Origin of the sequence: Dehalobacter sp. DCA (assembly GCF_000305775.1) — a bacterium.
GTDB lineage: Bacteria > Bacillota > Desulfitobacteriia > Desulfitobacteriales > Syntrophobotulaceae > Dehalobacter > Dehalobacter alkaniphilus.
Genome location: NC_018866.1, coordinates 1,094,278 through 1,151,948, shown reverse-complemented (window position 1 = coordinate 1,151,948; position 57,671 = coordinate 1,094,278). Strand labels below are relative to the sequence as shown.

Sequence of the window (57,671 nt, the reverse complement as noted above, 5' to 3'; positions counted from 1 at the left end):
CAAGGTGGTACATATCCAGGATTCCGGCAAATTCCTCTTCGGATGGATGCTTGAAAATAATCGGTTTTTTACCGTCCTGAGAAGGACATTCAGCTGCAGGGGAGTAAAGCTGCTTGTTTCTGGTATAGTACTCCAGAAGCGCAGCACCTTCTTCGATGCCGAAAAAATCTGTGTTCAGCGTAATACCGTAAAGAGAAGGATCAGACCAATCTCTATGATAAATGGTGGAAATATACCGTTTGTGCTTGCGGTCGGTCAGCTCCAGGAATCTTTCGGCATTGGAGCGGTCCAGACGGAGATTATGCATGACCCGGCCGGTTCGAACTTCATCTGAAGCTATGATTCTGACATGGATCGCTTCAGGATGGCGGGAGAAAATAATCTGAGCGCCGAGACCGAAGATGATAGCAGGCTGTTCAGAAATATAACTTTTTAATCTGTTTTCAATATGCTCGGCAAAGGTAAGGCCTTGAGAGGACAGATTCAAATAAAAGCCGGGGCTTTCTTTCAGCATATGTAGCTCATGCTTGTCGGCAATCTCCGGCAGCCATTGGTTCACAACAAAATCGTGTGTAATCAGAGGCAGATCCAATTTATTGGCGAGGAGCCCAGATATTTCTTTCCCCAGGCTTCCTGTTTGTCTGGAAATCGTAAGAAATACCAAATCAGTCACCCCCACAGCAGTAATGATATCGGTTCAGTCCTCAGATCATTATACCATATCAGGCCAATTAGCATCGGAACGCTGGGAATGACTAAACTGGTCTCTTTTTCCTAAGTTTTACAAAGAGAAGAACGGCCGAAAGCAAAATTGCTGCAATACTGATGACTTGGGCTATTTTAAATGGACCAAGCATCAGACTGTCGGTTCTGAGACTCTCAATAATAAAACGGCCTGCCGAGTACAGCAATAAGTAAAGCAAGAACATGATGCCGTGAGGTGTTGATTTCTTCTTGATCAGCCAGAACAAGAACAAAAAGATCAAAGTATCCCATAAAGACTCATATAAAAAAGTCGGATGGTAATATTGGCCGTCAATATACATGCCTTGCTGAATAAAATGCGGAAATTTACTGATAAAGGATTCACTAACCGGGCCGCCATGTGCTTCCTGATTAAGAAAGTTGCCCCATCTGCCAATCGCCTGGCCGATAACCAGACTTGGCGCGATAACATCGGCCACAGACCAGAATTTTAAATCCGGATCTCTGCGGGTAACCACTAAGACCGCCAGAAAACCGCCGATAATTCCGCCGTGAATGGCTAATCCGCCATGCCAGACAGCCGCGATTTCCGCCGGATGAGAGATGTAATAATGCAAATTGAACAGGACATAATACAGTCTTGCTCCGATCAGAGCAGCGGGAATCATAACAACCAGCAGATCAAAAAATTTGTCCGGGTCCAGCCTGCGATAGTTCGTATGATAGTTCGCGAGAATGAGTCCGGCACAAAACGCCAGAGCAATCAGTATACCGTACCAATGAACAGAAAAAGGACCAATTTCAAATGCAATAGGGTTCAAGAAAATCAACTCCCGTATTAATGAATACACTATCTTTCCGGAATTGTCCAGCAAAAATGCCCGATTGAACTCTTCCAGGAATCGTGTAGAAGCATTACTGGATATTTGCGAAAAGACCGATACCGTAGTATTGTGGTGTTATCAGGTAAGTTTAAGGTTATTCTATTACTCTTTGCTATGAATTGTTTTCAGGGGGTAGCAATGCAAATATTATTAATCTATAATCCGCTTGCCGGAAACGGCAGCTTTAATAATCACTTGGACAGCATTATTGAAGCTGTCCAAGATAAAGGCTATTATTTGGTCCCTTACAGGATCAGCACTACGGAAGCCCTGGAAAAAATGGTCTCCTCAGCGGATATCAACAGTTTCAACAGGATCTGGATTGCCGGGGGCGACGGGACGATCCACCAGGTCATCAATGTTCTTTTTTGTTATGATTGCCAGATCCCGGTTGGAATATATCCGGTAGGAACTGCTAATGACTTTGCCCGTTATTTTCATTTTCCGGAGCGGGTCAATGAAATGACGGAGATTCTGCTTCAGGATCATTTTACAGTTTGCGATATCGGGGTCGCCAATGGCCGCTATTTTTTAAATGTGGCCAGCCTGGGTTTTCTGATCGATGTCAGCCAAAAAACTCCCAAAAGAATCAAACAAAGTTTTGGGGCTCTCGCCTATTATTTAAAGGGTGTTGAAGAATTCGCCAATATGAAGCCGGTGAAAGTTAGTATTCGGAGCCGGGAAGCCAATCGCGACGATGAAGTGTATTTCATCTTGATTATGAATGGCAAATCGGCAGGCGGTTTTAAGAGGATAGCGCCGTTGGCTTCTATAGCGATGGTCTGCTTGATGTGTATATTTTTAAACCATGTCCAGTTCTCGAACTGATCCCGTTGGTTATCAAAGTGGCGAACGGTGAACATGCGGAGAGCCCATATGTAGACTACTTCCAGACGGCAGAGCTGACAATCAACTGTCGGGAATCGATTGGTACGGATTTAGACGGAGAAAAAGGGTTTGATTTTCCGTTAAGAGTCACTGTTGAGCCCGCCAAACTTAAAGTCATTACCAGAGAGAATCAAGAGGAAGGCTATCTGGATAAAACCGGTTTTGGCTTCTTAATTTAGATGTAAAAATTTCAATGCAAACGTTAATGAAAACATTCGTATTGAAGACAGGTCCGGGTAAATATTTTTATTTTGGGCAGATTAATGATGAAAACAAATTGCTTTAAAATATTTGATGAAAAGGAGGAATTGTCTTGAGTGTTATCGGCTGGATTATTTTAGGCGGCCTTGCGGGGTGGATTGCCAGCATGATTACAGGCCGTGATGCCAAAATGGGCGTTGGAATGAATATTGTTGTCGGGATCATCGGGGCGTTCATCGGTGGATGGATCGTCAACATTTTCGGAGGAATAGGGATCAATGGATTTAATATCTGGAGTTTCTTGGTTGCTCTCCTCGGTGCGGTGATCCTGTTGTCCATCGTCAATGCCTTAACGGGCAGGAAACATCACAATCAGTATCAGTCGTAAACGTTATCCCGGATTTTGATGGATGCCAGAAACGGCGGAGTAAATCTCCAGCCGTTTTTTATTTAGCAGCCAAATCAACCCAACACAACTGACTTAGCACAGTTCTGTCTCAGTGCATACTGATCCACAACACTTGACAAATATTCGAAAATTTGATAGCATTACCTAAAATTATATCATACAGTTTTATATTTAAAGGCTGTACCATGACAGTATAAAGCATTCGTCTTTAACAGAAATGCTAAGGGGTGAAGGCTTTTTTGGTATATCAGAAAAAGTCTAAGCACTTTCTGATATCTCTAGGTGCAGCTAGTACCATGTCAACCCTAAATCTATATATCCTGGCGGCAGATTTCTGTTAATACTGCGTTGTCTTGTCGCTCCTATGACATCCATGGCATCCGCGACATTTGTCCATCCGTGGACTTCAATCACCATACGCTCGGTATGCCTCAATCCTCCGCCTTGTCTTAAAAGAAATCTGCTCCCCATTATATTACAGTTTTAAGGTTGACAAGGTACTAGAGGTATGGCGCCGGTAAAGTTTTCTATAGTTTATAAGATATAAAATGCTAGGAGGAGATTATGTTGAAACTTGCGTTTTCAACCCTGGGTTGCCCGGATTTCAGCTGGACCGATATCTATTCCATGGCCAAGGACTTTGGCTTTGACGGCATTGAAATCCGTGGTCTGGGCAGTGAGATATTTGCAGTGCAGGCCCAGCCTTTTACTGAGTCTCAGTTGCCGCAAACCATAAAAAAGTTATCCGAACTCCGTATTCAAATTCCTTGTCTGTCTTCCGGCTGTTGTCTAAAGTATGCTGAGAAAGCGGAACAGAATCATCAGGAGATCGTTCAGTATATTGAATTAGCCTCCAAGCTAGGAACCCCGTATATCCGTATCCTTGCCGATATTGCACCACAGCCGGCTGGTGAAGTCGATGACAAGGTGGTGCTTGCTGCGTTGAACCGTCTGGTACCTCTGGCCGAAGAAAAAGGCGTCACCCTCCTGGTCGAAACCAACGGAGTCTATAGCGATACTACCCGCTTATGTCATCTGCTGGACCATGTAGCCAGTGACAATGTTGGTGCCTTGTGGGATATGCATCACCCTTACCGTTTTGCAGATGAGACACCTGGAAAGACTGTTCAGAACCTTGGTGCCTATATTAATATGTACATATCAAGGATTCCGTTTTAGAGAACGGCACCACCCGGTACCGCATGATGGGAGAAGGAGATTTACCCATCGATGAGATGATGCGAGCCCTGCATTCGATTAACTATGAAGGTTATGTTTCCCTGGAATGGGTCAAACGCTGGGCTGCGGACCTGGATGATGCCGGCGTTGTTTTCCCGAATTTTGCAGAATATATGAGCCGTTACACGGAAAAAACATCGGTGAAAGGTCATTTGTACGATAACAATGCCAAGACCGGAAAATATATCTGGCAAAAAGACACGCTGATTGACCTGACCTTCCCCCAGGTGCTTGACCGGATGGTGGATGAGTTCCCGGATCAGTATGCTTTCCGTTATACGACCATGGATTATACCCGTACGTATGAAGAATTCCGGGACGATGTTGACACATTTGCACGCGCCCTGATCGCGATGGGTGTCAGACCCGGGGACCATGTTGCGACCTGGGCCACCAACGTTCCGCAGTGGTACATTACCTTTTGGGCGGCGACCAAGATTGGCGCTGTGCTGGTAACCGTAAACACCGCGTATAAGATTTATGAGGCAGAATATCTGCTGCGCCAGTCGGATACACATACGCTGGTCATGATCGACGGATATAAGGACTCCGATTATGTCGGCATTATCAAGGAGCTTTGCCCCGAGTTGGAGACTGCCGAGGCCGGAAAGCCGCTGCATATCAAACGGCTGCCTTTCTTACGCAATATTGTCACGGTTGATTCCAGGCAGAACGGCTGTCTGACCTGGGAAGATGCGATTACCCTGGCTGACAAAGTCCCCGTTGAGGAAGTATACCGCCGTGCGCTTTCCCTTAACCGTCATGATGTCTGCAACATGCAGTATACCTCAGGAACCACAGGGTTCCCGAAAGGCGTTATGCTGACACACTATAATGTCGTGAATAACGGGAAAAATATCGGCGACTGCATGGATCTTTCCACAGCCGACCGCATGATGATTCATGTCCCGATGTTCCATTGCTTCGGGATGGTGCTGGCGATGACTGCGTCCATGACCCATGGGGTGACCATGTCCCCAATACCGGCGTTTTCGCCGAAGATATCGCTGGATTGCATCAACAGGGAAAAAATCACCGCCTTCCACGGTGTCCCGACCATGTTTATTGCGATGCTCGAGCATGAAGATTTTTCCGAAAACAGACTTCTCCTACATGCAGACCGGAATCATGGCAGGAAGCCCGTGTCCTGTGAAGGTTATGCAGGATGTCGTCGAGAAGATGAATATGAATGAAATCACCATTGTCTTCGGACAGACCGAATCTTCACCTGGCTGCACCCAGAGCCGTGTCGACGATTCCGTCGAACTGCGGGTTGCCACTGTAGGCCGTGCTTTGCCAGGTGTTGAGTGCAAGATCGTGGATCCGAAGACCGGGGAAGATCTTCCGGATAATGAGGACGGCGAATTTGTTGCCAGGGGCTACAATATCATGAAAGGCTATTATAAAATGCCCGAAGCCACCGCTGCGGCGATTGATGAGAACGGCTGGCTGCACACCGGCGACCTGGCCAGACGCGATGAGAACGGATACTATAAAATTACCGGACGTATCAAGGACATGATCATTCGCGGCGGGGAAAACATCTATCCGAAAGAAATCGAAGATTTTATTTATACCCATCCAAAGGTCAAGGACGTTCAGGTTATTGGTGTCCCTGACAAACAATATGGGGAAGAGATTATGGCCTGTGTCATACTGAAGGACGGTGTCGAACTGACCGCTGATGAGCTGAAGGATTTTGTCCGCACTCACATGGCCAAGCACAAAACACCGCGTTACATTGACTTTGTCGCAGAATTTCCGATGAATGCCGCAGGCAAAATTATGAAATATAAAATGCGCGAAAACGCGGTCGAAAAGTTGAACCTTCAGGCCGACAACAGTATTGAAACTGCCTAAGGTACTTCTAGGAAACCTTATTGTGTTTATCAAATGGCAAAAATTTTCTTTGGATGAATAGAAAATTATGGTATAATATTTGCGTAATTCGCAAAATGTGGTGAAACAGTTGGTCAGGAAGTTTGATTTGATCAAATATAAACCGCTGGAACGAAAATTCCTGCTCTTTAGGTGGGGACTGCTTATTGTCGCCCTGGCTGAGCTGATCCGTTTTCAGGGCTCTTTCACGGGCGTTGTTTTTTGTTGGTTTCTTTATTGCCCTTCTATATAATGCATTTATTTCCGTTTGTGTCTTCAGCAAGGACACCCGGGCCGAGAAACTGATGCGACTCAGCTTAGTGCTTGATATTCCTATTTGTACCCTGTTGATGGCAGGAAATGTTGAATTACTGAATATGCTCTTTTTTTCCTATTTCTTCTTTGTTTCTTTTCACGGCATGCGTTATGGGATTCCGGGTTTGATCATTGCTACGGCCGAAAGCGTAGCCTCTTTATTCATTACGTCATTCAAAATTTCGGATCTGTTTGTATCCGTGAATATCTATCTGTTCAGCCTTCTGCTCCTAGCCTTCGGTTTTATTATTGTATTTGAAGTCAACAGTTTGCTGAATATCAGCCAATATCAGTTCAGAAAGGCCAAAAATCAGGCGGCCAGAGATCCGCTGACGGGGCTTCCGAACCGCCTGCTGTTGGAAAAGAGTTTTCAGAAGGCTGTATCCAATTATCAGAGGACAGGGCAGCCTTTTTGCATTGCCATTTTTGATATTGATAATTTTAAAAAGATAAATGATCAGAAGGGACATGTCTTTGGCGACAAGGTTTTGCTGGTTTTAGCCCGTGTTTTAAAAACAAATGCCAGGGCCACTGATTTCATCTGCCGTTACGGCGGTGAGGAGTTTCTAATTATTCTTTATGGATGCGCACTGAAAGATGCCTGCCTAAAAGCGGATAAAATCAGGGAAGAATTTGCACTTAACAGTTATTTTGATAAGCCACTGACCGTGAGCGCCGGTGTCTGTCTCTATCCAAAAAGGATGCTCGCTGACCGAAAATATTGAGATTGCGGATAAAGCACTTTACGCTGCCAAAACAGCAGGGAAGAACAGGGTCATCTCAGGCAGCCGTTTCGGCGTTGATCTTTTCCATAAAGAAGCTTAAAGATCGAAATCCTCCACCCAAGCAGAATTATTTTAATATTTCCTCAGTCCGGCGGAATACTTTTCGGAAATGAAAACCGTATATGGACAGGGTTACTGCCAGCGGAAATACATTACGGCGTTTCCGCAGAGACCAAATGATCAGTTTCCAGTAGTAGCGTCTTTCCTGGCCGATAATTCCCAAACGGAATACCGATCTGATAAACGCGAGCACCTGACAACGGTCGATCCGCTGAGCCGTAAATCCAGCAGGTTCGTACTGCTCTAAGAATGTCAGGACCCGCTCATAATATTTTCTTGGCGAGTAGATCGTATCGACAATTCTTTGATAGCCTTTGATCAACAGGGGGCTTTCCATTTTGGGTATGAAGTTCATCGAAAAGTCGGTGTTGTCGCCGCTGATGCTTTTTAACAGTCGGCCTTCCGCTGCCAGACGCTGATATAGTTTAGTTCCTTTCGGCGCATTCAGCAGCCCGACCATCGCGGTAACGATCCCGCTTTCCTGAATAAAGGTTACCAGTTTGTCAAAAATAGAGGCATTGTCGTTGTCGAACCCGACAATAAAGCCGCCCTGAACCTGAAGGCCAAATTTCTGAATTTTTTTGATACACGCAATTAGATTGCGGTTTTTATTCTGAATTTTATTGCACTCAATCAGGCTGTCTTCATCCATGGTTTCAATTCCGATAAATACAGTCATAAACCCCGCCTTGACCATCAGATTCATAAGGCTGTCATCGTCAGCCAGATTGATTGAGGCCTCTGTGATAAACGTAAACGGATAGTTTCTTTGTTTCATCCAGCTGATCAACGCAGGCAGGATATCATCCTTTAATTTCTTTTTGTTGCCGATAAAATTATCATCAACCAGGAAGATGCCTCCGCGCCATCCGGCCCGATAAAGGGAATCCAATTCTGACAGGAGCTGCGGAGAGGTCTTGGTACGGGGCTCGTGACCGTATAAAGATGTAATGTTGCAGAAATCGCAATGGAATGGGCATCCACGTGAATATTGAATATTCATTGTTGCGTAGTGTTTCATATCGATAAGGTCCCACAAAGGCACAGGGGTATTTCTGATATCCGCCCATTCTTCCGTTGTGTAAATGTGCGCTGCCGATCCGTTCTCAAGGTCACGCACAAAGGCAGGTACAGTGTTCTCCCCTTCATTCAGGACGAGATAATCTACATCATCATACGCCTCAGGTTCGGAAGTAAAGAGGGGACCGCCTGCAGTCGTTTTGACTCCGAGGGCATGACAGCGGTTAATAACTTCCCTGACAGATTCTTTCTGGACGACCATCGCGCTGATCCAGACATAATCGGCCCATAAAATATCCCGATCCTTGAGTTTCGTTACATTCATATCCACAAGACGCTTATCATAATGCTCCGGCAGCATAGCAGCTACGGAAAGTAACCCCAGGGGCGGAGATCCAGCTTTCTTGGATATGAACTTTAACGCGTACTGGAAACTCCAATAGGTCAGCGGTATTTGCGGGTAAACAAGTAAAATTTTCATAGATTTGCCCTTCCTGTTCTATTGACTGGCACAGCCACTTCTAGCATATCCATTTTTTACTTGCTCAATTCGTTTCTGGTTTATTCGCTGATTTTCTGCAGAACAACACAGGACATTGCAATTTATCATCGGGTAAATTAAAATAGATGTAGAATCAAGAAAGGGAGAGAGTAAGATATGGAGGAAAATGCCGGCGATATACGAAGTAGTATTATTTCAAATGACTTATTAATAAGATTTGGTAAAAGGCTTTGACAATCCTGTATAAGGAATGATTCTGCCTTTTTATTATTATCAGGAGGAACAATCATTGATTACCGGGATTTTGTTTTTAGTCGTGCTGATTGCGCTCAATGCCTTTTTCGCTGCCTCGGAGATTGCTTTGATCTCCCTGAATGACAATAAAATCAGAATGATGGCTGAAGATGGCGACAAGAAGGCCAAAATTTTAACCAATTTGCTCGGTGAGCCGAGCAAATTTCTTGCGACGATCCAGATTGGGATAACGTTGGCAGGCTTTCTGGCCAGTGCGTTTGCTTCAGAAAATTTCTCCGATCCGCTGGTTTCACTGCTGATTAAGCTTGGGGCCCCCGTTTCAGCATCCTTGCTGAAGACTATAGCCGTTATTCTAATTACCATCATTTTATCTTACTTCACGCTGGTGCTCGGAGAGCTCGTGCCGAAAAGAATTGCGATGAATAAAGCTGAAAAGATTGCCTGGTTTGCCGCAAACCCGCTGTATATCCTGTCTAAAATTGCCTCACCGTTCGTTAAAATGCTTACGGCATCAATGAACGTGTTTGTAAGGCTTTTCGGGGTAGATCCGAATGCGGAGAACGAGCAGGTCACGGAAGAAGAAATCCGCATGATGGTTGATGTCGGTGAGGAAAAAGGCGCCATCCATGAAACAGAAAAACTGATGATTAACAATATTTTTGAATTTAACAATAAAACGGTTTCCGAAGTCATGACACATCGCACGGATATTGCGGCGCTGCCGATTGAAGCAAGCTTAAGTGAAGTCATTGCCTTTATCAATCATGAGAAGTATTCCAGGATACCCGTCTATGAGGAGAATATCGACAATATTGTCGGGGTGCTGCAATCCAAATACCTTTTCCAGTATTTAACGAACAACAGCAATTCGGAGACATTTCATCTGCGGGACGTTGTCCGGGAACCCTATTATGTACCGGATTCGAAACGCACCGATGAATTATTTAAAGAACTTCAGCTGAACAAAACACATCTGGCCGTGATCATTGATGAATACGGCGGGACGGCCGGTATTGTAACACTGGAGGATCTTATTGAAGAAATTGTCGGCAACATTTTTGACGAGGATGATGAAGTCGAACTGGAATTTGAAAAGATCGATGAAAATACCTATATGATCAACGGGGCGACGAGCCTCGATGCGGTCCAAGATTATCTCGGCGTAGAGCTGCCGATTGAAGAATATGAGACCCTAAGCGGTTTTCTGGTTGGACAGCTCGGAAGGATTCCCGGAAAAGATGATAAGCCTTCCTTAGAATTCAACAGTTTGATGTTTAAGGTTGAGGAAGTCGATGAAAAAAGGATTGCCAAAGTGAAGGTGTGCAGGCTATAAAACTTAGGTTTCTAGTCCGTGGCCGTCAAAAGACCGCGCTTCGCCATCCAGGCTTCGCTTGTCGTGGAACTGTGACCCGCAGACGAATAAAACATTCTTGAAATAAATACCCAAATATATGCGTGCCTTAGACTCCCTGGTTGGTCTGTGTGCCACAATTCCGCTTTCGGCTGTTGCGCCATCCGTGGTGCAAACAGCCGCGCTCCGCCTCCATGCTTCGCTTAACGCTGGAATTGTGACCCCCAGACCTAATTTGGGGTAATCAACCTTGCATGAATTATTTGAGCAGAGAATTTGAGAACGCTATTATACGAATCATATGCTTGTTAGGAATTGGCTTCTTTTATCCTGCCAAACCTTTTGGAGGTGTTATATTTGGGAGAAATAAGTTTTGATCCGAATCAGAATAATCGAAATGCTAATAACAAGGCAGAGCTTAAGATATTTGACCCGCAGCCATGCTGCTGCGGGGATGACAGTTTGGCAGGGTCTGTAACCATTTATGACACGGAATGCGGCTGGATTACAGGTGAATTGAAAACACCAGTAGGGCTTGTGCCTCAGATTTCAACGAACTTAACGACTCAGGATATCCTGGGGGGATGGAAAGCCCGCTGGGGTATCGGCCGGATGAATTATAAAATCAATCCCGGCCTTTACGCTGTCGGCAATCCGGATGAACATTCCGAGGTTCTCGTAACGGCCAATTACAAAATGACCTTCGATGCCCTTCGCAAGGAGCTGGCCGGACTTCAGGCCTGGATCCTGGTGCTTGATACCAAAGGTATTAATGTCTGGTGCGCAGCAGGCAAGGGGACATTTGGCACGGCGGAGCTCAGCAGTCGGATCGGGAAGACCAGGCTTGCCCAGATTGTGTCACACAGGACATTGCTTCTGCCACAGCTCGGCGCTCCCGGGGTAAGTGCGCATCAAGTCCACAAACAAACCGGTTTCAACGTCGTGTATGGTCCGGTTAGAGCTTGGGATATCCGTGAATTTGTCGCTTCCGGAAGGAAAGCGACAGCCGAAATGCGGACCGTGAAGTTTACGGCATGTGACCGTTTGGTGCTTACTCCGATGGAACTTACCGGTACATTTAAGATGAGCCTGATGATTTTAGGCATTTTATTTATCTTGAATCTGATCCGTCCAGGAGCTTTTGGGATTACCGACTTTTATGCCTATACCGGGGCGCTGATTGTGGGCTGTATTCTGACCCCGGTTTTGTTGCCGTGGATCCCTGGAAAAGCATTTGCCTGGAAGGGATGGCTTCTGGGTTTACTTTGGGCAGCAGCAGTGAATGTGCTGAACGGCTGGCCGGGAGAGCTTTCCTACAGCTGGTTCAGGGCTCTGGGGTATTTGCTGGTTCTGCCATCGATTTCTGCGTTTTATGCGATGAACTTCACCGGATCTTCAACATATACTTCGTTTTCCGGCGTTATGAAGGAGATGAAAACCGCTGTTCCGGTCATCGCGGTTACGATATGTATCGGTTGTATTCTCATTTTGTTGAGCAGTTTATTTGGGTTGTAAGGGGGAAACTGGTGTGAAGCACCGCTATTTGAAAAATGTTTCGACGCTTACGCTTAAATACGAGAAATGTACCGGCTGCGGAAGATGTCTCGAGGTCTGTCCGCATCAGGTCCTGGGTTTAAAATGCAAAAAAGCAGAGATACTGGATATAGATCTCTGCATGGAATGTGGCGCCTGTGCCCGCAATTGTCCGTTTAATGCGATCGATGTCAAGTCCGGCGTGGGCTGCGCTTCAGCCGTTATCACGGGGTGGCTTACAGGGACAGAACCAAGCTGTGACTGCTCGGGAGGCAACAGCGGGGGATGCTGCTGACCATGGATGAACAATTATTTTTTCTTCAGTCTTTTGGAAAAAATTTTCGCCATTAGCCATCCTGCCATCAGAAGTGCGATCAGATAGCCGATCAGGCTAATGACCGGAATCCCGAACAGCCGGGGCGTGATGCTCGTCATACAGACCAGACTGGCCCCGATCAGAAAGGCCGCACTGAGAATGCTCAAGACGAGCTTGTCCATGATCATGTCGGCCTGACGCACGGGTTCATCGGCGCTGGACAGATCAATATTGATCTTGGCCTGTCCTCTCATCGCCATTTTGAGGATGTTGGCGAGCTGAGCCGGCAAGTCCAGACTGTTTTTGGTAAAACCGTACAGAGAAAGCCCCGCAGAAACCAATTCCTGTCTTGCATCCAACTCACTTAGGAATTTTCCCGAAATGTGATTGGCCATGATTTGAATGAAATTGACTTTCGGACAACATACGGCGAGTACTCCCTCGATCGTAATGACCCCGCGCCCCAGTATCGTGAAGCCTGTCGGCAGGGATATCTGATGGAAATTAAGAACTTCCTTGACTTCTTCCATGATCTGGCCAAAATGCAGCTCAGCCAAATCCAAATCACCATAGCGTGCCAGCAGGCTTTCAATGTCTTCATAGAGCCTGGTGTGGTTTACCCTGCCTTTGATCGTATTGAGTAATAGAAATACTTCTTTTAATCCTTCAATATCATGCTGGACGATCGCCAGGATGATTTTTTTCAACATCAGCCGATCACGGTTATTGATTTTTCCAACCATCCCTAAATCGAGCCAGACAATTTTTCCGTCTTGGATAAAGATATTTCCCGGATGCGGATCCGCATGAAATAAGCCGTCATCGACAATTTGTTTGACATAGTTTTCGGCGAGTTTTATCCCAATCTCATTTAGATCGTAGCCAAGTGCATGAAGTTTATCAAGATCATCGATTTGAACACCGTCGATGTATTCCATAACAAGTACTTTCGGGGTGCACAGCTGACGTTCGATCAGCGGAAAGGCAATATACTTTAAACCTGCATTCAGGTCGGTAAATTCTTTGATATAGTTTGCTTCGGCAATAAAGTTCATTTCCTGCTGGGCAGTCGCCCACATTTCATCGATAAACATTCTAAAGTCGATATCTCCGACATTGATGTTTAAGACTTTGATCAAGGAGATTGCTTTTTTCAGCAGTTGGATATCCCGTTCCATCGTTTGATAAATTCCGGGGCGTTGTACCTTCAACACGACGATTTTGCCGTCTTTCAGCACGGCTTTATGCACCTGCGCTATCGATGCCGAGCCGATGCACACAGCGTCAATTTCCTGAAAAGCTTCCTCTGCGGAGAAACCGTATTCCGAGGCGATGACCTGAAGCACTTCTTCATAAATCATCGGTTTCACATCGGTTCGCAGCTCGGCCAGTTCATCGCAGTAACTCTTCGGGAGCATATCTGTGCGCATAGACATAATCTGACCGAGCTTGACATACGTCGGGCCAAGGTCTTCCAGGATGAATTTTAGCTTGGTCGGAGAAACGCCGTGGATGATTCCATGGCGTTTCAGCGCAGTGACCATTTCCTTTAAGCGGGCTGCGGATGATAGCTTGACCTCAGTTTGGGTCATTCTTTTTCTCCATCTCTGCGAGCTTTTGTTTGAGCACAGAGAGCTCTTCTTCATTCAGCGTGTTAACCTTTTGCAGAAGATCCTCCATGTGACGGGCGGAAGAATGATGATGCAGATTTTCAGAAAGGTTGCGTTTTAATTCCTCATTGATGACTTTGCCTTGTTCGACGGTAAGCTCACCTTTTTCAATTAACGAGTCAATGACTTCCTTAGCTTTTTCGGCCGTTGTCGCTATCGCTCCAATTCCCGCCAGAAAGACTTTTTTCATTTCATCACTTGCATTCAACTTTAACAACCCCCTTTATGCTTTTAGTATATCTAAAAATAGGTCTAAAATATATAGAAAATGTAAAATGTTTACTTATGCCTCATCTTTGGATTGATTGATTTTTCAGATATTCATTGCTCTGGGATTTTGTGTTAAGATATGACTAAAGCTATATTTTAACCCTCAGTAACCGCAAGCTACTCGAGAATAACGACAAGGAGGAAAATACGCGATGAAAATGATCAGGAATCTTTTCGTTTCATTCATGTTTTTGGCTTTAGTGAGCCTGTCAGGGTGTCAGTCCCAGACAGAACCAACTCCGGAGCCTTCGCCTGAGCCTGAGCCCCCTGCTGTTGAAACCATGAAAGTAGCGGTCTATTATCTGAAGGATAGTAATAATGAAATGTACCTGGTCAGAGAGGTGCATGAGATCCCCAAAAGTACAGGTGTTGCCCGGGCAGCTCTCGAGGAGCTAGTTAACGGTACCCCTGCAACGACAGGCGCATTTAAGGTACTTCCCGCCAACACGAAAATTTTGGAAGTTAATATCGAGAACGGTTTGGCAACCATTGATTTTTCCGAAGAGGTGCTGCATGCGAACGTTGGTGCCAGCGGCGAAACACTTGGAATTGCCAGCATTGTCAATACACTGACGGAGTTCCCGACTATTAAAAAAGTTCAGTTCACCGTAAACGGCAAGGCTGAAAATGGCATGGACTGGTGGGGCCACGTCGGTCTTTATGAGCAACCCTTTGCCAGGAATCTCAGCTCGGTTTATGAACCGGCGATCTGGGTTACCACTCCCGTAGACGGCCAAACCATAGCGAGCCCGTTAAAGATCACCGGCAATGCCCGGGTCTTCGAAGCTGTCGTAAGCTACCGCTTAAGGGATGCACAAGGTAATATTCTGGCAGAAGGCAACACAATGGCTGCAGCAGGGGCGCCGGGCCGAGGCAATTTCGAAGCCTCGCTGACATTTAAGCCATTGGCAGCAGGAAGCGGCCAGCTCGAAGTATTCGAGTCCAGCATGCAGGACGGAAGCGATCTGAATAAGGTCATTATTCCTGTTAAATGGTGATCTGATTAAGTTTTCTTAAGAGTCGGTAGGGAGTAAATAGAACATTAAAATACAAAACCGGTTAAGCAGAGATTAGTCACACCGTAAGATATAGCTTACGCCAGTGCAGCAAGACAGCTAGCAGGACCCAGAGCCCGGTATAAATCGCAATAAAGCTAAGCTGAGGGTTGCTACTCCAGGATTTCACCCAGTTATAAGACAATTCAAAAACCGAGAGGGTATTCCCATTCCCATTCATCTTCAGGATCATATGATGCATAACCGAAAACACCATCGAAGAACCAAAATACAGCAGGATCGCATTGCGACCGATCGCCTCAAACAGCCAGTAGACAGGTGCCAAGAGCTTTCTGATAACTGGGATCTGCGGGTCCCAGATCAAGTGGGCAAAGGCCAAGACAAGAATGGTGGCACCGGATGACAGCGTTACAAAGGACGGCGTCCAGAGTCGTTTGCCTATTGGGATAAAGTTGGACAGCAGCGGGGTAAGTAGCAGAAGAACAGCAGCCAGAGCCAGGATTTTCAAGAAATTTCGGCCAATGTTTTTATTGTTCAAAAACAAACCTGCCGTATAACCGAAAAGCGTGCTGGCAATTGCGGAAAAAAGTGTACATATTCCTTCCGGATCATATCCGGCATCGCCGTGAACATAAAGATGGCTCTTTGTGAAAATAAACGGATCAATCATTCCGGATAAATTATGGTCCGGTGAGGGCAAACTGCCCGGAAAAGACTGGCTTGTATATAAGAGAATGCCGAGATAGGCAGCCAGAATAAGTAGTCCGGCAGTGAACGGCCAGAACCATTTCCCGGATACTCTGGTTATCAGGGTTGTCATAATTCCGGTAAAAGCAAGAACCTGAAGCACTCCGGTAAAGCGAAGCTGGGAAAGATGAAATTCCCAGGATACCAGGGAATTAAAAATCAGGCCAATGATAATCAGCACAAAAAACCTTCTGATTAATCGTACCCAGGGCACATGCTTGCGGTAGGCAATCGCCATGCTGGTTCCGGAAAGTGTCACAAAGGCTGGAAAAGCAAAGTCGATGGCGGTATAACCAAACCACGGAGCATGGGTAATATAGGCCCCGTAGAGAGGCCCTTCCGGAACAAAGGTCAGGAACAAAAGCAGTACGGACAGAGCCCGCGCAAAATCAAGGGCTTTGATCCGGTTCGTTATTCTTTTCATAGCATTATCCTTTAATTGAAGTCTGTAATAATTTTCAATACATTTCTATTATATATTTACATGTCAATGATATTACTGGCTACCAAGTCCAGTGGGCTTCTAAAATTTTTTGGGCTAGGCCGAAATTGTAGCTCGTTGATAGGATACCGGTACTGTAGCGTCCAGCATCCGGGTTCCAGACGTAATAAGCATTCAGGGCGTTCTGATATTGGATCATGTTTTCCTGGGAGACGGATCTCGTTATATTTGCCGCCGGATAGAGATCCCAGAGCGGCCGGGAAATAATATAGCGGCACGAGGATATGAGGTTTTCATTCTGAAGCTCATGAAGTGCGGTACCTCCAGCTGCATGATCCGGGTGGGTATCGCCGGGGGACATCGCTTGATGAAGCGCTTGTGGATACTTAGCCTCAAAAGTCAGGATAATTTCGCGGACCGAGGCTGGAGTCACCTGACCGTCTGGAAGGTCATAAACATAAATATTATCCGTCTGGATGCCGAGGTATCTGGCTGATTCATAGAAATCCCGCACGCGCGCTTCTGTGAATTCAGCAAGTGTGATAGGTGGAAGGGCATATGCCGCGAGCCGGTTGTTAACTTCTTTAAATGCGCCGCTTGCTGCACCTTTAGTCAAAAGTACCAGGACGACAGGCTGATAGTGGTTTTGCGCTTCCAGAACAGCAGCTCCCATGTTTAGAACCTCATCATCCGGATGCGGGACATAAAAGATAGCCGCCTGATCAGAAAATGACGAATCTGTTAAAGGCTCGGACGTGGTCGATGGATTGTCGGAAGGAGAACCTGATGAGCTAGATTGACCAGCTGTATCAGTGGCATCTCTGTCGGTATTGTCAGTCGTGTCTGAAATATCAGAGGGGGTATCGGAAGAATTGTCCGCTGAATTATCAGAAGAAACATCAGAATAATCCGTTGCCGAAGGCACCGGATTATTCTGGCTAGCTACACTGTTTATCAGGGTCCACTTCACCCCGGCAAGAGTGATAAATACAAAGATGATCAATAACGGTATCCAATGTTTTTTTTCATCGATCCCAAACCCATCCTGTATCAGATAGATATTCAGATACCTATTTTATATGTTCTTTCCCAAGCACCTTCTCGACAAATACTTTGGCCAGATGAGGATCAAACTGGGTTCCAGCATTTTTTAGGATTTCTTCAGCAGCGGTTTCCTCGTCTAAGGCTTTTCGGTATGGACGGCTGCTGGTCATCGCATTGTAAGCATCAGCAATCGCAACAATCCGGGCTTCCAATGGGATTTCCTCACCTTTCAGTCCCTTGGGATATCCCTTCCCGTCCCATCGTTCATGATGGGCCAGGACGTAATCCGAGAGATGCGCATACTCATTCATTGTGCTGAGGATTTCATGGCCGAGCTCCGGATGACGCTTAATTTCCGCCATCTCGGAATCAGTCAGCTTGTCCGGTTTGTGAAGAATCCTGCTGTCAAGGCTGACCTTGCCAATGTTTCTGATGAGTCCGAACATCTCAAGATTTTCAATGTTTTTCTCGCTCAATTCCAGGGTTTGACCGATTTCGGCACAAAACTCACTTACTTGGGCGGATTCTTTTTCTTCCATATCGTTCTTATGGTACAGAGTTTCCATGATAATTTCGATCAAAACATTGGTCGGTCGGTTTTTGGCTGTGCTCTTAAGCGGAGGAGTTTTTTCTGCAGCTTCTTTATAGATGAGGGCAATTTCATTTTCTTTCTTCTTTGTTGATTCACAGCCAAAAGATAAAGGAAGGTTCAGGGCGCCTAATTTTTCCTTATCAACCAAGTCATTGATCCGGTTCACAAGAATATCGGCCTGTTTGGAGTTAGTCTTTGGCAGCAAAATCATAAATTCATTTTCACTGACTCTGGCAACGATATCGTCAACACGGCATTCCTGTTTAATTATTTCAGCGACTCTTTTGATTAGGTTATCTCCTTCGGCATTGCCGAAGGATTTCTTTACCTCGTCCAGGTAATCAATGTCAATGATGGCCAGAGAGATCGGCAAATTTCTTTCCGTATTCAGTCTTTTGAATTCTTCCTCAAAAAACTTACGGTTGTATAAGCCCGTAAGCGGATCGTGAAAGCTTAAGAATTCAGCTTTGGCAAGTTTTTTGTTTTTCCTGGCCAGTTCTTTAAATACAAGTACGATACCCTGGATATGGTTGTCTTTGTCCTTCACCGGTTTGGACTTACTCTTGACCGGACGTTTTTCACCCGTTTTAGAGAGCAAGACAGCATTTTTGGCAAATACAATATTTTTGCCTGTTTTAAGCACACTCAGCATGCTGCCGCCAAGCACTTCATAGGTATCTGCGTTCAAAAGCTGAAATACCTCAGTCAGCGGTTTGTGAAGTGCTTCTTCACTCGTCCAGCCGGTAAGCAATTCGGCCTTCTGACTTAATAATTGTATATTGCCTTGTATATCCGTCAAGATAACAGCGTCACTGATCGATTCGAAAGTCGTTTCTAACCATCCCTGGTCTTGTTTCATATCCCTATTCTCCTTATATAAAACAAACTACAAGATGCAATAATCAAACGGGTAATTAATATATCGTCATATTTTTTTAAATATTTAGGAAAATTTTTGAAGATCATAGAGGAAGTAGCATTTTAGTGCTGAATATACTTTAAGGAAAATAATTCAATATTCTAAGCAACGGATGATTCGGCGTATTCTTGGATTAAAAACGACGTTAAGGAGGTTTTTTCTATGGATGGGATCAAGGACAAAATCGGCAAGCTGATCGATGAAGTCAAGGAGAAAACCACGGATTTTAAGGACAAGGCAGAAGATACCTTCGAAGAAGTAAAGGGGAAAGCGGAAGCCCTCAAAGACAAGGCCGGTGAAGCCTATAAAGAAGTCAAAGAGAGGGCTGAGGTCCTGAAGACGAAGGAGGGTTTGGACATGGATGCCGAACAAGCTTACAGAATGCCTTTAATTGGTGACAAGGCGCCGTCTTTTAAGGCAGTGACAACACAGGGCAATATCAATTTTCCTGAGGACTATTACAGCAAGTGGGTGATTCTTTTCTCCCATCCGGCAGATTTTACCCCGGTCTGTACAACAGAATTTATGACCTTTGCCACGATGGAAGAAGAATTCAAAGCGTTAAACACTTCGCTCGTCGGTTTGTCGGTCGACTCCTTGTATGCGCATATTGCCTGGCTCAGAAAAATCCAGGAACTTGAATGGAACGGGATGAAAAATGTTGAAGTGAAGTTTCCGTTGATTGAGGACATCAAGATGGAAGTGGCCAAGAAATACGGGATGATCCAGCCCGGCCAGTCCACGACTCAGGCGGTAAGAGCTGTCTTTGTGATTGATCCGAAGGGAACGATAAGGACAATTCTGTATTATCCGCTTTCCACGGGAAGAAACTTTGATGAAATAAAACGAATCATTATCGCGCTGCAAAAGGCAGATGCGGATCAGGTTGCGACGCCTGCGAACTGGCGGCCCGGACAGGACGTCATCGTGCCTACGGCCGGATCTTGCGGTGCCGCCAAAGAGAGAATGGAGAATCAGACGGAAGACCAATATTGTCTGGATTGGTTTCTTTGTTTCAGACGCGAAAAAAGTAAATTGTTAAGGCTTTGCAGCCACCGGAAAAGACGGGAGACATGATTCTTGACCGGTGGTTTTCAATATCATCAATCAGCAGAATGACATATTACAGATCCCGGTTTGGTGAATAGATTGATATTTTTTCAAATCTAAAATCATTGATATTACAGACCGGAAGCATCGAGAAGACGAGATAGCCTTTATCCATGTACATGATGCTTTAGCGGTTTGTATAACCGGGTATTTTTTGAAAAAGAGCTGAAGAGGCTGAATCGAAAGAGCAATTTGCCTTTGTCGATTATCATCGGAGATATTAACGGTGTAAAATTAATTAACGATGCCTATGGAAACAAAGTCGGAGACAGGATAATCGTAGATACCGCTCAGATACTGAAACATTGCTGCCGGCCGAAAGATATCATCGCCAGAATCGGGGGGGATGAATTCGGCATTATCCTGCCGAAAACGGATAATCAGACAGCGGAGGCCATTCTTGAATGTATACAGACAGCCTGTCTACAGAAAAAGGAGTCTACTGTTGATCATACCTTCATCAACATCACCCTGGGGTATTGCACCAAGGAAAATCTAAACGAGGACATTAATGAGGTGCTCAAAACGGCCGAAGACAGTGTGCTCAGACGTAAGCTTCTGGAGCAGAGAAGCTCGCACAGCACGATACTTACATCGGTCAAGGCCACAATGTTTGAAAGAAGCCAGGAAACAGAGGAACATGCAGAAAGGCTTGGTGTTTTCTCCAGAATGATCGGTGAAGCCCTGAACCTTCCTCAGACCAGGCTGGACGAGCTGGAACTGCTGGCCAATCTTCATGATATCGGCAAAGTCGGTGTTAATGACAAGATCCTGAAAAAACCCGGAAAACTGACGAACAGAGAATGGGAAGAAATGAAGAAGCACTCGGAAATCGGCTACCAGATTGCCATGTCATCTCCAAGCCTCGTAACCATCGCCGAATATATTCTTTGCCATCATGAACGCTGGGACGGCAAAGGCTATCCGCAGGGGCTTGCAGGGGAAGAAATACCGCTGCTTTCGAGGATTTTGGCCGTAGTCGACACCTTTGACGCCATGACCCAGGACCGGGTATACCGCAAGGCGTTCCCTGTCCGGGATGCGCTGCAGGAGCTGGAGAGAAACGCTGCAGCCAGTTTGATCCTGATATTGTCAAATTGTTTGTAGAGAGGATGGGATTAGCAGAATAATATTTTAGAATATACTTGTTATCAATGTCATAATATGTGGTAATAAGTTAAACTTTTTACTGAAATAAGTTAACATCTTTTTTACAGAATATATTGTGATTAGGTGATAAATAAGGTAAAATGAAGAAATAACATTTCCAGAATATTGAATATTTATCATTGGAGAAAAAATGTTTAAAGAAAATTTTAAGAATATGTTCCGCGAATATGATATCAGGGGAAGAGTGAATAGTGAAGAATTAAATAAAGAGAATGTCGCATTGATCACTAGGGCATTTAGTACTTTTTTATTGCGGCGAAACATTAATCGGGTTGTCGTAGGCTATGATAACCGTAGTTATTCCAAAGAATTTGCAGAGGCAGCTATTCAACAGTTTGTTGCAGACGGTTTTGAGGTATTTGACATAGGCCTGACATTAAGCCCGGTTGCCTACTTTGCTCAGTATTACTTACAGAGTCTTGGCGTTATGATGATCACAGCCAGTCATAATCCGAATGGGTGGTCAGGGTTCAAGCTTGGGGATGGATATTCAAAAACAATTGGCCCCGAGGAGATCAAAGAGATTTTTAACATTCTTCAGACTCAGGACTTCAGCACGTTACCTCAGTCAGGGGTCCGTATCATTGTGGAGATTCGGAAAGCCTATATTGATGCAGTCGTAAGCCGTATTCATATGTCCGATTATAAGCCAAAAGTTGTTCTGGATGCCGGAAATGGCGGGGCTGGTTTATTTGCGTATGAAATTTTTCAGAGGCTTGGTTGTCTTACTTTCCAACTAAATTGTGATCCCGATACTGCGTATCCCCATTATTTCCCAAATCCATCTGACCTCAAGGCAAGAGAACGTTTAGCACAAATGGTTGCCCACTCTCATATTCAGGCGGATCTTGGGCTAGCTTTTGATGGTGACGGGGACAGACTGGGGGTTATTGATCAGTATGGAAATAATATTTGGAGCGACAGAATCTTAATCATTTTGGCAAGACAGCTTTTAGAAAAGAAAAGAGGTGCCAAAATTGTTTTTGATGTAAAGTGCACACAGGGGCTAACAGATGATATTCTGGCTCACGGTGGTATTCCGATTATGTGGAAGACCGGACATTCCCATATAAAATCAAAAATGCAAAGCGAAAAGGCTGACCTTGCGGGTGAACGAAGCGGTCATATTTTTATTGCAGATAATTATTTTGGCTTTGATGACGCCATATTTGCCGGCGCTAAGCTTATCGAATATTTGTCCCATGTCAATAAGTCACTGACTGAAGTCCTGGAGGATGTTCCTTCTTATATCACTTCTCCTGAAATTAAAGCACATTGTAAGGACTCGGAAAAATATCTTGTTGTAGATCGGCTTGTCGAGAGCTTTAAGCAGGAATACGGGGATAAGGTTATTGATATCAATGGGGCGCGAGTGGTATTTAACTCAGGCTGGGGATTAGTCAGGGCATCTTCAAATTTACCCGAACTTGTACTGATTTTTGAAGCGGATACTCAAGAAAAACTATTGGAAATTCGCAGTATCTTCAAAGAAAAAATAACAGCTTTTAAAGAAGTTGCTCCTAATTGGGAAAATGATTTGATTATTTGATGATTTCTTACAGTAAACTTCAACTATTATGAAGGAAAAATTTTGGAATCGTCGAATAGTGAGGAATCAGTAATATTATTTAGTATTTATTACTAGATTTTTTTTGAATAACTGGAGTGTGAACTGATTGATAAAGAATGTGTTAGTGACTGGCGGTGCTGGCTATATCGGCAGCCATACAGTTAAGGTTTTACTGGAGAAAGGTTTTTCGGTCGTTGTCTTAGACAATCTATTAACTGGACATCTTAAAGCATTGGGTAAGGAAGTCAAATACTACCATGGGGATATCGCAGATAGGAGTCTAGTTTTAAATATTGTCAAGAACGAAAGCATTGAAGCGGTTATCCATTTTGCAGCCTGCAGCATCGTAAGCGATTCAATAAAAAGACCGGATTACTATTTTACAGAAAACGTAGCTAAAACAAATCGATTTGTTGCATCGTTGCTTATGGGTGGTGTTGATAAGGTTGTTTTTTCTTCGACTGCAGCAATCTATGGCGTACCGCATAGTGTTCCTATCCCGGAGGATGCGGTAACACAGCCGGTTAATCCCTATGGAGTTTCAAAATTGATGATTGAACAAATGTTTTATTGGATGGAATTGTCTTATGGTCTTAAATGGGTAGCCTTGAGATATTTCAATGCAGCTGGGGCAATGCTGGATGGCTCAATTGGCGAAGACCACGAGCAGGAGACGCATCTGATTCCCCTTGTCTTAAAGACAGCACTTGGACAACAGAAAAGTATCAATGTTTTTGGAGACGATTATCAAACGCCGGATGGTACGTGTATCCGTGATTATATTCACGTTCTGGATCTTGCTGAAGCGCATATCGCGGCTTTATATACGCTGGAGAAGGCCAATAAAGGAGTAGTCTATAATGTCGGTACAGGGTCGGGTTATTCAGTCAAAGAAGTGATCGATATCGCAAAAAGAATAACTGGTAAAAATATTCACGTTCAATTGGCCGCACGCCGACAGGGAGATCCGGACATGTTAATTGCCAAGGTTGACAAAATTAAAAATGAATTGGCGTGGCTTCCACATTATAGCGGAATGGATACAATTATTGGCAGTGCCTGGGAATGGCTTAGCAAAAATCCAAAAGGCTATCGGAGCTAAGATAGCTTAAAGCCTTTATTTCTGACTCTTTTGTTACGATAATAATTATAGAAGTGAGTGTAAATTCTTTTTGAATTGTTTCTGGAGGGATAAAAATGGAGAGCAAAGCCGCAGCAGTCATTACAACTTTAAATGATAGTATTATATTAGAAAAATCGTATCCTTTCTGGAAAAGAACCTTTGATGTCTTGTTTTCAATATTTGCGTTGTTGATTACATCGCCATTTACAATAATAATCAGTCTGCAAATTCTGCTTATTTATGGACGACCTGTAACATTTAAGCAGCAAAGAATCGGATATAACGGGAAGCCTTTTAAAATTATTAAATTCCGTTCGATGTGTAAAAATGCTGAGGACGTTTTAAGAAGAAACCCTGAAATATATCAATATTATTTGGAGAATGATTATAAGCTTCCGGACGGTGAAGATCCAAGAGTTACAAAATTTGGACGATTTTTGCGGAAGACCAGCCTGGATGAATTGCTTCAGTTCTGGAATGTTTTAAAAGGTGATATGTCGGTAGTTGGCCCCCGCCCCATCGTGCTAGCCGAACTTGAAGAATATGGTGATAAAAAAAGTTTATTCCTGTCAATGAAACCTGGGGTCACCGGCGTATGGCAAGTCTCGGGAAGAAGCAACATTGGATACCCTGAACGCGTAGATGTGGAATTAAGTTATCTCAATAAACAGAGCCTGACATTTGATATTTTGGTGATTTTTAAAACAATTTTTAAGGTGATAAAAAGATCTGGTGCTTATTAGGAAGATAGCTACAAATATTCATTTGGGAGAAGTGAATGAATAAAAAAATTAAGAAATACATCCTTGTTGGTATAGGTTCGCTTTTGATCATACTTGCAGCAATGATTGCTTATTACATTATGAGTTCTTTAAACTATAAAGAGAGCCTGGTAAAGCATACAAAGCAGTGGAAGGAAGTAAAAGATCCTGTAATGCAGGAAGGGAATGTTACAGATATTGGATCAGAGAATACGATTTATATGCTGTTTCTTGGTATTGACAAAACCGAAGAGAGAGAGAGCTGGCTTGGGGTTTATCGAACCGATACCATTATTCTTGGAAAAATCGATATTAATACCAAGAATATTAATCTTTTAAGCATTCCCCGAGATACGTATACATATGTTCCTGTTGAAAACAAGTTCGATAAAATTAATCATGCCTATGCCTATGGAAGTGTCAAAGGAGACGGTGTACAGGCAAGTATTGAAGCAGTGAACAGTTTCATGGGAAAAGAAGTCGTTGATTATTATTTCTTAATGAATATGGAGCCTATTCCCAGTATTGTCGATGAAATCGGGGGCGTTAAAATCGACGTTGAAATCGATATGAAAGATCATGGAGCGAATCTATCGAAAGGACTTCAAGTTTTAAACGGGCAGCAGGCTTTTGACTATATTCATTGGCGGTATTCTGCAGGCGGGGATATCGATCGACTGAAAAGGCAACAGAAGTTTTTAAACGCCTTGTATAATCAACAGCGTGAATCAGGGAAAATCCTTGAAACCTTGAATATTGTCCTTAAACATAAGGAAGACCTTCAGACGAATTTTACAATGAAACAAATGATCGGGCTTACGAAATTTGTCACGGAAGTTCCAGCCGAGAATGTTACGTATTCTTATATTCCCGGCCGGGGGCAGACGATGGATGGGATCTCTTATTATATGCCTTATGAGGATTGGACAGAGGAATTATTGGCTGAGTATTTAAAATAAGCTAAAGTGGCTGCATATTAGTGGATATAATGTGAAGCAGTATCTAATATGATCCAATAATTACGGAACAGAGGAGTGTTTGGATGAATAAAGTTAGGATTCTTATTACAAGTGTTGGCAGTCTTGTCGGGCAGAACATTCTTGATGCTTTAGAATATTATGCTTTTCTTAGACGTGATAAAGTTACCGTGATTGGGACAAATAGTCTTTACGAAAACGCTAATAATTTTCGATGTGACGTCTGTTATCTTGTGCCGAATACAAGCAGTGATAGTTTTAGCTCAATCATGACAGAAATCATAAAAAAAGAAGAGCCGGATTTAATTTTAAGCGGGAGAGATGAGGATACCGAGGCCATGTGGACACTGATGGAGGCCAGACCGGACCTCAAGGGGAAACTTCCATACGGGAATCTGAATACAATACTCTATGCCCTGGATAAATGGCAGACTTGGAAATTTACCAAAAAACATAAATTGCCTTTTGCCGAGACGATTAGGGCTGATCAAGCAAATAACCCGGGAAAAATGAAAGATTTTGTAAAAAATGTCAAATTCCCTTTAATTGCAAAGCCAGTCCGGGGATTTGCCTCAAAAGGAGTTTTTTACATTCGAAGCTGGAAAGATGTTGAGACCGCCGCTGATTTTGATAATTATATTTTTCAGGAATATTTAGGAGATCCTGCTAATCTGAAAAATTATTTTAACAAAATGGACAGTCTCACACCACTATTTGCTCATACCCCTAATATTTCCCATTTCTCTTGTCATACAATTATAAGTCCGACTGGTGAAATTTCTCCGGTATTTATTTCTAAAAATGAACATGATTCGGGAGTGACGACAGGGTTTAGAAAAATTCAGAACAGTGAATTGGAAAACCTTACACTCAACTATGCGAGAGCAATCTTTGCCGAGGGAGGGGCCGGCCCATTAACTGTACAGTTTAGGCAAAACCGGGAAGGCCTGTGGAAAGCACAGGAAATCAATTTGCGAACAAATGGTAATACCTTCCCACGCTTAATGTTTGGACAAGATGATCTAGGTTTGATTATGAAGTACTTTCTACCAGAGTATGATTTTCCGGTTTATTCTCCCAAGGAGGATATGACGGACGATTTGGTCTGCAAAACGCTGTTTTGTAATCGTATAGATATAGATTCTATAATTGGATTAAAAGAAAACCAAAAATGGCAACAAAACAAATAATAGAAGGAGGGAGAAAATCCACCATATAGATTTAGTTCGATGATCAGAAAACTGCAAAATGGAGAAATGAAATAATGAAGATAGGAATTATGCAGCCCTACTTCTTTCCATATCTGGGGTATTGGCAATTGATTAATGCGGTGGACAAGTTTGTTATTTATGATAATGTCCAATTTACTAAAAAAAGCTGGATTCGTAGGAACCGAATTTTGATGAATCAACAAGATCTGCTCTTTACACTCCCGCTAATAAAAGATTCCGATTTCCTAGACATTAGAAAAAGATATTTATCAGATACATACTCTTCAGAAAAGGAAAGACTGCTGACACTGATTAAATATGCCTATAAAAATGCACCAAGATTTCAAAATGTTATGCCAGTTATAGAAAAATGTATAAATTTTGCTAACAATAATTTGTTTGAATATACTTATTATTCAATAGTCCAAATATTAGAGATATTGGATATAAAGACAGAGATCATCACTTCCTCAAATATTGATATCGATCACAGCCTGAGAAATAAATATCGGGTGATAGAAATATGCAAGGCTCTGGGAGGAGATATTTATATTAATTCTTTCGGGGGGATGGAACTGTATGATAAAGAAGAGTTTCAGCAGCATCAGCTTGACTTAAAGTTTATCAAAATGAGCGAGATACAGTATAAACAGTTCAATCATCCATTTGTTAAAGATTTATCAATTATCGATGTCTTAATGTTCAATGAACCGGGGGAAATTCAACAATTATTAAACGAATATGAGCTGTTGTGACCATATGGTAACTTAAGAATCAAAATGAACGGGGGCTTTCTATTGAAAGACAAAGTTTTTATCCTTGGAGCAGGAAGGGGACAGCTTAATCTTATTGAAATATGTAAAAGAAAAAAATTTGAAACCATTGTGATTAGTTCAGACGGAGATTTCCCAGGATTTGATGTAGCAGATCGCTATTATAAGATAGACATTACAGATAAAAATAAGGTGCTGGAAGCCGCAAAGAAAGAAAAAATTTCAGCCATAATAACCGACCAGATCGATGTCGGTGTTCAAACTGCAGCCTTTATAGCAGAAAAGCTGGGCATCCCTGGTATCGGTTATGGGTGTTCCCTGAAATTTACGAATAAATATATCATGAAACAAGAAGCACGGAGGCTTGGAATCAATGTAGCTGAATTTATATCAGCTAATGACGTTCAGGATGCCTACCAAAAAGCGGAGAAAATAGGCTTCCCGGTAGTTATGAAGCCTGTAGACCATGACGGGAGCCGGGGAGTCTTTAAGATTAATAACCGAACTGAACTGGAAATCAATTTTGCTACTAGTTTAGGTTACTCTATGACAGGTGAAGTAATCATTGAGCAATTTATATCGGGGGCCGAATATGAAACGCTCGGTTTTGTTCATAACTATCATTTTGATAATTTAATAATTGGACGAAGTTATGACTTTGATATTCCAAACTTATTTATCCCAAAAGAAAGAATTTATATTGATGTGAAGTCTGTAACCGGTGATGCTGAAAAAAAAATTCTGGATATAAATAAAAAGCTTGTCGAAGGATTCGGGCTTAAATTTGGAATTTCGCAGGCTGAATTTCTCTACGATAAGGAAAGGGATAAGGTTTATTTAGTTGAGATTGCGGCAAGGGGCGGTGGGATTTATATTTCTTCAGATCTTGTCCCGTTGACATGCGGAATTGATATCAATGAATTGCTTGTTGATTTTGCGACAAATCGGAGAAAGAACGTTGATTTATCACAGTTTCGCACCGGGGCGGCGGCTTATCTTTGCTTTACTCTCCCGGCAGGAAAAATTACGAAAATCGAAAATGCTGATAAATTGAAGGAAATTCCCGGCGTACACAAAGTGTTTTTGGATACGATTTATGTAGGGAAAACCGTAGAAAAAATACGGGATAAATCAATGAGGATAGGACCAATCCTCGTTCATGGAAAAAATGAAGATGAATGTATTCAAATTATAGAAAGAGTAAAAGAGACATTAAATGTATGGGTTCAGACTGAACATAACGGAATACAGGGAATACAATGGTAAGCTAATGCAGAAATAATTATAATATTAGGTAATTTCGTGGGAAAGAGGTCTTATTATGCGTCTCATTTTATTATCTGGAGGATCGGGGAAAAGACTGTGGCCGTTATCGAATGATGCACGGTCCAAACAATTTCTTAAAGTACTGAATAATGCTAATGGTGAACATGAATCAATGGTTCAGAGAGTCTGGAAGCAGCTTGAATCAGTTAATTTAGCTGATCGGGCAGTAATTGCTACTAGCAGTACACAGGTCGATATGATTCAAAATCAGCTGGGAAGTATAGTCAAAATTGTTGTAGAACCGGAGCGTAGAGATACTTTCCCAGCAATCGCTTTAGCTGCTGCTTATTTATATTCGATGGAAAACATGGAATTAGATGAAGTTGTTGCAGTTCTTCCGGTAGACTCTTTTGCTGAAAATGCATTTTTTCACCGGGTGAAAGAATTGGAAGGTGTCATAGAAACTAGTGGTGCAGATTTGGCTCTGCTTGGCGTCAAACCGACATATCCATCAGAAAAATACGGATATATCATGCCGAATTTAGCTCAGATTCAAGGGAATATTATGGCTGTTACGCGTTTCTGCGAAAAGCCTACAGAATCTAAGGCTGTGGAGCTCATTACTCAAGGAGGTTTATGGAATTGCGGTGTATTTGCATTTAAACTGGAATATATGATATCTCATTTACGATCCAATAGGATGCCAACAGACTATTCGGAATTAAAGGAAAGATATTCGGAACTTACAAAAATCAGTTTCGATTATGAAGTCGTGGAAAAAGCAAATAACATCGTAGCATTAAGTTACGAAGGGTCCTGGAAGGATTTGGGGACGTGGAATACCCTCACAGAAGAAATGCAGTCTCAGATTATTGGTAAGGGACTGTTAAGTGAAGATTCAATGAATACACATCTCATCAACGAATTGGAGATTCCGGTGATTGTTCTGGGAATTGCTGACGCGGTAATTGCAGCTAGTCCGGACGGTATATTACTTTCCGATAAAAATGCTAGTCCCCGTTTAAAGGATTTGGTCAAAGAGTTTACACAGCGGCCGATGTATGAGGAGCGTCGCTGGGGATGGTATCGGGTACTGGATCATATCAAATACGACGATGGAAAGGAAATTTTGACGAAAAGAATTGGTCTTGCGCGCGGGGAAAATTTGAGTTACCAAACCCACAAGTTACGGAGTGAAATATGGACAATTATTAAAGGCGAAGGTGAATTCGTACTTGATGACAAACTGAGAAAGATTAAAGCCGGAGATGTTTTAATTATTCCGATAGGAGCTAAGCACGGAATAAAGGCAACAACAGACCTGGAGTTTATTGAAGTGCAGATGGGGTGTGAACTGGTGGAAGAAGACATTGTTCGGATCTGTATGACATGGGAGGAAGTTGAGATTAGAATATGACAAAGCTGCTTTTCATCAGTACTGTTTATCCTTATCCAGAGGACAATGGGAAAAAAGTAGTCATTTCCGGGATACTCAATTTTTTCATAAAGGCATTGGGAATTGAAAACATCCAACTAGTTGTTCTTGGACAGCAGGAAATTGAATGTATCAATGAACTGAGTGTAATGGGGCTCCCAAAACCAGGGACTAAAAATCAGCTGTTGAATTTGTTTTATTATACCTTACTTACACGTAAAAAAAGCATTCAGGAGTCAATACTTTACTCCAAAGCAAACAAAAAAGAGTTGGATCGGATCGTGACAGAAATGAATCCGGATATCATCATTTATGATACCCTGCGTGTTTCCCAATACTATGAAGAAGACAAAAGTTTTGAAAAAAAACATGTTTTATATTTAGAGGACTTGTTCTCTGTCAGATATGATAAAATGCTCCAAATTCTACAAAAGTACCCGCATTTTGACTTGAACTCGTTGGGTAATTTTGCAAACCGTGTTCCATCGGTATTCAAATCCTTGCTGAAACTTTCTTTCATTCAGAAGTTTGCGCTGAAATATGAAAGGAATCTCATCGCCAGCAGAGAAATTAATGCTGTCAAATGGTTTGATAAAAGCCTATTAATTAACCATCAAGAAACAGCCTACTTAGCGCGTGTTTCTCAACAGGATTCAATCTTTACGGTTAAACCATTACTAAAACAAAGAGAACAGCTTGCTGTACGAAATTTTTGCGGTGATCCGGTTTTTGTCTTTGTCGGGGACCTAAAAGTTCCTCATAATCAGGTATCAATTAAAACTTTCATTGTTTCACAAATGGAAAATATTATTTTTGAAATACCGGAGGTAATGATCAGAATCATTGGCAGACATGCAGATCAGGAACTAATTGATCTTGCCAAGAAATATCCGGAGCATTTAAGTATTGAAGGATATGTTGATGATCTGGGGAGTATTCTGGCAGGGGCATGCGGGATGGTTATACCTCTTTTATTTGGAAGCGGCGTTAAATTGAAGACAATAGAAGCTTTGGCCTCTGGGATGCCAATTATCTCTACGGACTTTGGAGTAGAAGGTATTAACGATATTAATCATACTCACTGTATTATAGAAAATGACTTTAACGAGTATGCGAAAGTAATGAAACAATTATGTGATATTAAAGTAAACGCTCTTTTATCCAAAAACGCAATGGATTTTTATCGGAATAATTATCAAAAAGAGACGATTGATCAGGAATATGAAAAACTATTTTTACGATAAACTTGGAGATTAGGAATATGCTAAATAGTTGGGAAATTACTAAAGAGGATGATAGCTATCCGAAGATCGTTATCTTTGTGTTAATTTTATTATTAGTGTTCCAAAGAATATCAATTCCGTTTAAAGATAATCAAATTCCATCAGCTTTGATTTTAATTTATATTTTTCTGTTTTACAGTTTGTTTCATAACAAGATAAAGATAAATATTGTTCGACTGGTGTTCTATATCCTATCCAGTACGTTAGCTATTTCTGTCACACTCCTTAGTAAAGAGTTTTCTGACTTCTCTATTCTGTATCTTTTAGCGATTTATGCTCCGTTTGTGTTTTATGCTGATTTATCATATGCTGAATACTTAAAAATAATTGGAGTATTTCAGAAATTCATGGTCTTTGCATCTTTGCTCGGCATAATTCAATTGCTGATCCAATTCTTTGGGGTACAGTATTTTGATCTTTTTTCTTTCCTGCCTTCAGAATTCGTTCAGGAGGGCTATAATACTTCCTATCCTTTGGTTTATGGTTCTAATATTTGTAAATCAAATGGGATCATTTTTTTAGAACCATCTTTTTTTTCACAACTGTTAGCAATTTCTCTCGTCATTGAGTTTATATATTTTCATAGAATTTATCGAATGATACTTCTTATTGTAGCCATATTCTGTACATTTTCGGGAACTGGAATTTTATTATTGGCGATAACCTTTCCTTTTTGGGTAAAGTATTTATTTCAGCGAAAACTAGCGCTCCCATTTTTCGGAGTGATGCTGCTCCTGATTCTTGTGGCTGTATTTGGTCCGGCTGATATTACAAGTTCGTATCTTTCTAGGATTACAGAGATCGGGACTTCGGGTTCAAGCGCAAATATGAGGTTTATCGCTCCATATACTTCCATGAACAGTTTTTTTGGTAGCAGATCGATTTGGCTTGGTTTAGGAGCTGGTGCAGTTACAGGCTTGGAAAATGTTGCTCAGGCTAATTTCCCGGTTATTCCAAAGTTAGTTATTGAATACGGGGTATTAACTACTGCTGCTTTCACATTTTTTCTGTTATACAGCTTTTTGCACGCACAACGCAGATTTTCTTTAGCGTTGTGCGGAGCAGTGATGTATTTTATCCTGTCGGGCAGCCTTCTGCAGCCGCAGATTGTGTTTTTCTTATATATTTTAATCATATTTTTTCCTTTGGCGAATGCTAAAAAACGCTATCGGGACTATCTGGTTTAGGCAACGGCCGATTTTAAAATTATTGGAGTGGAATAATATGAATATACTGTTTCTGACCCATGTATATCCTTATCCTCCTGACAGCGGAGGCCTGATCTTTACGTATAACGCAATTAAGCATGAATATGATCAAGGGCACAACGTTACCATTATTACTCTGCATAAAACTGAGATTAAAACACCACTGGACCAAATTGCTGACGTTAAGATTGTCTGTAAAAACACCCGGAATCGAATTTTTAGAATGTTTCTGAATATGTTTTCGAGGATGCCGTATAATTCCTCGAAATATAAATCCAAATTGGTTAAAACAGTGATTAAAGAAGTACTTGAGACAAAAAATATCGATGTTGTTTATATTGATCATCTTCATATGGCGGTTTATGGAAAATATATCAGGGAACTGATGCCGAGTATCCCTTTGATATTGCGGGAACAAAATGTTGAAACAACCATTATGCAGCGTTTTTATCAAAACCAGACTAACCCTGTAGTAAAGCTGTATGCCTATATCCAATTTCTCAAACTGAATGCATATGAAAGCAAGGTAGTCGAAGATTTTGATAAATGTTTTATGTTAACGGATAACGACAGTGAAAGAATCAAAAAAATGAACCACAGAGTGAAGAATGTTACGATTCCCGCTGGTGTGGATATAGAGAAATATGTACCGAAACAAACTTTGGAAGAGGAAGGAAGTATTCTCTTCCTTGGGACGCTGAACTGGCTGCCAAATGCAGATGGTTTAAAATGGTTTATTGATCACATACTTGATAGGGTGAAAGAGGAAATACCTGATATCAAATTTTATATTGTTGGAAAAGATCCCATTGAACAAGTCAAAAGGCTTCATAATGGGAAAAATATCATTGTTACAGGATATGTAGATGATGAGAGGGATTATATCGCAAAATGCAGTGTATTTATTGTTCCGTTAAGGATTGGAGGCGGAATGCGCATAAAGATCCTTAATGCAATGTCGATGGCCAAATGTATCGTGAGTACGAGTATAGGTGCTGAAGGGATTGATATTCAAAATAGAAAGGATATCTTTATTTCTGATGATCCTGGATCTTTTGCCACCGATATCATCTTTCTAATGAAGAATAAGGAAACTAGGGAAACTATCAGCAGAAATGCCAGGGAAAAAGTGTTAACCCAATATTCTTGGGATGCAATTTTTAAAATTGCTGATTCCGAGCGAAGCAAGCTTTTGGAAATTTAAAGATAGGAGAAATGATGATGAAAAAAGCGTTAATTACTGGAATAATGGGACAGGATGGCGCCTACTTGGCAAAACTGCTGCTTGACAAGGGGTATAAGGTAAGCGGGTTGCTTGCCAGAAGAAGCACGCCGAGCAATTGGAGGCTCAAGTACCTTGGGATTGAGAATGAGGTAGAGCTGATTGAAGGGGACTTAACCGACTTAGCTTTCTTGATTCGTGCAATTAAAAAGTCAAAGCCTGATGAAATTTACAATTTAGGTGCCCAAAGCTATGTGGCAACTTCCTGGGAACAGCCTATTCTTACGGCTCAGACCACAGGAGTTGGTGTTTTGAATGTTTTAGAGGCTATCCGTTTAACTGACACCACAATTAAGTTTTATCAAGCGTCTACCAGTGAAATGTTTGGGTTGATCCAGGAACCGATGCAGAGTGAAGCAACCCCTTTTCACCCGAGGAGCCCTTATGGCATTGCCAAGTTATATGGACACTGGATATCGGTCAATTATCGGGAAAGTTTCAATATGTTTACCTGTTGCGGAATATTGTTTAATCACGAGTCCCCTCTCCGAGGAATCGAGTTTGTTACCAGAAAGGTTACGGATGCAGTAGCCAGAATTAAGCTTGGTAAACAAAGAGAGTTGCGGCTTGGCAATATTGATGCTCAGCGAGATTGGGGGTTTGCAGGAGATTATGTTGAAGCTATGTGGCGGATGCTTCAGCAATCAAAACCAGACGACTATGTTGTAGCGACAGGGCAGACGACGACAGTTCGTGAGATGTGCCGCATCGCATTTGATCATGTCGGGCTTCATGCAGAGGACCATGTTGTAATTGATGAAAAACTGTACCGGCCAGCCGAGGTTGAGATCTTATTGGGGAATCCAACTAAAGCCAAAGAAAAACTGGGGTGGAGTTCAAAAACAAGTTTGGAAGAGCTTGTTATTATGATGGTGGAAGCTGATTTTATGAGAGTCAGTAAGGAATAACATTAAGGAGCGACTTCATGCGGCTATTGGTTACAGGGGCAGATGGATTTGTAGGAAATTACCTTTTACGAGAATTAATCTTTCGGGGACACGACGTCATCGCCGGATATTTTGAGTTGGAACCGCGTGTTGCATGTCAGAATACAAAAATTGACATAACAGATTCGGTTTTGCTGGAAGAGGTTTTACGTAAATATCAGCCCGATGGAGTCATTCACCTGGCTGCTCAGAGCAACGTTAAGCTGTCCTGGGACAATCCGGCCATCACGGTCAAGGTTAATACAGAGGGGACGATTATTTTGCTGGAGACGATTGCGAAAATATCCGAGGAAATAAAAGTCGTCTGTGTTGGATCCAGCGAAGAATATGGCTCAAGTGCCTTGACAGGAGAACCTCTGACAGAACTAGATGTCTGCTATCCACAAAATCCCTATGCGGTCAGCAAGTTTGCAGCAGGACTCTTAGCACTTCAAATTGCCAAAAAGAAAACCTCAATGTAATATACGCTCGTCCGTTTAACCACTTTGGACCAGGTCAGCCCAGGGGTTTTATCGTAAGTGACTTTGCCTCGCAAATTGCCCAAGTTGAGCAGGGACTTATGGATAATGTCATTCGAGTGGGAGATCTGGGTGCAAAGAGGGACTTTACTGATGTTCGGGATGTTGTGAATGCCTATGCCTTGCTGATGGAAAAAGAGGTTGAACCAGGGATTTATAATATCTGTTCGGGATCACCTCGCTCAGCAAGAGAAATCTTAGAATTTCTGATTGAAGGGGCAAAAGTGCCGGTACATTTTCAGGTTGACCAAGAACGTTACAGATCTTCAGAAGTCCCGTTTTTTGTTGGCTCAGCTGAAAAAATCAAAAAGGCTGTATCCTGGAAGATTAATAAGGACTTCTTTGAAAGTTTAACGGAAACACTTGGGTGGTGGCGAACAAAAAAATTTTAAGTCTGGATATGGGAATATTGGGGGCTAAAAGTGATGAAGAAAAAGTATATTATCCTCACTAACGTAATAGACAGTGTCGGCGGTGCACAGATCTATGTTCGAAATAAAGTGAAGTTTTTGGAAGAATTAGGATGGACTGTTGATGTCTTCTATTATGGCAAAGGGGAAGTTATACTTAGCGAACTAAAACGTTTTAAGAATAATGGAATTCCTTTCCTGAGATGTTACCCGCAAGGTTATCCCCGTCTAAGAATCAATCGTATTATTGATCAAATACTCGCCAGCACGGACAAGAACGAATACAATGAAATTATTGTTGAATCTCATGAAATTCCATTGGCCTTATGGGGAGAACTCGCAGCAAAGAGGCTGAATTGCAAACATATAATCTATTTGGTGCAGGAAACATTTCCAACGTTATCTGCGGATATATATGAATTTTTTGATTTTAAACACAAACGAAAAGAATTAGCGGGGATCAGCAAGACGTCGCTGGAAATGCTATTTCACGGTCATAAAGAGATAGGAGATAGTGAGAAGTATTCATTAAGGGCTGCTTGTTCCAATGCAGTTGATGATGTAAGTAATGAAATTATTGACAACATTGTAAGGGAAGATATTAATATTGGATGCATTACACGGCTTGACAAACCCTATGTCGTTCCGATGGCCAATGAAATTATATGTTTTGCGGAAAATTATAAGGATAAGATGATCCAGTTGGTTATGGTAGGCAGTTCTGTCAGCGGCGAAGTTGAAAAGCTTATTTTGAATAAAATTAAAAACATTGATAATTTGAAAGTACTTATTACTGGATATATGTTTCCTATACCGAGAAACCTATTTGAAAAAATTGATTTGTTCATCGGAGTATCAGGTTCCGCGAATGTAAGTGCGGCGGAAGGTGTTTTAACTTTGACATTGGATGTTAGAGATAATAAACCAATGGGATTATTCGGATATGACACGGATAATAATCTGTTCAGTGATTCGAAAAAAGACGAGTCAATCTCCGAGATGCTTCAACAGATTTTAATAGAGAAAAAAATTGCTCCACAAACAACACAAATCACCATCAATGATTTTAGACAAGTATATAAGGAACACTTAGCATTTATCAACGGTTCCTGTGAGGATAAACTTTATTATGATGTTAAAAACCTAAACATTAGTCTTTATGACATGGCGAAGAAAGTTACCCTTGGTATTCTCGGTGTAAATTGTTACCAAAAACTGATTGATGTAAGAACAAGATTACACATCCACCAGATAAAGTAAGCTGATTTGTTTGTAACCTGAGCGCATATTATCCGGACCAAGAAGGACAGCAATCATAGGAGATCATAATGGAGACAAGCAGTTTGAAAAAGAAGACAATAAAAGGTATTTCTTGGAGTATGGTAGATATATTCGCGAATCAGGGATTTCAATTTTTGATCCAGATCATACTTGCCAGACTTTTGCTGCCCCAGGACTTCGGTGTTATTGGAATGATCACTGTTTTTATTGCGATATCCAATATCGTTATTGACAGTGGACTCAGTAACGCTTTGATCAGAGAAAAAGAGGTAACTCAGGAAGAATATTCGACAATCTTTTATTCTAATTTAGTTTTGGCTGTTGTTACCTATATCGTGATTTTGTTTTCAGCCAATCCTATCAGTGTTTTTTTCAAAGAACCGCAGCTTATTCCCTTGTTAAGAGTTTTAGCAATCGTTCTTATTATTAATTCCTTTGGTTTGGTCCAGCGGACAATGCTGGTTAAAAAAGTTGAATTTAAACTGCAGACAAGAATTAGTATTATTTCTAATCTGTTTTCTGGGATATTGAGTATTTCTTCTGCCTGTTTTGGGTTTGGCATATGGAGCCTCGTCATTCGTGTGATGTCCTTACAGTTCATGCAATCATTCTTGTTGTGCCTATACAATAAATGGATGCCTTCTTTTGTCTTTAAAATAGATTCGTTCAAGAAATTCTTTAGTTTTGGATGGAAACTGCTTATATCAGGTTTGATCGATACGTTATATCAGAACTTATATTATGTTATCATAGGAAGATTATTCTCCGCAGTCGAGCTTGGATATTACACAAATGCCCAAAAACTAAGAGATGTAGCTTCTACGTCTATAACAACATCCGTTCAAAAAGTCAGTTATCCGGTTCTATGCAGCATACAGGATGAAAGTGAATTATTAAGGGCCGGTTATAGGAAAATAATCAGAAGTTCTGTATTTGTCACATTTCCGATTATGATTGGACTTGCGGTTATAGCAAACCCTTTATTTAATATATTATTTAGGGAAAATTGGATAAGTTCGATTCCATATTTTCAAATCTTGTGTTTAGCGGGAATGTTTTATCCTCTTCATGCCATAAACTTAAATATCCTGCAGGTGAAAGGCAGATCAGATTTATTTTTAAGTTTAGAGATTATCAAAAAAGCTATTGGAGTAGCTTCAATCGTGATTGTATTGGTTTTAAATCTTGGCATTATGGGGCTGCTTTGGGCAGCAGTTATCAATTCCATAATTGCTTATTTCATAAACTCATACTTTTCAGCGGAATTAGTCAACTATTCTACAATAGAACAAATTAAAGATATTCTGCCTATCTTAATCAATGCTTCTGTTATGGGGGTTATTGTTTATTTCTTACAAATCATATTTCCTAATAGCAATATGATTAAACTAGCAGCACAAATTATTGCTGGAATCATAATCTATTCGGGGCTAAGCAGATTGGCGAAACTCGAAGAATTCAATGATGTGAGTAACCTGATCAGGTCAATATTTATTAAAAATAAGATATAATGAAATAAGGATATTCAAAATATAAGAAAGACAGAAGCTATAATAAATAGAGGTATAGAGTATGTGTGAATTAATTCAGGTAACCCGTTCTTCGATGCCGAAATTTGAGGAGTATATAGAAGAAATTAAAGAATTATGGGAAAGCCATTGGCTGACCAACATGGGAATAAAGCACGAACAATTGAAAACTGCTTTGTCCTGTTATTTAGGAGTGCCCAATATTTCACTTTTTACAAATGGTCATTTGGCTCTGGAATATGTTATTGAGGCTTTTGATCTGTCCGGACAGGTAATTACATCTCCGTTTACCTTTGTATCAACGACGCATGCCATTGTTAGGAATGGTCTGGAACCAGTTTTTTGTGATATTAATCCGGAAAATTTCACCATAGATACAGACCGAATCGAAGAGCTGATTACGGAAAAAACAACCGCTATTATTCCGGTTCATGTTTACGGGAATATATGCAACGTTCGGGAAATCGCACGAATCGCCCGAAAATATCATCTTAAGGTAATTTATGATGCTGCCCACGCTTTCGGGGTTACCCTGAACGGGACTGGTGTGGCGGACTTTGGAGATGCTTCCATGTTTAGTTTTCATGCGACCAAAGTATTCAATACAATTGAAGGCGGAGCAGTAGCATTTCAGAATGATGAGCTGAAATACTTATTGGAGTCATTGGGCAATTTTGGGATAACAGGGCAGGATACGGTTGCTCATATTGGCGGTAATGCGAAAATGAATGAATTTCAGGCAGCGATGGGGATATGCAATCTTCGCCATGTTGATGAAGAAATTGAGAAACGAAAAGCAGTTGTGGAAAGATATGTTGAAAGACTGCGCGGAGTCAAGGGCATAAAACTCAATTCGCTGCAAGATGGTGTAGAAAGCAATTACGCTTATTTTCCGGTATTTTTTGATGGTTTTCAAGTGGATCGTGATGAAATTCACGCAGCTTTGCTAAAGGAAAATATTGTTGCTCGAAAGTACTTTTACCCGCTAACAAATGATTTTGAATGTTACAGGAAACAATTTAACTGTGAAGATACCCCTGTGGCAAAGTATTTTGCAGATAAGGTACTGACGCTTCCTTTATATGCAGATTTGGACTTAAAGGATGTTGACAGAATATGTAATATTATTTTGAGAAGATAGGAGCATACAATGAAAGGAATAATTTTAGCTGGGGGTAAAGGGACCCGACTTTATCCGATGACAAAAGCTGTATCGAAACAACTCTTGCCGATTTATGACAAACCGTTAATTTATTATCCATTATCTGTTCTTTTGCTGGCCGGTATCCGGGAAATACTGATTATTTCCACCCCTGAAGATACCTCGGTCTATCAACGGCTTTTGGGAGACGGCTCCATACTTGGGGTTGAATTTTCCTATGCGGTTCAGGAGACCCCCCGAGGTTTAGCAGACGCTTTTATGCTTGGTGAAGATTTTATCAAGAACGATCATGTTTGCTTAATTCTTGGAGACAACCTTTTCTATGGACAAGATCTCACACGAATTCTGAATCGGGCAAAAGCCTTGGAAAAAGGAGCCACTATTTTTGGATACCCTGTTAAAGATGCCCATTCTTTTGGAGTAGTTGAATTTGATAAAGATCTGAATGTACTTTCAATTGAAGAGAAACCCCAAAATCCCAGATCTAATTATGCGGTACCGGGACTATATTTCTATGATAATGATGTTGTTGAGATCGCGAAAAGTATTAAGCCTTCTTCGCGCGGAGAAATTGAGATTACTGCAGTAAACAACGTCTATCTTGAACGGAAACTGCTCAACGTAATTTTACTTAAAAGAGGAATGGCGTGGTTAGATACAGGGACTCCTGAAGGAATGCTTAAAGCAGCGGAATATGTTGAAGCCGTTCAGTCCAGACAGGGGTTCTATATTGCTTGTCTGGAAGAGATTGCCTGGAGAAGAGGGTTGATTGATACTGCTCAACTAAGAGCAATAGGCAATAATCTTCATATGACAGATTACGGGCAGTATATTCTTTCTTTAATAAACTGATAGAGTTGAGCAAATAAGATGTTGAAAGGATTTTAGGCATGAAAACAATTCTTGTGACTGGCGGTGCGGGATTCATCGGCAGCAATTTTGTTCGCTATATGTTACAAAAGTATCCGGATTACCGGATCATAAATCTGGATGCTTTGACCTATGCCGGCAACCTTGAAAACCTGGTAGATATAGCGGATTGTTCCAACTATATCTTTCTTCGAACCGATATACGGGACAGAGAGAAAGTCAATCAGGTTTTCTCAGCCTATGATATTAATTATGTAGTGAATTTTGCAGCAGAGAGTCATGTAGACCGAAGCATTGTTGAACCGGAGGTCTTTTTAACTACCAACATCCTCGGCACGCAAGTGCTGCTTGATGCAGCAAAAAAACAATGGCTGATTGATCCGGAAGACAAATACTGCAAGGAATATAAATCTGATGTGAAATTTCTGCAAATATCCACAGATGAGGTATATGGTAATCTTGGAGCGGAAGGAATGTTTACCGAATCAACCTCGTTGCAGCCCAACAGCCCTTATTCAGCCTCAAAGGCCAGTGTGGATTTGGTTATCAGAGCTTATCATAAAACATTTGGGTTGCCGGTTAATATTACACGATGCAGTAATAATTATGGTCCGTACCAGTTTCCGGAAAAATTAATCCCATTAATGATCAACAATTGTATTAATGATAAAGAACTTCCAGTGTATGGTGACGGGATGCAGATCAGAGACTGGCTTCACGTGGCGGATCACTGTTCAGCTATTGATGTTGTTTTGCATAAGGGGGCTTATGGAGAAATATATAATATTGGCGGGAATAATGAAAAGGCAAATGTTGAGATTGTCAAGCTCATTGTAAAAACGCTGGGGAAATCCGAGAATCTAATTAAGTATGTTAAAGACAGGCCAGGACATGACAGAAGATATGCGATCGATCATACGAAGATAACGACAGAATTAGGCTGGGAGCCAGTGTATTGTTTTGACCAAGGACTGAAGGATACAATTGAATGGTATATTAATCATAAAAAATGGATAATGGATATCGTATCAGGAAGTTACATCACGTATTACGAAAAGATGTATTCCCATACTTATAAAAAGTATTTCAATAATTTACGAAAGGGTTGAAATCAATTATTACGAGGGTTATTGCTAAAAAAAAGTTTTTCTTTATTATTTTTTTCATTGTCTTGGTTAGTTTGCTAATATATGGTTTCGTGACCAAAACACCAAATAGTAGCCCTCAGACTATCAGTGTGAAGGGGGAAACAAACCATGAAAAATCCATAGAAGTTGAACGAACCACGTTGATTGGGGCCTGGCTGGGAACCTGGCCTTCAAAGACGGAAAAAAATATAGAGTCTTTTAATCAATTGTCAAATCACCATTCAGACATCATTCATACCTATGTGTTTACGACACAAGACATGGATGACTGGGAGAGTTTCATGGATTATGTTCATGAACAAGGAGCAATTAATCTATTAACGATCATGATGAGGAACAGTGATAATGGTGAGTACAGCACGGTCGACGTTAATAATGGCAGGTTGGATGCCTATTATACCGCTCTTGCAATTCAAATGAAGAACTGGCAAGGAGGTTCAGAGATTTGGATTCAGCCTATGTACGAGGCCAATGGATATTGGTTTGGCTGGGGTATAGGGAATAGCGGCGTCAATACCAATGAATCCTTTCGAATGGCATTTCAACGAATTGTAAAAATATTTAGGGATAATGGCGCATATAATGTAAAATTCGTTTATAATGTAAATTATGGAAATAACGGAGAAGGTGCTTCGTTTATGGATGCTTATCCAGGAGATGGATACGTTGATTTTGTGTCAATAGATGGATACAATTGGGGAACATCTCAGACATGGAGTAAATGGTACAGTTTTCGTCAGACTTTTGATGCAGCATATGAAGCCTTGGTAAATGGTTCAAATAAACCCGTGATTATTGCTGAGGTTGCATCAGCAGAAAAGGGCGGAGATAAAGCTGCTTGGATCAGCGATATGAAAAAACAGATTCAATCGGGAGCATATCCGGAGTTGATTGCTGTAATTTGGTTTAATGATTACGACAAATATCAAAAGGTTGATTGGAGAATTGATTCTTCAGATTCTTCGCTTGCCGCTTATCAAAGATAAAGTAGTTTATATAGGCTACTAGTCCGTTGATGGACAATATAGATATTAAATGGGAGAAAAATGGTGAAGAAAATATTAATGCTGGGTGGTTCATATTTCCAGGTGCCTTCGATAAAAGCAGCAAGGAATATGGGGTATTATGTGGTTTCTTGTGATTATATTCCCGAAAATCCCGGACATAAATTTGCTGATGAGTACCACAATGTCAGTACAACTGACAAGGAAGCCGTTTTAAATTTAGCCAAAAGATTAAAAATTGACGGCATTGTATGCTATGCTTCTGATCCAGCGGCTATTACAGCTGCGTATGTCGCTGAAAAGATGGGATTTCCAACAAATCCGTATGAGTCAGTTGAAGTGTTATCAAACAAAGATTTATTTAGAAATTTTTTAGCAGAGAACGGATTCAAGACCCCAAAAGCCAAGGGTTACACTTCTATCAATAAGGCGATAGAAGACATTCACAGTTTTACACTACCGGTAATGATAAAACCTGTTGATTCTTCAGGAAGCAAGGGAGTATCGAGAGTTTTTGAAGTAAGCGAGTTAGAAGAAAAAGCTATATACGCATTATCCTTCTCAAGAGCAAAGCGGTTTATCATGGAGGAATACACTGAAAAGTATGGATATCAGGTTGCAGGAGATGGGTTTTCTGTAAATGGACAGTTGGTGTTTCGTTGTTTCGCTAACGAGCATTTTGAGAGCGATTCAAGTAATCCTTATGTTCCGATTGGTGAAAGCTGGCCGTATAATATGCCGCAACGACTTCATGATAAAATACATTGTGAAGTACAGCGCCTGTTGACTTTACTGGACATGAAAGATGGTGCTTATAACTTTGATATTAGAATTGATAGGAATGAAAATATCTATCTCATGGAAGTTGGACCTCGCAATGGGGGGAATTTAATTCCCCAGGTAATTAAATATGCTACCGGAGTAGATCTTACTGATTATACAATAAAAACTGCAATGGGCGTAAATTGTTCAGACTTAAAAATGGTTGAAACCAAAGGCTATTGGTCAAGCTATATGGTGCATTGCAGTCAGAGTGGTGTATTACAAGATATATGGGTTGATGAGAACCTACGTAAAAATATTGTGGAATTTAATATGCAATACAGATCAGGAGATCAAATTTCAGCATTTACTGGATCCAACGGTACATTGGGAACGATGATATTAAAATATGAGTCTCTGGAAGAAATGCTTAGGAAGATGAATTCAATGGACCAGTATGTAAAAGTCAAAGTTAAGGTAAAATAATAAAGATAAAGAAATAGATTATTATTCCAATTAATATTGAAGCATGCTATAATGTATCGGAGTGTAGATTTTATTTTGCTTGGGTGATATTGAAAGGAGTTATAATGAGAAAGCCAATATCTCTGATACTTATTACTGTTCTTGTAACTTTTACTATTTTTCTCTCTTGCCTAAATAACAAAATCAGCTTAGCGGAAACAAATAGAGCTGGAGAGACATCTCTTGTGGCTAATTCCTCTCAATCTGCTGAATCAAACACGTTGTACGGGGCATGGATGGGAACATGGCCCTCTGCAACGGACAGAAATATTGAAAATTACAATATTCTTTCCAATCATCATTGTGGGGTTATTCATTCATTTATCTATTCATATCAGAATATGGATGACTGGGCCGACTTTATGGATTATACGAAAGAACAAGAAGCTATTAACTTACTAACCATTATTTTAGTGAAAAATAATGGAAAGCAATACAGTACCGTCGATATTAATAAAGGAGAACTGGATGCATACTTTACCGAGATTGCCAAGCAACTAAAGAATTGGCAGGACGGCTCTGAGATTTGGTTTCAACCTTTGTATGAGGCAAATGGGTACTGGTTTGGCTGGAATATCGGAAATAGCAAGATTAATACCAATGAAACATACAGAAATGCCTATCAACGTATTGTAACCATATTCCGCGATAATGGAGCAACTAACGTAAAATTTGTGTACAATGTCAATTACCAAAATAATGGGGAAGGGGCCTCCTATATGGGGGCTTATCCCGGTGATAACTTTGTTGATTATGTTTCAATTGACGGATATAACTGGGGAACATCACAGTCTTGGAGCAAATGGCAAACATTTCGGCAAACATTTGATGCTGCTTACACTGCACTGACAAAGGGCTCAAACAAACCGGTAATTATTACTGAAGTAGCTTCAACAGAAAAGGGCGGCAGTAAAGCTGACTGGATCACCGATATGAAAAAACAAATTGAGACTGGAGCTTATCCAGAACTGAAAGCTGTAATTTGGTTTAATGACAATGGCAATTCTGAAGAGATGGATTGGACAATTGATACTTCAGAGTCTTCATTAGCCGCTTATCAAGAATAATAAAAATTATTTAGTAAATATATTGACAATAATAAAATGATATGACAAAATATAATCAGATGATTGTCGAATAAAAAGCTATTACTGACAATGGCAAACTTGCTGAAAAGCAAGGACGCAAAACTAAAGGGCCTGTAAAATGGCAGCCAGTTACCAAAAGTAGTTTTTTGTTGTTTGAAAAATGAAATTGGAGGTAATCATTTAAGTCTTTAGGTAAAATACGGCCGACGATTACCTGAGACAATAAAGCACTCTCAAACGATAAAGGCAAACCTGTCGAAAGGCAGAGACGCAAAGCTAAAGGGCCTGTAAAATGGCAGCCAGCTACCGAAAGGAGTTTTTTTAATGAAAAAGTTTATATCTGTATTTCTATTATTTACCTTTATGTTTTTAGCACTTTATACACCTACTGCTGATGCCGCAGCAGCAAGGAAGGCTAGAACACCGGGAACAGCAACGGCATCGACAACGGTAATGACTGGAGCCTGGCTGGGAGAATGGGCTTCGTCGGGAAATACAGCTATTCAGGATTTTAACGCACTGGCTAACCATCGCAGTGAAGTAATTCACACTTTTGTTTATTCAACACAGGATGTGAGCCAATGGGAAGATTTTATGGATGCCGCTAAAAGTGAAGGCGCAATTAACTTGATCACCCTGCAATTGAAGAAAGATGATATGACAGATTACAATACTGTTGAGATAAACAATGGCAAGTTGGATGAATACTTCGCCACAATTGCCCAGCAGTTTAAATCTTGGCAAAATGGTACGGAAGTTTGGCTTCGTCCGCTGCACGAGGTTAACGGAGATTGGTATGGTTGGTGTGTTGGAAATAGCAACGTAAATACCAATGCTTCGTACAAGAGCGCATACCAAAGGATCGTAAAAATATTCCGTGCAAACGGTGCAACAAATGTTAAGTTCGTGTATAACGTAAATTATCAAAATAAAGGAAGCGCCACTTATATGGGAGCATATCCTGGTAACAATTATGTGGACTATGTTTCTGTGGATGGATATAACTGGGGAACATCTCAGCAGTGGAGCAGTTGGCAAACTTTCAGACAAGTGTTTGATGCGCCTTATAAGGCATTAGCAAGCGGTTCTACGAAGCCGATAATCATTGCAGAAATTGGTTCGTCTGAGCAAGGTGGTAGTAAAGCTGCATGGATTACGGATATGAAGGCTCAGATTAAGGCAGGAGTGTATCCTAGACTTAAGGCAAATATTTGGTTTAATGACAATTATGATATGGATTGTGCGATCGATACTTCGGAATTTTCACTTGCAGCTTTTCGAGGATAAGAAGACTGAAGACGGCCAGAAGATAACAAGGATTATCCCTCTAATCTTCTGGCCTTTATACCATAAAATTTAGAAATAAATTATTTTTTTTGCTAAGCAAAAGAAATAAAGGGAAATCCAATTATTTATGGAATTTTATCCTATTACACCTTTTTTACGTTACATCTTTCCATACAATATAATCATCAAACCATAAGATAGTGAGAGAGGATGGATAGAGTGGATTTCCAAAGTGTATTTTTTTCTATGATAAGAAAATGGTGGTTAATTGTACTACTGGTAGCCGTAGGCGGGGGAGCCGGTTATCTGACCAGTCAATTAACAAAACCGATCTATGAAGCTGATACAAAACTATATATTCAAATTGATCAAGGTATGATGAATGAATCCTTCGTAGAGCAATATTCAAAAATCTTATCCAGCAGGACGATTACATCGGTAATAACTAATGATATTAAAAGATACGATATAGACGAGATACAACTTATGTCTATGATAACGATTGAGATTGAAAAAGATTCTAATGTATTTACCATTAAAGCTCAAAATTCCAGCCCATATATCGCTGCTACTGTAGCTAATGTCACTTCGCAAGTATTTATGGATCAAATTAATAAGATCGCAAATATTAATGCGGTTGCCATTTTAGATAAAGCGCAGGTTCCTAAGGATCCGTTATCGAATCATATGCCTGTAAAGACACTTCTTGGAATCTTCTTAGGATTAATTCTTTCGATTAGTATAATTTATTTAATTGAGTATTTTGATACATCGATTCGTTCAGCAAAGGATATCGAAGAGGAACTTAACCTTTATGTAATCGGTTTGATTCCAGAACACGATATCCGCTAAGGAGGGATAAATACTCAATGAAAACGTTTAACGTTTATAATAACAAAAATCAGGCTGTTCGCGATGCATTTGAAATGCTGGCAGCGAATATATATATTCAAAAAACTGATAAAAAATTAAAAAATTGTTGTGACAAGCCATAACCCGGGTGAAGGAAAAACTTCTTTGGCTATTGGACTCTCGGTAGCAATGGCAAACTCAGGTTGGAGAGTATTACTGATAGATGCGGACATGCGAAAGCCAGTCGCTGCAAAGAGACTGAGTGAAGATACACAGCCGGGCCTTTCCGATTATTTGACCGGAAGGATTGATCTGAAAGATATAATTCGTGAAACAAATATTACGAACTTCTATTTTGTATCTTGCGGCAGTGATATTCTAAATCCAATTGGGCTTTTAAGTTCTGCCCGCTTTGAAGAGATCATGCAGAAACTGCATGAAGCGTATGATTTTGTGCTCTTCGATACTCCTGCGTTAGCAAGCGTTGTTGACGGTGCGATGGTAGCTTCCAAAGTGGATGCATCTTTACTAATTGTAAAAATGGGTTCTACAAAATTACCTGATTTGAAACGGGCAAAAGAACAGCTTCAGAACTTTAATTCCTGTATTTTAGGTGTTGTACTGAACAAAGTTAAAAAGCGTGACTATAAATTGCATTATGGTTCTTATGATTATTTTTTCAAGTCGGAACGGTTTTTTAAGAATAAAAAAGCTGGACATATCAAACTTAGCAACCGAGTAAAATAACCTTTACAAAAATTGACTTTTAATTGGGATCAGGAGGGATGAAAATGAAAATAAAAAAGGCCGTCATTCCTGCAGCGGGACTCGGTACAAGATTTCTGCCAGCGACCAAAGCACTGCCAAAAGAAATGCTGCCGATTGTTGACAAGCCGACGATTCAGTATATTGTTGAAGAAGCCATTGACTCAGGAATAGAAGACATTCTTATTATTACAGGAAGAGGCAAGTGGCCGATCGTTGACTACTTTGACCATTCACCGGAGCTGGAGATATATCTGGAGAGCAGAGGACAGCTAGATCTTCTGGAAAAAATCAAGAATCTTTCCAATATGGCTAACATTCACTATATCCGTCAGAATAAACCGCTTGGTCTTGGGCATGCTATTTATTCTGCCAAGTCTTTCGTAGGACAAGAGCCCTTTGCAGTTTTACTTGGCGATGATGTTATCAAAGCTAAGATTCCGGCAACCCAGCAACTAATAAATGTTGCTGAAAGAACTTCCTGCAGTGTGATTGGAATTCAGGAAGTGCTCAAAAGTGACGTGCATAAATATGGAATCGTAGACCCGCTTGATCATATTGGCGATGTTTGGAGAGTAAAGGATCTTGTTGAAAAACCGGCTGTTACAGAAGCACCTTCCAGATTAGCGATCATGGGCCGATATGTGATTAATCCCTCAATATTTAAAAATTTAGAGAGAATTGAGCCTGGAGCTGGAGGAGAAATCCAACTAACAGACGCACTAAAAGCTCAAGGCAAGGATGAACCGGTTTACGCCTGCCGTTTTGAAGGAAAAAGATATGATGTAGGTGATAAGATTGGTTACTTAAAAGCTACAGTAGAATTTGCGTTAGAATCTCCAGATCTTGGATATCAATTTGGGCAGTATCTTGAGGAATTGTATCTTGAAAGAAGTAAAGTTAAGCAAAGGGAAGCTAAGAAGAGAGGCGGTATTGCTGCTTCCTAAGGTGAGCCAACTATTAATGTAAATTATCCTCAAGAAGAAATAGGATGCAAAGACACTTTAGTCTTTGCATCTTTGGCTCTATGTAAAATATTGGGGTGAACCTCTAAACAAGAGTGACTCTAACCGTTATGATGTTGATAATAGTTCTTAGACTGTTATCAGTATTTTTTTGAGCTAAGCTGAGGTTGACGACATGGTGCCATCTGCTTTTCGGCTGTTGTGCCATCCATGGGTGCGCCACGAGGTGTCCTGGAATAACTGCATTACAAACACCCTTTGTCAGTTCGGCCGATGGTGATCAGTTTTCCGGCGATTACTTTGAAATCATTGATCATACAAATTATACACCCTTTATACTGCGACCGGTGTCGAATCCTGAAGTGCAGCGTTATTGGTTGCAGGTGTTTGATGATTTACCAGCTTGTCAACGGTATCGACCAAAACTTCCAGATCAAAAGGTTTACTCAGCAACCCCTGAAACTGATCTTTATCAGGCAAATTTTCTGCATTAGGGATTGAAGCCGTAATAATGACTGCAGGGATACTGCAAAGCTTTTTATCATTACGCATTTTCTGGATAAAATCTCTGCCATCCATTTCTCTCATGATCAAATCAGTAAGGACTAAATCAGGAATAAAACCGGTGTACATCAGGTACAGACCTTCCATGGCGCTTTTCCGCACTTCAACCTGATGTCCTTCATCGGTTAACACGGTTTGAATAACCATTCCAATAACGGGGTTATCTTCAACGACCAATATTTTATTCATGTGTCAATCCTCCAAATTAATATGGATTAGGACTAATTTCAGTATAACACCGGGATTGAGCGAATAGTGTCGAGTCGTGTTTCCTTAATCAGACTAACATGGAAAAATAGTGTAATATCTGGAAGGAAATTATCAATTCTGGTCGAATTTGCTTATGTACAGATAGGATAGGCAAAGGAGGACCATGACCGTGTCCGAGTGGATTGAGGCAGCCGAAATGATCAAGTCGGAACGCTGGAACATTTTTTTGGAATGTATCGGAACAGGCTTACATTTGAAATTGATGATTGTATCTGAAGATGGCACGTTATTAACGAAAAGGCCTGAGTCCTGCCCCATTTGTCATCAGACGTATGAACCTTTCAGCCGGCAACCTGTTCGCTGGCCATTGAATGAAGGTTTCTTTCTGGATGCAGTGGAGTGCTCTTCCTGCCGGCAGGGAAAATCGAATTTTTCCGTGGCTGACCGGGCCCGTTTAGCTGCGAATATGCTCAGCAGCTTCCAGAATGCGCTGGCCGGATCTAGCGGAGAGATACGGACTGTTGAATTATCTGCGCTGCGTAAATTGAACCATACTGTTATATCTCTTTGTCACGGAGAAGAAAATGTTCAGGATCAATTGCTTGAGCTTATTTTGAATGCTCTGATGATCCTGCTCGATGCAGAGGGCAGCTGGCTGGAGTATGCAGACTCAGGATTCTCTGTCTTACTGATCAAAGGAGATGAGCGTGCGGTAGAGGCGGCCCGTTTAAATAAATATTCTTTTGAAACAACGGTCTTTGAAATCAACCAAGGTAATTTACACGGAGAGTTAGGCGTTTTACAGCCTCGTGATTTCAGCCGGGCGGAATTTCTGCTCCCTCTAATGGCTGAAGAGTGTATCATTGCTTTTGATGGGGTTTGTTTATGCCGGCTGCTCAAGAAACAGCTGGATGTACTTTTGGGTGCGGTTGGCAGTGCAGTTGTTATGATTGACCGTCATTATCGAATTATCTATGCCAACAGACAGGCAGAGCAATTGATGAATGGTGCAAATGTTGACCTGCTCGGAAGCTCGATCGCTGATTGGCCGGGACCGTGGCTGGGTTATATCCGTTCCAATACCATTATCCCGGTTGGCGGGCAAATGGATTCTTTCCCGGATAAGTACAGTGATTCCGACATTTGCCGCGTTGACTGGCAGGTGTCTCCGCTGCTGGAAGAAACGACAGTCAGAGGCTGGCTGCTGCTGTTGGAGGATCGGACGGATTATTACCGCTGGCAGGAGAGTGCCCGTCAGGCTGAACGTTTTGAGGCGACTGCAAAAATGGTGGGCGTCCTGGCGCATGAACTGCGTAATCCAATCAGTGCGGCAAGCGGGCTTCTACAGCTCATGGGCCGCAAGAAAGATCCTGAACTGACACGCAATTATAAAGACCTGGTTTTGCGGGAACTTGACAGGGTCACCCGTTTATTGAATGAATTTTTGCTGCTTGGAAAACCATCCAACATTGAAGCCGAACCGATTGACCCGGTTGCTTTTCTCCAGGAACTGATGCCGCTGTTTCAAGGAGAAGCTATGGGTACAAAGTCGGATATTATTCTGGAAACAGGAAAGGTCTCACCAGTGGCAGCTGATCCGGGACAATTAACGCAGGTCATGCTGAATCTGGTACGAAATGCAGTCCAGGCTGCAGACGCCGGGGGAAGAGTAATCATTCGGCTGGAAGAACGCGGCAATCAGGTTTGTATCAATGTCATAGACAACGGGCCGGGATTAACGCCGGAAGCCATGAAAAATTTATTCCGTCCGTTTTTTACCACGAAAGAAAGGGGAACCGGTCTTGGACTTCCAATTGTTCGGGCCATCGTACATAATCATGGCGGTGAAATTACGGCTTTTAACAGGGAAGAGGGTGGCGCTGTCTTTTCAATGAGTTTCCCCCCGGCGGCAAACGAAAAAAACAGTGAGACCGACGTACTGATCGCACTGGAAGATAATTTGTTTAATTATCCGTTGGAGCAGGCCCTTTTGAGCACTGGGGTAAAAGTAACAACGATTTCGGGTCTGAAAAGGGTGCTACAAGGTTCCGATGAAATGGGTTCCTTTGAAATTTATCCCAAAGTCGTTATTGCCGAATCACCGGATGGGGAGGACGGCCCGAAGACGTCAGCATTAATTGCTGAATGCCGCACACATTGGCCTGATTCCAGGATCCTGCTGCTTGTGACATCAATACAGCCGCCATCGATGGTTAAAGAAACGGATGAAGCAATACAGTACAGTGGGAACCAGCAAGTAAGCTATATACAATATTCTGCTGATCTGACCGGATTGATCAGTACAGTGCAGCGTTTATTGGAACATTGGGAATAATATTCTTTGGATGGCAAGGAGCGGCGAGGAGGCGTTGTGCAAAACAGTTTGTTTGATTATAATGGTAACAGAGAGGAGTGATCCGATGGTTAATGAGTTCAAACATTTCATCATGAAAGGTAACATTGTCGATTTGGCGGTAGCTGTAATTATTGGTGGTGCCTTCGGGAAGATTGTCACGTCTCTAGTTAATGATATACTGATGCCGGTTATCGGATTCTTGCTCGGAAGGATTAATTTCGCTAATCTGAAAATTGTCATTACGGAAGCGACAGACAGTGTACCGGAAGCGGCGATCAGGTATGGCGCATTCATTCAATCGATTGTTGATTTTCTGATTATTTCACTGGCCATCTTCTTTATGCTGAAAGTGCTGATGAAATTAAGGAAAAAGAAAGAAGAAGAGCCGCTCGCTCCCGAATCACCTCCGGAACCTTCTAATGAGGAAATCCTGCTTACGGAGATAAGGGATATCCTGAAATCCAGGTAATTTTGCATAGATCGATTAACATAAAATGAAGCTGTGAACAACGAATCGAATGGTTAAGAGCATCTTTCCTATGGCGGAAAGGTGCTTTTTTGTTGCATCAATTCTTTTCGTTTCTTGCTTCATAACTTGCTTTATTTCTTAATTGGAATTTTGAATATAATATTTGATATTTTCCATTGCCCAGTTTTGATGATACAGGTTTTTTCGGGTTGACTCGGGATCGGATATTGAGGCTGAATAGGCTGACCTTTTTCCTTGCTTAAGTTCCTGGAATACCTTGAGAAAGTTTGGCCGGAACTTTGCGGCGGCAGCTCTATTAATATAATATCTGCGCCAGATATTGAAACAGGTGTCTACCGGATGATTCAAGCTGCACCATCTTTCAGCCTGACATTCGGCGCAGTTAATGGACTGCGTCATCTCAATTTCAACGGTATTGATAAAACCTGCCTTGAAATCAGTATGACAACAGATCCGCGCAGATAGTTCGGAATCACCATAACAGCATTCTTCGTTCCAATAACCGATTTGATTGATTAATTCCGGTCTTAAGGCTTGGCAGCAGCCTGGAACAAAGTCGAGCGGAGCGTCAATATGACCGTTTTCTAATTGTAAATAATGAATATTGTCTTTAACTCTGGAAATAACCGGAGGGTAATACCGAGGGTAAGGTTTTCCTCTTTTAACGCCCAGAAGACCTACCTCAGGAAATATCTCAAAAACCTCCATAAAACGTGAAATCCATTTCTTGCTGATCATAAAAACATCACTGTCAATGGTTAAAAAATATTGTTCCGGTTTTCTTCTGGAAAGATTCAAGTTCAGGGGATAAATGGGCCCGCAGTTTAGAGGAAGCCTGGTTACTGATTGGATGCGAGGGTCCTGAAGGGATCTTAAATATTCCCAGGTATCATCCCTGGAATTGCTGTCGATGATGTGCATTTCAAATTCTTCTGAAGTATCGAGGATCGAATCAAGATTTCTCGCGGTCAGACCTAAGCGGTTAAATGTAATATAACTGATGAAAGGTGGAATCATTGTCTTCCCTTCCTCTTTCCATATCTTGTTCCAAATACTTCTGGAGCATGTTTTAGAAGCTATTACAGCATATTGTATGAAAAATAGGTTGAGCTTGTTTGAGATATCTCCATTATTTTGAGAAAATGCTTGTTTTTGTTCACAACAAATTTCCCAAAATCATATTAATAAGCACGTACTAAAATTGGATAATATTAGAAATACAAAGGAGGTATTGTGGTGTCTGATGACTACGAAAATGGTAAAAAGATATTGGATAAAATATCTTTGGCAAATTTCTTATGTCACTTGCAGATAATCCAAGATGAATTGCGTAATAATCAAACAGAAACCGGATATGCAGCTGAGTCCGGATTATACGCACGTTTTACTACAATTAAACAAGCTGTGAATACAACAATCATATGTATTGGTGTATTGTCGGGACTCTTTTTAGGTGGGGCGACAATAAAAATTCTTTACAAGAGCAAGGTGGACAATCAAACCAGTCCCAAAGATCAGGTAGGTAGAAAAAAGATTGTGATCGTAAGAAATCTGAAAATAAGCGTAACTGCGGTAGGAGCCCTGTTTTTCTTTGGCAGTTCGTTTAAATTTTTCTGCAAGAAAAAAGGCTGCTGTCCCAAGCATCGGCCTGATTGCAGAAAAATTCTGAAGCTTTTGGAAAGCCCGACATTTGGGCTTGCAGAAATTAAAACAGAGATATTTTCGATAGAAAAAGCAGTGAATCATCCATTTTTCGGATTACAGGAGATTAAGTCCGAAGTTCAGGTTATTGAATTCACGGTTGAGAATATCGAAAATAAGCTAGACAGCCCAACGTTTGGGTTGGCAGAGATCAAGACGGAAGTCTTCAGTATTGGCACACTGGTTGAAGGCATTTTCACGAGCATGATGGGAGCAACGTTTGGTCTGCAGGAGATCAAATCCGAAGTAGCCGCAATCGAAGGGGCAGTGTTCAGTCCAACATTTGGCTTGGCGGAGATCAAGACGGAAGTCTTCAGTATCGGAACGCTGATTGAAGGTATTTTCACGAGTATCGTAGGATCGACTTTCAGTCTGCAGGAGATTAAATCCGAAATAGCCGCAATCGAAGGGGCAGTGTTCAGTCCGACATTTGGCTTAGCAGAAATTAAAACGGAAATCTTCCAGATCCAAAACGCTGTATTGAGTCCCACCTTTGGTTTGCTGGAAATAAAATCTGAAATAGCAGCGATAGAAGCAAGTCTAGGTGCTGCCAACGCTCAGACTTCAGGACCGTTCAAACTCAGTAATCCCAGTGTAGGGAATATCCTGGATGTTAAAGTCATGAACAACAGTGCATCCACTATCGGGCCCATAAATGTTTCGGTCTTTAATGTAGATGTCTGTCCCAAGACACTTCTCAGTCCAACTTTCAAATCAACGGTTACCTTGCCACCTTACTGCACGACAAGCATTTTCTTCAATCAAAAATTGCCCAACACCCAGATAGAAATCGAAGTATCCGGTGCGACCCCAGGAAAGGTATTTATTTGGTCAAGAACAACACCTACTGTGGTCAGTGACCAAATTGTAGACCCACTTTTCAGCAGTAATTATCTACCGTTGCAACAGCCTCTTGATCCTTGATTGTCAAATAGGTATAAGATGAGCGTTAGAGAAGCCCGCCTGTATTATTTCAGGGTGAGCTTCTCGCTATTCGAAAGTGTCTTTGGCTTTAATCCTTGACAAAAACTGCAATATGAGCGAGAGAATCCAAATGGTTTTGTTTCAGCGCTTGAATCAGGTTATGGAGAATCGGGTATTTATGTTCGACAGCCTTTGTATAGGATTGAATCACCATGAGGGCAGTATCAACGGTCAATTCCTGCTGATAAGCCGATATTCCAACGAGCTGCATTTTGAGCAAGGCATAATTAACTGCCAGAAGCAAGTAACTGTAATAAACTGAATTCCCATTCAAGTCATAAGGGAACAGCTTCATAAAAACGTAATTTAAGAGGTAGTTTTCCAGGATATAGTCATGTTCACGCATAAAAGGGGAGTAATACCTTTGGTAGGCTTCTTCATAGCATTTACCAACTTGGGTATAACTTGTTGAAGCATAAAAACGAATTCCTTCTAAGAATTTACTGAAACAACGCAGATACCGGTCTGATTCAATCGAGGGAAGAATCACACGGATAGCAGGAGGTAGAAACAGGGAAATACGTGGGACCGGAGAAACAGGAATGGCTGTTATATCCTTCATTGCTGAAGCATCCGAAAAAAGAGCTGTGTAGCTCAAAATGAGATCCGGGATTCTATCAACAGCAGACACTTTCTCCAGTCGTTCAACCTCTTCCATAAAGGCCCCAAGAAAAACAACCCTGTCATCTAAATGGTATTTTCTGTTTTTCAGGATACTCCAAGTGAATTCTCTGAGTTCAGACAGGTGCTTCGCAGGTTTATTCTGAAATATTTCGTCTTCGGTGTTCAGCAAATTGTAAACAAAATTCCGGGTATCATTAGGCTCTTCAACTTCGATTAAATCCATCGCCTCAGTCTGTGACAGAGCTAGACGCGCCGCTTCCGGACAAGCTAGAGTCGCTGATTTTTCCAGGACACCGTTAAAAATATTGCCTATACACGGAAAGGAAGCGCAGATCTCGGATAAGTACTGTTCTCCTTTCCGGCATTGCAGGAAGCACAGTTTTTCCTCCGTGAGGAAAGGACAACGATAATCTTTGGTCGGATTGATGGTGATATAATCCTGTTTTGCTGTCGAACTGCGGATGATATAAATGTTTTCTTCAAATAACTTGCGAATTAGCGGATCATTTTCCATCTTGTATTTGCTGAAGGTTTCAGGATCTATTCGGATGTTAAACCCTATGCAGCAGGAATTTTCACAGGCTGAGGCAATACAGCTGAAGGTTTTCAGATAGGAAGGGGATAAAACCTTTCTTTTTGCTTCGGTCATGGAACGCACCTCATCCTGGTTTATATTCATACCACTATATTCATATTACTATCCTATGTAACCATATTCCGGGTTGAGACTGCACATAACAATTTCCGCAACATAAAAATATAGCAAAGAAAAATGATAAAGCACCGGAGAGAACGCGATGATTACGATCAGTTTATGTATGATTGTCCGGGATGAGGAACTGACACTGGAAAGATGTCTGACGGGGATTAAAGGCATTGTCGATGAGATTATCATTGTGGATACCGGTTCTGTTGACCGAACTAAGGAAATTGCAGCAAAATTCACCACGAAGATTTATGATTTTACATGGATTGATGATTTTGCTGCGGCCAGGAACTATTCTTTTTCCATGGCTCAGATGGACTATATCCTGTGGCTGGATGCTGATGATGTAATTTTGGAAGAGGACCGTCAACTTCTTATGGAATTGAAGCAGGAAATACCGCTGTTCTTTGATGTTGTGATGATGAAATACAATGTTGGCAGGGATGAAAAGGGGCATGAGACCGACACCTTTTACAGGGAACGGCTGGTTAACAGAAGTGCCGGTTTCAAATGGTGCAATCCAATTCATGAGTGTATTGAGTTCAGCGGCAATATTCTCCATACTGAAATCTGCATTACGCATTGTAAAGAACGCGGTACAAGCGACCGAAACTTAAAGATCTTGGAAAAACTCATAAGACAAAGCAGCAAAACCAGCGCCAGGGATCTGTACTATTACGCGAGGGAACTGTATATCAACAGCCGTTATGAGG

Annotated in this window: 51 protein-coding genes, 2 pseudogenes and 2 riboswitches (2 of these 55 only partly in view); of the genes and pseudogenes, 42 read left to right on the top strand and 11 right to left on the bottom strand. The window is 41.5% G+C overall.

Annotation, left to right across the window (positions count from 1 at the left end; all coding sequences use genetic code 11):
• On the bottom strand, positions 1–673 hold the 5' portion of the coding sequence (locus tag DHBDCA_RS05375) for a cytidylate kinase family protein (protein ID WP_242824975.1). It extends 266 nt beyond the left edge of the window; the window shows 673 of its 939 coding nt (coding positions 1–673); it begins with the start codon at positions 671–673; the stop codon falls past the left edge of the window.
• Between the two features lie 82 nt (positions 674–755).
• Positions 756–1,526 carry a prolipoprotein diacylglyceryl transferase gene (gene lgt / locus DHBDCA_RS05370; protein ID WP_015043170.1) on the bottom strand — a complete coding sequence of 257 codons (771 nt, stop codon included), beginning with the start codon at positions 1,524–1,526 and terminating at the stop codon, positions 756–758.
• A 201-nt stretch (positions 1,527–1,727) separates the two neighbouring features.
• Between lgt and DHBDCA_RS05365 the strand changes: the two genes are divergently transcribed.
• From DHBDCA_RS05365 to DHBDCA_RS05345, 5 genes and pseudogenes are all read left to right on the top strand, one after another.
• Positions 1,728–2,417, top strand: a complete 690-nt coding sequence (locus DHBDCA_RS05365; protein ID WP_015043169.1) for a YegS/Rv2252/BmrU family lipid kinase — start codon at positions 1,728–1,730, stop codon at positions 2,415–2,417.
• Complete coding sequence (locus DHBDCA_RS15690) at positions 2,381–2,656, top strand: hypothetical protein (RefSeq protein ID WP_015043168.1); 276 nt, start codon at positions 2,381–2,383, stop codon at positions 2,654–2,656. Before DHBDCA_RS05365 ends, DHBDCA_RS15690 begins: the two co-directional genes overlap by 37 nt.
• 134 nt (positions 2,657–2,790) lie before the next feature.
• A complete protein-coding gene (locus DHBDCA_RS05360; protein ID WP_015043167.1) occupies positions 2,791–3,066 on the top strand; it encodes a GlsB/YeaQ/YmgE family stress response membrane protein in 276 nt (91 codons plus the stop codon).
• 588 nt (positions 3,067–3,654) lie between these two features.
• A pseudogene (locus DHBDCA_RS15550) lies at positions 3,655–6,186 on the top strand (AMP-binding protein).
• Between the two features lie 323 nt (positions 6,187–6,509).
• Positions 6,510–7,244: a GGDEF domain-containing protein gene (locus DHBDCA_RS05345; protein WP_242824974.1), complete on the top strand. Its 735-nt coding sequence runs from the start codon at positions 6,510–6,512 to the stop codon at positions 7,242–7,244.
• 127 nt (positions 7,245–7,371) lie between these two features.
• Here DHBDCA_RS05345 and DHBDCA_RS05340 read toward each other — a convergent pair whose 3' ends face one another.
• On the bottom strand, positions 7,372–8,865 hold the full coding sequence (locus tag DHBDCA_RS05340; RefSeq protein WP_015043159.1) for a B12-binding domain-containing radical SAM protein: 1,494 nt from the start codon (positions 8,863–8,865) through the stop codon (positions 7,372–7,374).
• Between the two features lie 271 nt (positions 8,866–9,136).
• On the opposite strand from DHBDCA_RS05340, the gene DHBDCA_RS05335 reads away from it, so the two are divergent.
• The 3 genes and pseudogenes from DHBDCA_RS05335 (at position 9,137) to hgcB (ending at position 12,320) form a co-directional block, all read left to right on the top strand.
• Positions 9,137–10,474, top strand: coding sequence for a hemolysin family protein (locus DHBDCA_RS05335; protein ID WP_015043158.1), 1,338 nt, complete (start codon positions 9,137–9,139; stop codon positions 10,472–10,474).
• A 492-nt stretch (positions 10,475–10,966) separates the two neighbouring features.
• A pseudogene (hgcA, locus tag DHBDCA_RS05330) lies at positions 10,967–12,007 on the top strand (mercury methylation corrinoid protein HgcA); the annotation flags it as partial.
• A 13-nt stretch (positions 12,008–12,020) separates the two neighbouring features.
• Positions 12,021–12,320, top strand: coding sequence for a mercury methylation ferredoxin HgcB (gene hgcB / locus DHBDCA_RS05325; RefSeq protein WP_015043156.1), 300 nt, complete (start codon positions 12,021–12,023; stop codon positions 12,318–12,320).
• A 14-nt stretch (positions 12,321–12,334) separates the two neighbouring features.
• Here the strand turns inward: hgcB and DHBDCA_RS05320 are convergent, their stop codons facing one another.
• Together DHBDCA_RS05320 and DHBDCA_RS05315 are read right to left on the bottom strand one after the other, a co-directional pair.
• On the bottom strand, positions 12,335–13,933 hold the full coding sequence (locus tag DHBDCA_RS05320; protein ID WP_015043155.1) for an ABC1 kinase family protein: 1,599 nt from the start codon (positions 13,931–13,933) through the stop codon (positions 12,335–12,337).
• The gene (locus tag DHBDCA_RS05315) at positions 13,920–14,219 is read right to left on the bottom strand and encodes a phasin family protein (protein WP_015043154.1); all 300 of its coding nucleotides are present in this window, start codon (positions 14,217–14,219) and stop codon (positions 13,920–13,922) included. The genes DHBDCA_RS05320 and DHBDCA_RS05315 overlap by 14 nt, the downstream gene beginning before the upstream one ends.
• Positions 14,220–14,433: 214 nt before the next feature.
• On the opposite strand from DHBDCA_RS05315, the gene DHBDCA_RS05310 reads away from it, so the two are divergent.
• Complete coding sequence (locus DHBDCA_RS05310; RefSeq protein ID WP_015043153.1) at positions 14,434–15,279, top strand: Gmad2 immunoglobulin-like domain-containing protein; 846 nt, start codon at positions 14,434–14,436, stop codon at positions 15,277–15,279.
• Positions 15,280–15,355: 76 nt separating this feature from the next.
• Here the strand turns inward: DHBDCA_RS05310 and DHBDCA_RS05305 are convergent, their stop codons facing one another.
• From DHBDCA_RS05305 to DHBDCA_RS05295, 3 genes are all read right to left on the bottom strand, one after another.
• A complete protein-coding gene (locus DHBDCA_RS05305) occupies positions 15,356–16,468 on the bottom strand; it encodes a heparan-alpha-glucosaminide N-acetyltransferase domain-containing protein (RefSeq protein WP_015043152.1) in 1,113 nt (370 codons plus the stop codon).
• Between the two features lie 79 nt (positions 16,469–16,547).
• Complete coding sequence (locus tag DHBDCA_RS05300; RefSeq protein WP_242824973.1) at positions 16,548–17,456, bottom strand: PIG-L deacetylase family protein; 909 nt, start codon at positions 17,454–17,456, stop codon at positions 16,548–16,550.
• A 100-nt stretch (positions 17,457–17,556) separates the two neighbouring features.
• Positions 17,557–18,981 (bottom strand): HD-GYP domain-containing protein, encoded by a 1,425-nt coding sequence (locus DHBDCA_RS05295; RefSeq protein WP_015043150.1) that lies wholly within the window; start codon positions 18,979–18,981, stop codon positions 17,557–17,559.
• Positions 18,982–19,203: 222 nt separating this feature from the next.
• Here DHBDCA_RS05295 and DHBDCA_RS05290 point away from each other — a divergent pair, with 222 nt between their 5' ends.
• The 29 genes from DHBDCA_RS05290 to galU all read left to right on the top strand — a co-directional run bounded on the left by DHBDCA_RS05290 (position 19,204) and on the right by galU (position 49,305).
• On the top strand, positions 19,204–20,118 hold the full coding sequence (locus tag DHBDCA_RS05290; protein WP_015043149.1) for a peroxiredoxin: 915 nt from the start codon (positions 19,204–19,206) through the stop codon (positions 20,116–20,118).
• A gap of 168 nt (positions 20,119–20,286) precedes the next feature.
• Positions 20,287–21,258: a diguanylate cyclase gene (locus tag DHBDCA_RS05285; RefSeq protein WP_015043148.1), complete on the top strand. Its 972-nt coding sequence runs from the start codon at positions 20,287–20,289 to the stop codon at positions 21,256–21,258.
• 193 nt (positions 21,259–21,451) lie between these two features.
• The gene (locus DHBDCA_RS05280; protein WP_015043147.1) at positions 21,452–22,870 is read left to right on the top strand and encodes a phosphomannomutase/phosphoglucomutase; all 1,419 of its coding nucleotides are present in this window, start codon (positions 21,452–21,454) and stop codon (positions 22,868–22,870) included.
• A 130-nt stretch (positions 22,871–23,000) separates the two neighbouring features.
• Positions 23,001–23,993 carry a UDP-glucose 4-epimerase GalE gene (gene galE, locus DHBDCA_RS05275; RefSeq protein ID WP_041226411.1) on the top strand — a complete coding sequence of 331 codons (993 nt, stop codon included), beginning with the start codon at positions 23,001–23,003 and terminating at the stop codon, positions 23,991–23,993.
• 95 nt (positions 23,994–24,088) lie between these two features.
• Positions 24,089–24,757 (top strand): sugar transferase, encoded by a 669-nt coding sequence (locus tag DHBDCA_RS05270; RefSeq protein ID WP_015043145.1) that lies wholly within the window; start codon positions 24,089–24,091, stop codon positions 24,755–24,757.
• 35 nt (positions 24,758–24,792) lie between these two features.
• On the top strand, positions 24,793–25,734 hold the full coding sequence (locus DHBDCA_RS05265) for an LCP family protein (RefSeq protein ID WP_015043144.1): 942 nt from the start codon (positions 24,793–24,795) through the stop codon (positions 25,732–25,734).
• A gap of 356 nt (positions 25,735–26,090) precedes the next feature.
• Positions 26,091–26,942, top strand: coding sequence for an ATP-grasp domain-containing protein (locus tag DHBDCA_RS05260; RefSeq protein WP_144020269.1), 852 nt, complete (start codon positions 26,091–26,093; stop codon positions 26,940–26,942).
• A gap of 74 nt (positions 26,943–27,016) precedes the next feature.
• Positions 27,017–27,718: a WbqC family protein gene (locus tag DHBDCA_RS05255; RefSeq protein ID WP_015043142.1), complete on the top strand. Its 702-nt coding sequence runs from the start codon at positions 27,017–27,019 to the stop codon at positions 27,716–27,718.
• Positions 27,719–27,760: 42 nt separating this feature from the next.
• Positions 27,761–29,002 (top strand): ATP-grasp domain-containing protein, encoded by a 1,242-nt coding sequence (locus tag DHBDCA_RS05250; protein WP_015043141.1) that lies wholly within the window; start codon positions 27,761–27,763, stop codon positions 29,000–29,002.
• A 55-nt stretch (positions 29,003–29,057) separates the two neighbouring features.
• The gene (locus DHBDCA_RS05245; protein WP_015043140.1) at positions 29,058–30,419 is read left to right on the top strand and encodes a sugar phosphate nucleotidyltransferase; all 1,362 of its coding nucleotides are present in this window, start codon (positions 29,058–29,060) and stop codon (positions 30,417–30,419) included.
• Between the two features lie 95 nt (positions 30,420–30,514).
• A complete protein-coding gene (locus DHBDCA_RS05240) occupies positions 30,515–31,681 on the top strand; it encodes a glycosyltransferase family 4 protein (RefSeq protein WP_167998189.1) in 1,167 nt (388 codons plus the stop codon).
• A gap of 17 nt (positions 31,682–31,698) precedes the next feature.
• Positions 31,699–32,907: a hypothetical protein gene (locus DHBDCA_RS05235; protein WP_015043138.1), complete on the top strand. Its 1,209-nt coding sequence runs from the start codon at positions 31,699–31,701 to the stop codon at positions 32,905–32,907.
• A gap of 37 nt (positions 32,908–32,944) precedes the next feature.
• Positions 32,945–34,132: a glycosyltransferase family 4 protein gene (locus DHBDCA_RS05230; protein ID WP_015043137.1), complete on the top strand. Its 1,188-nt coding sequence runs from the start codon at positions 32,945–32,947 to the stop codon at positions 34,130–34,132.
• Between the two features lie 17 nt (positions 34,133–34,149).
• Complete coding sequence (gene gmd, locus DHBDCA_RS05225) at positions 34,150–35,118, top strand: GDP-mannose 4,6-dehydratase (protein WP_041226345.1); 969 nt, start codon at positions 34,150–34,152, stop codon at positions 35,116–35,118.
• A 17-nt stretch (positions 35,119–35,135) separates the two neighbouring features.
• Positions 35,136–35,618 (top strand): GDP-mannose 4,6-dehydratase, encoded by a 483-nt coding sequence (locus DHBDCA_RS14685; RefSeq protein ID WP_015043135.1) that lies wholly within the window; start codon positions 35,136–35,138, stop codon positions 35,616–35,618.
• The gene (locus DHBDCA_RS14680) at positions 35,531–36,067 is read left to right on the top strand and encodes a GDP-mannose 4,6-dehydratase (protein ID WP_081580505.1); all 537 of its coding nucleotides are present in this window, start codon (positions 35,531–35,533) and stop codon (positions 36,065–36,067) included. Before DHBDCA_RS14685 ends, DHBDCA_RS14680 begins: the two co-directional genes overlap by 88 nt.
• 30 nt (positions 36,068–36,097) lie before the next feature.
• A complete protein-coding gene (locus DHBDCA_RS05215) occupies positions 36,098–37,345 on the top strand; it encodes a glycosyltransferase family 4 protein (protein WP_144020268.1) in 1,248 nt (415 codons plus the stop codon).
• 68 nt (positions 37,346–37,413) lie between these two features.
• A complete protein-coding gene (locus DHBDCA_RS05210) occupies positions 37,414–38,877 on the top strand; it encodes a lipopolysaccharide biosynthesis protein (protein WP_015043132.1) in 1,464 nt (487 codons plus the stop codon).
• Between the two features lie 61 nt (positions 38,878–38,938).
• The gene (locus tag DHBDCA_RS05205) at positions 38,939–40,036 is read left to right on the top strand and encodes a DegT/DnrJ/EryC1/StrS family aminotransferase (protein WP_015043131.1); all 1,098 of its coding nucleotides are present in this window, start codon (positions 38,939–38,941) and stop codon (positions 40,034–40,036) included.
• Between the two features lie 9 nt (positions 40,037–40,045).
• Positions 40,046–40,909, top strand: a complete 864-nt coding sequence (gene rfbA, locus DHBDCA_RS05200) for a glucose-1-phosphate thymidylyltransferase RfbA (protein WP_015043130.1) — start codon at positions 40,046–40,048, stop codon at positions 40,907–40,909.
• 38 nt (positions 40,910–40,947) lie between these two features.
• Entirely contained in the window at positions 40,948–42,036 is a 1,089-nt protein-coding gene (rfbB, locus tag DHBDCA_RS05195) for a dTDP-glucose 4,6-dehydratase (RefSeq protein WP_015043129.1), read from the top strand.
• Positions 42,033–43,061, top strand: a complete 1,029-nt coding sequence (locus DHBDCA_RS05190) for a glycoside hydrolase family 26 protein (RefSeq protein ID WP_015043128.1) — start codon at positions 42,033–42,035, stop codon at positions 43,059–43,061. Before rfbB ends, DHBDCA_RS05190 begins: the two co-directional genes overlap by 4 nt.
• A 60-nt stretch (positions 43,062–43,121) precedes the next feature.
• A complete protein-coding gene (locus DHBDCA_RS05185) occupies positions 43,122–44,327 on the top strand; it encodes an ATP-grasp domain-containing protein (RefSeq protein ID WP_015043127.1) in 1,206 nt (401 codons plus the stop codon).
• A 104-nt stretch (positions 44,328–44,431) separates the two neighbouring features.
• Positions 44,432–45,433, top strand: coding sequence for a glycoside hydrolase family 26 protein (locus tag DHBDCA_RS05180; protein ID WP_015043126.1), 1,002 nt, complete (start codon positions 44,432–44,434; stop codon positions 45,431–45,433).
• Positions 45,434–45,515: 82 nt separating this feature from the next.
• Positions 45,516–45,591, top strand: a riboswitch (cyclic di-GMP riboswitch).
• A 98-nt stretch (positions 45,592–45,689) separates the two neighbouring features.
• Positions 45,690–45,765, top strand: a riboswitch (cyclic di-GMP riboswitch).
• A 13-nt stretch (positions 45,766–45,778) separates the two neighbouring features.
• The gene (locus DHBDCA_RS05175; protein ID WP_015043125.1) at positions 45,779–46,741 is read left to right on the top strand and encodes a glycoside hydrolase family 26 protein; all 963 of its coding nucleotides are present in this window, start codon (positions 45,779–45,781) and stop codon (positions 46,739–46,741) included.
• 210 nt (positions 46,742–46,951) lie between these two features.
• On the top strand, positions 46,952–47,593 hold the full coding sequence (locus DHBDCA_RS05170; RefSeq protein WP_081580504.1) for a YveK family protein: 642 nt from the start codon (positions 46,952–46,954) through the stop codon (positions 47,591–47,593).
• A 17-nt stretch (positions 47,594–47,610) separates the two neighbouring features.
• On the top strand, positions 47,611–47,736 hold the full coding sequence (locus DHBDCA_RS15870) for a hypothetical protein (protein ID WP_015043123.1): 126 nt from the start codon (positions 47,611–47,613) through the stop codon (positions 47,734–47,736).
• 22 nt (positions 47,737–47,758) lie between these two features.
• On the top strand, positions 47,759–48,340 hold the full coding sequence (locus tag DHBDCA_RS05165; protein ID WP_242824972.1) for a tyrosine-protein kinase family protein: 582 nt from the start codon (positions 47,759–47,761) through the stop codon (positions 48,338–48,340).
• 44 nt (positions 48,341–48,384) lie between these two features.
• Positions 48,385–49,305 (top strand): UTP--glucose-1-phosphate uridylyltransferase GalU, encoded by a 921-nt coding sequence (galU, locus tag DHBDCA_RS05160; RefSeq protein WP_015043121.1) that lies wholly within the window; start codon positions 48,385–48,387, stop codon positions 49,303–49,305.
• Positions 49,306–49,656: 351 nt separating this feature from the next.
• Here galU and DHBDCA_RS05155 read toward each other — a convergent pair whose 3' ends face one another.
• Complete coding sequence (locus DHBDCA_RS05155) at positions 49,657–50,076, bottom strand: response regulator (protein WP_015043120.1); 420 nt, start codon at positions 50,074–50,076, stop codon at positions 49,657–49,659.
• 184 nt (positions 50,077–50,260) lie between these two features.
• Between DHBDCA_RS05155 and DHBDCA_RS05150 the strand changes: the two genes are divergently transcribed.
• Both DHBDCA_RS05150 and mscL read left to right on the top strand, forming a co-directional pair.
• Positions 50,261–52,432 (top strand): two-component system sensor histidine kinase NtrB, encoded by a 2,172-nt coding sequence (locus tag DHBDCA_RS05150; RefSeq protein ID WP_242824970.1) that lies wholly within the window; start codon positions 50,261–50,263, stop codon positions 52,430–52,432.
• An 85-nt stretch (positions 52,433–52,517) separates the two neighbouring features.
• A complete protein-coding gene (gene mscL / locus DHBDCA_RS05145; RefSeq protein ID WP_015043118.1) occupies positions 52,518–52,922 on the top strand; it encodes a large-conductance mechanosensitive channel protein MscL in 405 nt (134 codons plus the stop codon).
• A gap of 138 nt (positions 52,923–53,060) precedes the next feature.
• Here the strand turns inward: mscL and DHBDCA_RS05140 are convergent, their stop codons facing one another.
• Positions 53,061–53,960, bottom strand: a complete 900-nt coding sequence (locus DHBDCA_RS05140) for a glycosyltransferase (RefSeq protein WP_015043117.1) — start codon at positions 53,958–53,960, stop codon at positions 53,061–53,063.
• 219 nt (positions 53,961–54,179) lie between these two features.
• Between DHBDCA_RS05140 and DHBDCA_RS05135 the strand changes: the two genes are divergently transcribed.
• Positions 54,180–55,568, top strand: coding sequence for a hypothetical protein (locus DHBDCA_RS05135; RefSeq protein ID WP_041226339.1), 1,389 nt, complete (start codon positions 54,180–54,182; stop codon positions 55,566–55,568).
• Positions 55,569–55,656: 88 nt separating this feature from the next.
• Here DHBDCA_RS05135 and fliB read toward each other — a convergent pair whose 3' ends face one another.
• The gene (gene fliB, locus DHBDCA_RS05130) at positions 55,657–56,931 is read right to left on the bottom strand and encodes a flagellin lysine-N-methylase (protein WP_242824969.1); all 1,275 of its coding nucleotides are present in this window, start codon (positions 56,929–56,931) and stop codon (positions 55,657–55,659) included.
• A 118-nt stretch (positions 56,932–57,049) separates the two neighbouring features.
• On the opposite strand from fliB, the gene DHBDCA_RS05125 reads away from it, so the two are divergent.
• Positions 57,050–57,671, top strand: partial view of a tetratricopeptide repeat-containing glycosyltransferase family 2 protein gene (locus DHBDCA_RS05125; protein WP_015043114.1) — the 5' portion only. It continues 449 nt past the right edge of the window; 622 of the gene's 1,071 nt are visible here — the first part of the coding sequence; its start codon is at positions 57,050–57,052; the stop codon falls past the right edge of the window.

Coding starts and splice junctions, on each gene's coding strand:
- DHBDCA_RS05235 (WP_015043138.1), top strand. CDS start 31,699: ATGCTAAATAGTTGGGAAATTACTAAAGAGGATGATAGCTATCCGAAG.
- DHBDCA_RS05320 (WP_015043155.1), bottom strand. CDS start 13,933: ATGACCCAAACTGAGGTCAAGCTATCATCCGCAGCCCGCTTAAAGGAA.
- DHBDCA_RS05290 (WP_015043149.1), top strand. CDS start 19,204: ATGGATGGGATCAAGGACAAAATCGGCAAGCTGATCGATGAAGTCAAG.
- DHBDCA_RS05210 (WP_015043132.1), top strand. CDS start 37,414: ATGGAGACAAGCAGTTTGAAAAAGAAGACAATAAAAGGTATTTCTTGG.
- rfbB (WP_015043129.1), top strand. CDS start 40,948: ATGAAAACAATTCTTGTGACTGGCGGTGCGGGATTCATCGGCAGCAAT.
- DHBDCA_RS05340 (WP_015043159.1), bottom strand. CDS start 8,865: ATGAAAATTTTACTTGTTTACCCGCAAATACCGCTGACCTATTGGAGT.
- DHBDCA_RS05310 (WP_015043153.1), top strand. CDS start 14,434: ATGAAAATGATCAGGAATCTTTTCGTTTCATTCATGTTTTTGGCTTTA.
- DHBDCA_RS14685 (WP_015043135.1), top strand. CDS start 35,136: ATGCGGCTATTGGTTACAGGGGCAGATGGATTTGTAGGAAATTACCTT.
- DHBDCA_RS05180 (WP_015043126.1), top strand. CDS start 44,432: ATGAGAAAGCCAATATCTCTGATACTTATTACTGTTCTTGTAACTTTT.
- DHBDCA_RS05265 (WP_015043144.1), top strand. CDS start 24,793: ATGAATAAAAAAATTAAGAAATACATCCTTGTTGGTATAGGTTCGCTT.
- DHBDCA_RS05305 (WP_015043152.1), bottom strand. CDS start 16,468: ATGAAAAGAATAACGAACCGGATCAAAGCCCTTGATTTTGCGCGGGCT.
- gmd (WP_041226345.1), top strand. CDS start 34,150: ATGAAAAAAGCGTTAATTACTGGAATAATGGGACAGGATGGCGCCTAC.
- rfbA (WP_015043130.1), top strand. CDS start 40,046: ATGAAAGGAATAATTTTAGCTGGGGGTAAAGGGACCCGACTTTATCCG.
- DHBDCA_RS05170 (WP_081580504.1), top strand. CDS start 46,952: ATGGATAGAGTGGATTTCCAAAGTGTATTTTTTTCTATGATAAGAAAA.
- DHBDCA_RS05345 (WP_242824974.1), top strand. CDS start 6,510: ATGCGACTCAGCTTAGTGCTTGATATTCCTATTTGTACCCTGTTGATG.
- DHBDCA_RS05295 (WP_015043150.1), bottom strand. CDS start 18,981: ATGAAACAAGACCAGGGATGGTTAGAAACGACTTTCGAATCGATCAGT.
- mscL (WP_015043118.1), top strand. CDS start 52,518: ATGGTTAATGAGTTCAAACATTTCATCATGAAAGGTAACATTGTCGAT.
- DHBDCA_RS05155 (WP_015043120.1), bottom strand. CDS start 50,076: ATGAATAAAATATTGGTCGTTGAAGATAACCCCGTTATTGGAATGGTT.
- DHBDCA_RS05365 (WP_015043169.1), top strand. CDS start 1,728: ATGCAAATATTATTAATCTATAATCCGCTTGCCGGAAACGGCAGCTTT.
- DHBDCA_RS05230 (WP_015043137.1), top strand. CDS start 32,945: ATGAATATACTGTTTCTGACCCATGTATATCCTTATCCTCCTGACAGC.
- DHBDCA_RS05205 (WP_015043131.1), top strand. CDS start 38,939: ATGTGTGAATTAATTCAGGTAACCCGTTCTTCGATGCCGAAATTTGAG.
- DHBDCA_RS05260 (WP_144020269.1), top strand. CDS start 26,091: ATGTGGACACTGATGGAGGCCAGACCGGACCTCAAGGGGAAACTTCCA.
- fliB (WP_242824969.1), bottom strand. CDS start 56,931: ATGAATATAAACCAGGATGAGGTGCGTTCCATGACCGAAGCAAAAAGA.
- DHBDCA_RS05335 (WP_015043158.1), top strand. CDS start 9,137: ATGATTCTGCCTTTTTATTATTATCAGGAGGAACAATCATTGATTACC.
- DHBDCA_RS05270 (WP_015043145.1), top strand. CDS start 24,089: ATGGAGAGCAAAGCCGCAGCAGTCATTACAACTTTAAATGATAGTATT.
- DHBDCA_RS05175 (WP_015043125.1), top strand. CDS start 45,779: ATGAAAAAGTTTATATCTGTATTTCTATTATTTACCTTTATGTTTTTA.
- DHBDCA_RS05140 (WP_015043117.1), bottom strand. CDS start 53,960: ATGATTCCACCTTTCATCAGTTATATTACATTTAACCGCTTAGGTCTG.
- DHBDCA_RS05255 (WP_015043142.1), top strand. CDS start 27,017: ATGAAGATAGGAATTATGCAGCCCTACTTCTTTCCATATCTGGGGTAT.
- DHBDCA_RS05280 (WP_015043147.1), top strand. CDS start 21,452: ATGTTTAAAGAAAATTTTAAGAATATGTTCCGCGAATATGATATCAGG.
- DHBDCA_RS15870 (WP_015043123.1), top strand. CDS start 47,611: ATGAAAACGTTTAACGTTTATAATAACAAAAATCAGGCTGTTCGCGAT.
- galU (WP_015043121.1), top strand. CDS start 48,385: ATGAAAATAAAAAAGGCCGTCATTCCTGCAGCGGGACTCGGTACAAGA.
- DHBDCA_RS05150 (WP_242824970.1), top strand. CDS start 50,261: ATGACCGTGTCCGAGTGGATTGAGGCAGCCGAAATGATCAAGTCGGAA.
- DHBDCA_RS05185 (WP_015043127.1), top strand. CDS start 43,122: ATGGTGAAGAAAATATTAATGCTGGGTGGTTCATATTTCCAGGTGCCT.
- DHBDCA_RS05245 (WP_015043140.1), top strand. CDS start 29,058: ATGCGTCTCATTTTATTATCTGGAGGATCGGGGAAAAGACTGTGGCCG.